Consider the following 57,671-nt stretch of genomic DNA (forward strand, 5'->3'; position numbering starts at 1 on the left):
TCCCGCAAGCGGGAGGGGAATTTGGAGACTATGATGAACGACATCGTGAACACCAACCGCAAGGCCGAGCTGCTCTCGACCACCGTCGAGCATATCGACATCACCAAGTTCGACGCGCGCCCGATCGTCGACGCGATGAAGAAGATGAGCTTCACCAGCCGCGACCTCGGCCGCGCGACCGACATCTACAACCAGATGCTCGCCGATCCCGATTGCTCGATCTTCCTCGTGATCGCCGGGTCGACTTCGGCGGGCGGCTGCATGGATCTCTATGCCGAACTGCTGCGCAACAACATGATCGACGGCGTCGTCGCCACCGGCGCATCGATCGTCGACATGGATTTCTTCGAGGGCCTTGGCCACAAGCATTATCAGGCGCTCGAAGTGCCGGATGACGACACGCTGCGCTCGCTGCTGATCGACCGCATCTACGACACGTATATCGACGAAGAGCAGCTCCAGGATTGCGACCACACGATCTACGAGATCGCGAACTCGCTCGAAGCGCGCCCCTATTCGAGCCGCGAGTTCATCCGCGAGATGGGCAAGTATCTCGTCGCGAACGGCAAGAAGGAAAACAGCCTGGTCAAGCTCGCTTATGAGCATGACGTGCCGATCTTCTGCCCGGCCTTCGTCGATTCGTCGGCGGGCTTCGGTCTGGTCAAGCACCAGGTCGACCGCGCGAAGGAGGGCAAGCCGTACATGGTGCTCGACGCGATCGCCGATTTCCGCGAATTGACCGACATCAAGATCAAGGCTGGCACCACCGGCTTGCTGATGATCGGCGGCGGCGTGCCGAAGAACTTCATACAGGACACCGTCGTTTGCGCCGAAATCCTCGGCCATGACGATGTTCAGGTGCATAAGTATGCGGTGCAGATCACCGTCGCCGACGTGCGCGACGGTGCTTGCTCGTCCTCGACGCTGCAGGAAGCGGCCTCGTGGGGCAAGGTCAACACCGGCATCGAACAGATGGTGTTCGCCGAAGCCGGTTCGGTCATGCCGCTGCTGGCGTCGGACGCCTATCATCGCGGCCTGTGGAAGACCCGCACCAAGCGTCGCTGGGGTGCCAGCTTCGACTAAAAGCCGCTAACCTCACCGCGAATCCATAGGAGAGCGGCGATGTTGGACAGACGGTTGGTATTGGCAGGTGCAATTGGGGCGACGCTGGGGATGCCCACCGTCGCCCTTGCGCAATCAGCGGAACCCGCGGTCGCCCCGTCATGGCCACCGGCGGAGGTCTTTCCGCTGTGGCCCGGCAAAGCGCCGGGCTCTCCCGCAACCCTGCCCGTCCCGGCCCCGAGCTTTGATGGTTATCAGGGCAAGGAATTGTGGCTGCGCGGCGTTGCTGTGCCCACGGTCGGCGTGTTCCGCCCGGAGCGGCCGGACGGGCGCGCGGTGCTGTCGATCCCCGGCGGCGGCTATGGCTTCGTATCGGTCAGCAATGAGGGCATCGACGTTGCGCGCGTGCTGAATGCGCGCGGCATTACCGTGTTCGTGCTCGCGTATCGCTTGCCCGGAGAAGGTTGGGCGAAGCGTGAGGATGTGCCGCTGCAGGATGCGCAGCGCGCCATGCGCCTGATCCGCGCCAATGCGACACGCTATGGCATCGACCCGGCGCGGCTTGGCACGATCGGCTTCTCCGCCGGGGGGCACCTCGCCGGAATGCTCGCGGTCGGCCATGCCGACCCGGTCTATACGCCCGTCGACCACGCCGACCGCTTGTCGGCCCGGCCGGATTTCGCCGGACTGGTGTATGCCGTGACCTCGTTCCAGACCGCCGGTTTCAATCCGGCAGACCCGGTAAACGATTTGATCGGGCCCAAGCCATCTGCCGCTATGCTCGATCGCTACGATCCGGCGCACCGCCTTGATTCCAGCGCACCACCGCTGTTCCTCGCCCATGCGATGGATGACGGTGTCGTCCCGATCGCGCAATCGCTGCTGATGCTCGACCGCGCCCGGGTCGAACGGGTCCCCGTGGAGGCCCATCTGTTCCAGCATGGCGGACATGGCTTCGGTGCGCTGCATCTGGCCGCAGGATCGCCGGGGCTCGAGTGGCCCGAACTGTTCTCGCGCTGGAGCGCGGCGCTGCCCCGACTTTAAGGGCGCTCCGCATCGCTATCATTGCGAGACCGGACTCTTTCGGGCACGCTCCCAGAAAATAGGGGGAGATGACCGATGCATAGCGAGATCCTGAAGCCGGTGGTCGTGCTCATCGCGTGGACGCTGGTGATGCTGGTATGGATGCTGTCGACGCGTTTGCCAGCGATGCGGGCATCAGGGGTCGACATCACCAAACTTGTCGGCACAAAGGCGGCCGACGCCGACGGTCGCCTGCCACCCAAGATCCAGTGGGTCGCACACAACCACAACCATCTGATGGAGCAGCCGACGCTGTTTTACGCCGTCTGCGGGGTGATTGCGCTGACGGGTACCGGCAACGGGGTCAATGCGTGGATCGCCTGGGCCTATGTGGCGCTGCGCATTACCCACAGCGTGTGGCAGGCAACCGTCAACAAGGTCTCGGTGCGCTTCCTGCTCTTCCTCGGTGCGTCCTTGGCGCTGATCGCGTTGACACTCCACGCGGCGATGGCGGTGTTCTGACCCTATGGCCGGGGCAGAGAAAATATCTACCCTCCTCCGTTCGCTTCGAGCGAAGTCGAGAAGCAGAAACGATCGCTATGGCCGGTTTCTCGACGACGCTCGAAACGAACGGGTGGAAGTTGCCTAAAACAGCCGCGCCATCGCGCGGTCCAACATCACCAATTGCCAGAGCGTGCGGCCATGCTCTGCTTTCCCGGCACGATGGTCAGCCGCCAGCCTCGCGATCACGCCGGGATCGAACCAGCCCGAGCCCACCAGCACACGCGATGACGCCAGCGCCGCCGCCTCGTCGGCCAAGGCCCCGCGAAACCAGGCGCTGATCGGCGTGACGAAGCCCATTTTCGGGCGATACAGAATATCGCGCGGCAGATAGCGCTCCATCGCTTTTTTGAGCAGCCACTTCCCCTGCCCGCCGCGCAACCGCATGTCGGCGGGTAGCCTGGCGGCGAACTCGACCAGGCGGTAATCGAGCAGCGGCTCGCGCGCCTCCAGCCCCACCGCCATGCTGGTGCGGTCGGCCTTGGTCAGGATGTCGCCGGGCAACCAATGCTGGAAATCGGCATATTGCGCGCGATCGAGCGCATCGCGTGCCGGTGCGTCGCGCATCGAGCGGACATAACGATCCTCGGCGCGATGCCCGCCGAGCGCGGCGCGGGCGTGCTCGGTGAACAGCGCCGCCCGCAAGGCTGGCGTGGTCACCCCGACCGAACGGGCATAGCCCTCCGCGCCATCCTCGGCGAGCGCAAGCAGCGTCGTCTTGGCGCGGAGCGGGCGCGGTGCCCAATCCGCCTTGGGATACCAGCGGCCCAGCGTGCCGAACAGATTCGAGCGGATCGACGCCGGCACCATCGCACGCACGCGCTCCTCCGCTGCCTGGAACTTGTAGCGGCGGTATCCGGCAAAGGCCTCGTCCGCCCCATCGCCGGACAGCGCCACCGTCACATCCTCGCGCGCCAGCTCGCACACCCGGTACGTCGCCAGCGCCGACGCATCAGCAAAGGGCTCGTCAAAGGCATGGACCAGCGTATCGATCAGCGAGAAATCGTCCGCTGCGACCACGCGCTCGCGATGCCGCGTGGCAAAACGCTCGGCGATCACATCGGCATAGCGGCGCTCGTCGAGGCTGTTCTGGTCAAACCCGATCGTGCAAGTGCGCACCGCGCCGCGCGACGCCTCCGCCATCAACGCGACCACCGCCGAGCTATCGACCCCGCCCGACAGGAACGCGCCCAGCGGCACATCCGACACCATCCGCGAGGTCACCGCATCGCGCAGCAGCGCGACCAACTCCTCCTCCAGCGCCTTGGCGGACCCCGTCGCGCGGCGCGAAAAATCGACGTCCCACCAGCGCGACGGCGCCGGCACTGGCTTGCCGCGCTCGATCAGCAGGCTGTGACCGGCGGGCAGCTTCTTCACCCCCGCAACGAGACAGGTGTCGTCGGGCACATAGCCAAACGCCATATAATCCTCGACCGCGCGAATATCGGGCGAGCGCCGCAGCAGCGGATGCGCGAGCAGCCCCTTCAACTCCGAGGCGAAAGCCACCGCGCCATCGGACAGCTCGACATAATGGAGCGGTTTCACGCCCAGGCGGTCGCGCGCGAGAAACAGACATTGCCGCCGCGCATCGTGCAGCGCGAAGGCGAACATCCCATTCAGCCGGTCGAGCAACGCCGGGCCCCACGCCGCCCAGCCGTGCAGCAGCACCTCGGTATCGCCCGCAGTCGTGAACACCGCACCCCGCCCCTGCAGCTCCGCGCGCAGGGCGGCGAAGTTATAGATCTCGCCATTATAGGTTACGGTCAGCGTACCGTCGGCGCTCGCCATCGGCTGCGGCGATCCGGCAACGTCGATGATCGACAACCTTCGGTGCCCCAGCCCCACCCCAGGCGCGGTCCACACGCCCGATCCATCCGGCCCACGATGCGCTTGTGCATCCGCCATCGCGGCAATCCGCGCGGGATCAACGGGCTTTGGCGTCGCGGGATAATAGAGACCGGCAATCCCGCACATCAGTTGGTCATTCCCGCACTGCGATCGGCCAGCCGTTCGATCGGCCCCAGCGCCGCGACGAACGCCGCCATCGCGCGCGCGGATCATGGCCGGGGACCGCCTCGGCCGAGACATGCACTGCGACCGCGCGCTGCGGGCCGCCAAGCAGCTTGGCCTTCAGCGTTTCCAGCTTCACGACTGGCCCCTTGTAGGTCAGCGTGTCCCCGACGCGATACCAGGTCACCACTTGCCGCTCGACCGGCCCAGGCGCAGTGATGCGCATCGCCGATCCGCCCGCCAGATCGGGAAGATCGGCAACGCGCAGCCACACATCATCTTCCCGCAATGCCCCGACGCCGAACGCCACCAACTCCTTGCCTTCATGCTGGCTACCATAAACGGCGACGGCCAGATCGACCTGATCGCCCTTCGCATTGCCGTAGCGACCGAGCAGAAAATGGTCTGCGCCAGGATAATTGGGTGACCAAGGCGAACGGGTAGAAAGCTCGACGCGATGCCAGCCCGCCACGTCCGGCAGCGCAATCCGCTCGGGCAGCGTCTGCGCGCGCCCGGCAATCGCCGCCGACCAGGCTGGGAACAGCGCGGCAAGCGCCAGCACCAGCACCGCCGCCAACGGCGCATCGAGCCGATAGCGCGGCACCGTTTGCAGCGTTGCCGGATCGAACAGCGGCGCATCGGGCGCACGGTCGAACCAGCGCCAGCCGAGCGCCAACACCGCTGCCATCACCACCGCGAAGAACAACCAGCCATAGACGATATGATCAAACCCGGTCGCGCGCTCGACCGAGGTGAGATAGGCCGCATAGATTGTACCGAAGGCGCGTACGCCGTTGGCCAGCACGGGCACCACCAGCGCCACCACCAGGAACACCGCGCGCCTGCGCCAGGACACGAAACAGACATTGGCGACGAGGACGCCATACGCGATCATCGCAATCACAAACTTCGCGCCCGAGCACGCCTCGGCCACTTCGAAATAGCCATTGGGGATGGTGATCAGCACCCCATCGACGTGTGCCGGCACGCCGAACAGATGCAGCAACGGCATCGTGATGGCGACCGTCGCGGTTTGAAGCGGCCCCTCCAGCCCTTCGCCAAACGGCACCAGGAACAGCGCATAAGCCAGCGGAAACAGCAGCGCGCGCGCGACATTGGGCCCGAGCAGAGTCACCACTGCCCCCTGCAGCATCAGCACAATGCCAAGATGCCGAGCAAGCGCCACGCCGCCGGCATCGCCCAGCAGCCACCCAACGCCGCCCAGCGCGACCAGCGCCAAGCCCGGTGCCCAGGCGATGGGTGTGATCTCGGCCAGCCCGGCGCGGCGCTGCCAAACAAGCCATGCCACCACGGGCGCAATGAACAGGCAATGCCCAAAGGTCGTGCTGGTCCACCACAGCGTCGCGAGCGCGCGCACATCGGTGGCGAACAGTAAGAGGATCGCGACACTGACGACGCCGAGCGCCGCCGTCTGACGTCGCCAAGCCTGCCCCGACCCCGGCCCCGCATGACCATCAACGGCCAACACTCCAGGATGGACGCGCATCCGAAGGGGCATCGTCATGCGTTCAGGCCGCGCTGCGGCGTGGGGGCGCTTTCACGCGGATCCCGAGGATCGCATCCAGCGGCGCGAGCCGCGCTTCCCAGCTATAGCGCGCCTGCACCTGCGCCCGCGCGTCGCGACCGATCTCCGCACCCCGCACAGGATCGTTCAAGATGGCGATGACTTCCTCGGCAATCTCGCCGACGGTTTCGCCAATGTGGATCGTTCCGGCATGGTCGATCCCTTCCGCTGCCGCTCTGGAGGCGACGACCGGACGTGCCATCGCCATCGCTTCCAGCACTTTGTTCTGGATGCCGCGCGCGAGCTTCAGCGGCGCGACGACGACCGAGGCGGCGGCGATCCAACCGCGCACGTCGGCCACTTCCCCGGTCACGATCACCCCCGGCTGCTTGGCCAACGCCTTGACCGCATCGGTCGGTGCGCGCCCGACAATGGCAAAGCGGGCATGCGGAAACCGCACGCGAATGTGCGGCAGGATCGTCTCGACAAACCAGGTGACGGCTTCGATGTTGGGGCGATAGTCCATTTGCCCGGTAAACACGATCAGTGCATCGGTCGTGTCGATCCGCTTGAACTGCGCGGTCGGATCGAAAAATTCGGTGTCGATGCCGTTCTCCACGACATGGACGCGCTCGGCTCCCGTCCGCTCGCGGAACAGTTGCGCTTCGGCCTCGCTGACGAACAGACTGGCATCCGCACGCTGCGCGACCGCACGCTCATGCTGGAATAGCAGCCGCGCTTCGCGCTTCATGAACCAGCGCGTGATCCCGCCCGAACCCTTGGCATAGGCACCGAACTTCGCCGAATCCATGTCGACAAAATCCATGACCACCTTCTGCCGCGGCCGTGCTGGAAGATACTGCGCCATTTGGCTCGAAAAAACGTAGATCGTGTCAATCGAATGCCGCGACAGCAGATTGTCGACCGCGGTGCGCAACGAGGCGTTGTCAAACGCGGTCAGCGAAACCGGCTTGCGCGCCAACAACGCCTGGAATGCGGACGTTAGCCGCGATTTCGAGCGCCAGATGATCGAGCGATTGCCCGTCAGCTTCGACAGGCCGCTCTTGCGCTTCATGTCCCGCGTGTCGTCGGCAAAGGCGATCAAATGCACGCGCTTGCGCGCCGCCAGATGCTTCAGGATGTGAAAGCCACGGATCTTGTCCCCCCGGTCGGGCGGATACGGCACGCGATGCCCGAGGAAGAGAATGTCACCCATTAACCAAGGCCTTTGGAGATGTGCGGTCCAAGCAGGTTAGCGACCACCAATGGCAGCTTTTTCCACATCGCGACCTTTTGGGCGTAGCGTGGGTTCAAAGGATTGATGTCGCGCGATGGCTCCCCGGTCACCGCGCGTTTACCATACAGCAATGGGACGCCGTCGAAACCCCAGTTCTTTTTATACGCGGCCGGGCCGGTCCCGACCTTGGAGCGCCCAAAGTCGAAATGCGTGCACCCGCGCGCGCGGGCATGGGCCATAAGCGCGAAATACATTCGGTCGTTCGCGCGCAAACCCCGCGCCGCGTGGGTGCCACCGCCCCAATAGGGATAGACCGTTCCATTGAAATAGAGGCTGAGGACGCTTGCCACCGCGCGCCCTTCGGATCGGATTGTAACGATGTCGGCGGCATCTCCGAACTGGTCCAGCACTGAGCGGAACAGCCGCGCCGGGAAAACCGGCGTTCCCAGATTGCGGACCGATTCCGCATAGACCGCGTAGTGCGCGCGCAGGTCGCCCGCCTCGCGCCCGACCGCGACGTCAAGGTCGTTCTCAAGCGCCTTGCGCACCTCGGCGCGTTGCTTGCGCGGAATGGCGGCGAGTTCGGCCGCGTCGCTCTCCGCCAGCGGTCGCACGAAACCGAGATAGCTGTGATCGTCGAAATCCCATGCCCCCTCGGGCATCGCACCGCCGCGGAGCTCCAGCGTCGGACACCCCAATCGCTGCGCGAGCGCCCATCCGGCATCGGCCAACGACGCGACCGCCGCCGGGCCATCCGCCAGAATACCGCCGCCAACCGCGAAGCCATTCGAGACCAGCGCCTTGCCGAACAACCGCGAGCGCACCTCGGTCAACGGCAGCACGCCGACGATCGTCCCGTCGCCGCGCTCGGCGATCAGGGTATGGCTGATCTGGCTGCACCCCTGCGCGACCGCCATGCTCCAGGCTGGCAGGTGAAAGGGCGTCCCCTGCTTGTGGCCACGCACGTAACTTTCCACCCGCTGACGATCGCCGACATCGCGCAAATCGATGGATCGTAGCGCGAGCAAGGGGGACAGAGGCTGGATCGTCATGCCGCGACCCCAAGCGTTTGCACCGGGGGCAAATCGCGCACGATGGCATCCATCCGCCCCCAGTCGTGCCGACCGATCAGCCCGCGCATCTTTCCCGCCATCGCGCCAAGGCGGCTGTAATGGCGCAGTTTTGACTTTAGGGGAGCATTGGCGACGCGCGGCTGGCCGGGGTCGATTTCCCACGGGTGAAAGTAGAAGATCGCCGGCTGCCCGTCCGCCGATACCTGGCGCACTGCATAATCGGTGAGCGCTGCCGGCAGCAGGCGGAAAAAGCCACCGCCGGTCGCCATCCGCCGCGCGCCGAATTGGGCGACGGTCACCGGCACTTCGACCAGATCCGCATCGGCGAGCGGACGAAAAGCATAGCGCGGCGCTTCCGGCCAGCCATAATGATCGTGCCGCAGCGGTGCCACGCTGGAGGAATAAGCATAGGCCTCCTCCGCCAGAATCCGGTGCGCCCACGGTGTACGCAGATCGATGGAGAAACTCGGCGCGCGATAGCCGGTGACGGCAACGCCGCCCGCATCTTCCAGCGTGGCCCGGGCGCGGGCGAGATCGGCGCGGAAGGTTGCGGGTTCCATCGTGAAGACGCGGTCATGCGCCCAACCGTGGCTCGCCAGTTCATGCCCTGCATCGACGATCCGCCGGATGAGGCGAGGATAGCGCGCGGCGACCCAGCCCAGCGTGAAAAAGGTCGCCTTAACGCCACTCTCGGCGAACAGGGCCAGGACGGCGTCGGTATTGGCCTCCACGCGCGGCAGGAGCAAATCCCAATCGCCCCGGTCGATTACCGATTCAAAAGCGCCGACCTGGAACCAGTCCTCAACATCGACCGAAAGGACATGACGCATCGGTTCAATCCCGCGCGATGGGGAGTGGCGGCGCGGCACTGTGCTCGCCCTCGGCCCAGTCAACGAGCAGCTTCAGAACGCGGCGAAGCGCGACATCCTGCTCATCAACCCGTGCCTCAAGCGCGGCGATACGGGTAGCGACATCCGCAGCGGCGTCTGGCGCAGGCACGGGTTCCTCTACCGCCATCACTATCGGTTCAGGTTCAGGCTCCGGCTTCGGTTCAGGCTCCGGGGGGGCAACCGTCGGGTGCGCTTCAACAACCGCCGCCGCTTCCTCGTGCAGCGCACGGATCGGGCGCGGCGGTGCCGTAGGGGGCAGAATCGAAATCGGCAGCGGGCCGGGCTCCGGTTCCGGCGCAGGCGGTGGTGGCGAACTCGCTACGGGTTCGTCCGGCGCGGCCACCTCAGAAATCGGCTGCTCAACGCAGGTGCCGCAGCCACAGCGGCTTCCGGCACGACGATCGGCTTCACGCCCGGCATGTCGCCCGCGATATCTGCCACCACTGCGGCCACGGCCCGCGCATCAATCGTATCGATCCGCTCGATCGCGCCGTACAGCATCACGCGCCCCGCCAATTGGTTCAGGCGGCGCGGTACGCCATCGGACCCGCTATAGAGCGCGGCGAATGCATCGGGCGTGAAATGCGGGCGCTCCTGCCAACCGACCACCGACAGGCGATGCCGCATATAGGGCTCGACCTCTTCGGGCTCCATCGGATCGAGGTGATGCATCGCGATCACGCGCTGGCGCAATTGCTCAAGCCGGTCAGACCCGTGCAGCCGCTCGCGAAATTCGGGTTGGCCGAGCAGGAAGATCTGCAGCAGCGCATGGCCGCCGGTCTGGAAGTTCGAGAGCATGCGCAACTCTTCCAGACTCGACACCGGCAGCGCCTGCGCTTCATCGACGATCAGCAGCGTGCGTCGTCCAGCGCGTGCGGTCGCATGCAGCCCGCGTTCGATCGCCACCAGCAATTGTGCCTTGGTCAGCCCCGCGCTGTCGACGTCCAACCCGGTTGCAACCATACGCAACAGATCATCGGCTTCGATCTGCGTCGAAACGATCTTGATGACATGCAGCCGCGTTGGATCGATCGTATCCATCAAATGGCCGACAAGCGTGGTCTTGCCCGCGCCGACGTCGCCCGTGATGACGATGAAACCCTCGCCCTGCGCAAGACCATAGCCCAGATAGGCCATCGCCTTGCGATGCGTCGCCGTATCGAACCAGAAACGCGGGTCAGGCGTCAACTGAAACGGGCGGCCGGTCAAACCATAATGATCGTCGTACATAATGTCGTCCTCGCAATCGGCATAGCCGCCGATGCGTTTCAGAATTGATACCGCACCCCAACTTGTCCCTGCGCCGACAACTGGTCCTCCGTACCTTTTTGGGTGAAGGAATACAGGCCCGCCGAGGCGGTCGTCGCGATACGGCCAAAGTTATGGTAATACAGAGCGGTGGCTCCCGTACTGAAGACACCGGGGGCAGCCGAAATGCCGCTTTCGTAATAATTGGCAAAGACGTTGCCACTCACGCCCGAATTGCGATCGATCGGGGCACTGACATAGGCCTGCGCGTAATAGCTGTCGTCGGTCACGCCGTCGATGCTGAAGCCGGTACCGCTGGGGGCGTAAAAGCGCCGCTGGGCATAACCTCCGCCAATCCCGAAGCTGAGCGCGCCGCGCTTGGCAGCAATGACCGCATCGACACCGCGCGCGCGATACGCCGAGGTCGAGATCGACTGGAACACACCATTCAGGCACCCGCCCGCCGCCGCGCTGCTGGTGCCAAAGGTGCAACCGCTGAATTGCTGCGCAAAGGCATCGCGTTGATCGATGAAGCTGGTCGGCAAGTTCGAGATGCCCTCGCGCAATTGCCGTCCGAACGTGTCGACGCTGTCGTACACGCCAATCTGGATGCCGATCGATTTGGACGCGGCGTAGCTGAACGAACCGGTATAGGTCATCCCGCCATAACGCCGCCCTGCCCGCGCCTGCAGCGCGGTGCGCGGGCTTGGCCGCCAGATGACGCCAGCATCATAGATCAGCCCGTCGGTCTGATAGGCGATGCGCGTCGGCGATGCGGGATCGGTCTGGAAGCGGCCGCGGCTGTCGGTAACCGGCACCCCATTGGCGTCCTTCAACGGATCCTTCTGGCTGACGGTGATTTTTTCATAGCCTGCACCGCCCGTTACAGCGAGCGTCGGCAGAATGGGCAGGACAAGATCGCCCCGCGCCACCTTGCTTTCGTATTTCTGGTCGAGCTGCCCCGCCGTATCGCGCTCGTAGCCCGCTGAAACGTTGACGCCGACCGGTAGCACCGCCCCCGCCTTCACGCCGGCGCTCGCGTTAAAGACATGGCTCTGCGAGGTGTCGAACACGTCGAGCTTCGGGCTGCCCGGGGCAACGCCGGTCGCCCCTGGCGCTTCCGCCTTGGTGAAACCGAAGCGATAGCTTGCCGCTACACCGACCGGGCCGACATGGCTGGCGACGGTCGGGCCGACATAGGCCGAATAGACCTGGCTGATATTGTCGACATTCCCGGCCAGATTGCCGGGAGCCGCGCCGCGAATGTCGGAGCGGACTCGTGTGGCGATCGCGCCCCCTTCCAGCGTCACCCCCGGAGCGACGCGCACGCTCGCCCGCGCCAGCCCGCTATGCACATCGTCGTCGCCAACCTTCTTGCTGTAAGAGAAACGACGCTCGTACCGATAGCTCACCTGGAGCTGGGTGCGCTTGGTCTGCACCGAAGCGTCGACCCCTGCGGCGACCGTCGAATAGGTCAGCACATCGTCATTCTTGAGGTCGGCGGTGACGACTTGCCCGATTTCGATATAGGGTGTGATCGAGCTTTTGCGCTCGTCAGCGTGCGCGGGCGCGGTCGCCAGTGCGGCGATTGCCGCCAGGCCGAGCGCGGGCGACAAAGATGAGATCGGGCGCGTCATATGGCGTCCTCCTGTTGGCCATATCCATAATAGTCGCCAAAGCGGCGTCCGCCGGGCACCAGCGACACGGCGTTGAGCACGAGCTGGATATGCTCGCATGAATCGAGCAGCGTGATGGCTTCGCGCAGATCGCTCTCGCCGGTGCGGTCGGCGCGGACGACGAGCATGATCTGCCGACCTGAGCCGCCAGCACGCTGGCCGGCGACGCGGCGAGAACCGGGGGCGAATCGAAGATCAGGATGCGCTTGGGATCGGCAGTGAGCAGCCGCGTGATGAGTTCACCCGTCCGCGCGCTGGCGACGAGTTCGGTATCGGCAGGCGTGCGCGTACCACAGGGCAGCAAGCTCAGATGGGCGATGTCCGTCCGAACGACACAGGCTTCGACATCGATGCTCGGATCGGCAAGCGCATCCAGCAAACCCGCCTGCTCGCCGAGGCCGAATTGCGCCATCACGTCGGGCTTGGCGAAGTCCGCGTCGATCAGCAGCACTTCAAGATCGCGCTCCGCCGCCAGCGAAAGCGCGAGATTGACCGCGCAATAGGTTTTGCCGTCATTCGGCCTGGCCGAACTGACCAGCATCAGGCGCGAAAGCTCGGCATCGCTTTTGCTCACGGTTCGCGCGGTCGCCAGCAATTGCCGCTTCACCAGGCGAAACTCCTCCGCCAGAGCCCCGATTGCCGCCCCAGGCACGAGCAAGCCGCGTTCCGCCAGCAGAGCACGGTCGATCGCGGCAACGCCAGCAAGGCGACGCGGTGCCGCGACCGCTTGCATCGGCTTTGGTTGCACAGGAGGCAGATCGGAGAGCGGCTCCGCAGCGACGATGGGTGCCGATGGAGGATCGATCCCGCGCAAGGGATAGGGCGCGCGTGCGTCCGTTCCGAAATCATAGGTCGCAGCGGCCCGCTCCAACAGCGACGGGCGGGTCTTGCGGGGGGTCAGGTCGCTCATGCCGCCAACCCGCGCTGAAGCATTTCCACGCCCAGCAGCGCGATATAGGCCACGCCAAGCCCGCCAACACCGCCCCCATAATATAGCAGCATCCGGCGACGAGCGGCGGTCTGTGTGGCGGTGACCATTTCGCCGATCGAGCCGAGCACCGGCATTCCGGTTGCTTTTTCGAGCCGCGCGGCAGTGGCAAAGGTGGCCTTCAATTGCGCCAGCACGAACGCCACAGCGACGCCGCCACCGAGCGCGACGATCAACACGCCGGTCAGCAACAAGGGGCGGTTCGGCGCAGTCGGCACACGCGGTGCCGTTGGCGGATCGATGACGCTGAACTTGATCGAATCGGTCTGGCTTTGCGCTTGCCCGCGCAGCTTGATCGCTTCGCGATCGGCCAGCAACTTGGCGTAGCCGTCCTTCAGAACCTGATAATCGTTGTCGATCTTGGATTGCTGCGCGGCCACGCCGGGGTCGCCCGCAAGCTTCGCGGTGATCGCATCCAGATCCCCCTGAAGCTGCGCCTTGCGCGCGAGCAGGGCCGCCACCTGCGCCTGCTTGTCCGCCTGGATCGAGCGCAAAGAAAGATAGGCGGGGTTGGTAGCGGAAGCAGCACCGGCCGCGACCGGTTCGCCGCGCGCGGCCGCCTGGGCTGCGGCCAATTGGTTACGCAACGCGATCACGTCGGGGTGATTCTCGGTATAGCCCCGCGCGCGCGCATCCGCGAGTTGGCCCTGGATCGCATTGAGGCGGGCCCGCGCCGGGCCCACGCCCGCCGCGCTTGCGGCACCCGCGACGCTGGCGGGAACGCCCGCCATCTGGCCGTTCACCGCCGCCAGACTCGATTGCGCAGCGGCGAGATCGCTCTCGACTTGCGCCATCGCTGTCCGTGCGGCCCCCATACGGTCGGTGAGCGACCCGCTACCCGGCAAGCTGCCGAGATAGTGATTTTGAAAATCGGCGCGCTTCGCGTCGGCATCGGCGAGCTGCTTCTGGCGCTGCTCGAGCTGCGCATCGAGAAATTTCAGGCTCGTACTCGTCTCATCGCGATCGCCCGACAGGTTCTGCTCGACAAACAGGTCGATCAGCTTCTGCACGACTTGCCGGGTAACCTTGGGGCTGGCCCCGGTCGCCACGATCTCGAACAGATTGTCCTGCTGTGCGGTGATCTTGATCGCCTTGGACAGGCCCGCGACCCGGTCGGCCACGTCGCGATCGGTCTTCACTGTGTTCGCCAGATCGGTGCCGCGCACGACCTTCTCCAGACTGACTGCGCTGGTCAGCGTCTGGCGGATCGTGTCCATGTCCTTCTGCTGGTCGGCAGGGGTAATGCCGACGGCATTGGGCAGGATCGTGTTCATCTGCACCGACACTCGCGCCCGAGATTCGTAGCTGTTCGGGATTTGCGCCACCATCGCCCAACCCAGCACGGCAATGCCCCACGCGACCGCCAGTGCGATCCAGCGGCGCATCCAGATCGCGTGAAGCGCGACCCGCAGTTCATCGAGCAAGCCGTTCATCCGTCCGTGCTCAGAACATGCTCTGCGGGATGATGATCACATCCCCCGCTCGAGCCGGACATTGGCGCGACTGTCGCCATCCTTGAGCAAGCTCGACAGCTTGATGTTATATTCGACCTGCTTGCCCGTTTCGCGATTGTAGCGGACCAGCTTCGCGCGGTTACCCGCCGCATATTCGCTGAGACCGCCGACCGAGATCATCGCGTCGAGCAGCGTCATGTTGGCGCGGTACGGGATCGAGGCGGGCTTCGCGGTCGCGCCGACGATGCGCACTTGCTGGCTGAACGTACCCGAGAAATTCTCGACGATGACCGAGACGATCGGATCCTTGATATATTCGCCCAGCGCAATCTTCATATCGTCGGCGAGCATCCGCGGCGTCTTGCCGACCGCCGGCATGTCGCTGATCAGGGGCGTAGTGATCCGGCCATCGGGCCGCACCTGGACCTTTGCCGACAGTTCGGGGTTGCGCCATACGAAGATGCTGAGCTGGTCGAGCGGGCCGATGACATATTCTTCCCCCGGCTGCTCCTGCGTGGCGACGAACGACGCCTGGGGCAGTTCGGGACGCCCCCCGCTGGCACACGAGCCGAGCGTCAACGCAGCAACGCCGACACCGAGCAAACCTCGAAAAGACCTGTAAAACCGCGCCATGCAAACCTCCCGCCGCGAGGTGCTGCCGATAACGTCACGTCTGACGTCGCGGTGGCAGGTTCACGGCTATCGTGCCGCTATGAGACGAAAGAGGTGAAAATTGCGTTAGGAATGCTCGCTTTGGCCCACCAGCAGCTCGTGCGGCGGGGTGTGCCCAAGAAACGCAAACGGGCTGGCCGACAGTCCATAAGCGCCCGCCATGAACACTGCGACCAGATCGCCGACATCGGCGACCGGCAGCGTGACGCGGTCCGCCAACCGGTCAAGCGGGGTGCATAGCGGGCCGACGACACTGACGGTTTCGGTCGGCGCATTTGGCACGGCGGTGGCGATGGTGACGGGATAATTGCGCTTTACCACCGTCCCGAGATTGCCGGAGGCCGCCAATTGATGGTTCATGCCGCCATCCGTGACGAGGAACGTCTCGCCTCGGCTCTCCTTACGGTCGACAACGCGTGTCAGATACACGCCCGCTTCGCCAACCAGCCAGCGGCCCAGTTCGATCGCAAAACGGGTGTCTTTCAGGCCTGGCGCACGGTTTTCCAGCCCCTCGGCAAGGGCGTTTCCGATGATCCCAACCTCCAGCGGCACTTCGCCCGGGAAATAGGGAATGCCAAAGCCGCCGCCGAGATTGACCAGCGGTGGCATCACGCCCACCGCGTCGGCCAGTCTACCCGCCAGCGCCAGCGTTTCGGCCTGCGTTTCGATGATCGCCTGCGGATCGAGCGCCTGCGATCCGGCGAAGATGTGGAAACCCCGCCAGTCCGCCCCGGCATCGATCACGTGCCTAGCCACGGCGGCGGCGCGGTCGGCGTCGATACCGAAAGGCGAGGCGCGCCCGCCCATCCGCATTCCCGACCCCCGCAATTCGAGCTCCGGGTTCACCCGGATCGCGAGTCGCGGCGTAAGCCCGTGCCGTTCGCCAATCGCCAGCGCGCGCGCCGCTTCGCCCGCAGATTCGAGATTGATCGTCACGCCGGAGCGGATCGCGAATACCAGTTCGTCATCACGCTTGCCCGGTCCTGCGAAGCTGATGCGTGCGCCCGGCTTCACCGCCAGCGCCAGCGCCAACTCCCCTCCCGAGGCGACATCGAGGCCATCGACCAGCGGTGCCATGGCGGCAAGCAGCGGGGCGAAGGGATTGGCCTTGATCGCATAATGCAGGTCGACCGAGGAAAAGGCCGCGCGAAACCGCGCAATGCGGTCCCGCACCACCGCCATGTCGTACACGAACAGCGGCGTGTCTCCGGCGACAGCAGCCCAATGCGCCGCATCCCGTCCGCCAATCTGCAGCGGATTGACCTGGAAATCCCGCGGAATCGTGCCCATCGGCTTCATGACGTCATCTCCGCTTTCAGCGCCGCGCGGTCGAGTTTGCCATTCGCATTGCGTGGCAGCTCGGCGCGCCATTCATAGCGTGTCGGCTGCTGGAAACTCGGCAAATCGCGCCTCAGCCGCGCGCGCAAGGCGGCCTCGTGCGTGCCGTCTCCACGCGCGACTACGACGATCGCCTGCCCAAGCCGTGCATCCGGCACGCCCAGCGCCACCGCCTCCGCCGTTTCGCCGCCCGCCACCACCGCTTCCTCGATTTCGGTCGGGCTGATGCGGTTGCCCGCGCTTTTGATCATCTCGTCCTCGCGTCCGACGAAGCGAAGCAGGCCGTCTTCATCGCGCACCACCGTATCGCCCGACCAGACCGCCAGCCCGCCCGATTGCGCCCCATGCGGGTGCGGGACGGAAGCGCTCGGCGGTCCGCTGGGCATCGTGCCAATACCCTTGCGCGACGAGTGGCCCGGCATGGACGAGCTCGCCCGGCTCCCCCGCGGCTGCCGGGCTGCCATCAGGCCGCACGACCATGATCTCGGCAAAAGGGATCGCCCGCCCGATCGAATCGGGATGCACGTCCACCAATTCGGGCGATAAATAGGTCGAGCGAAACGCCTCGGTCAGCCCGTACATCGGATACAGGTCCGCCTGCGGAAAGCGCGCGCGCAACCCGTGGACGAGCGGAGCGGTCAACGCGCCGCCAGAATTTGTCAAACGTTTTTAAATTATTTGCCGTGCTTTGTGGCCACTCAATCTCCAGCAATTGCACCCACAAAGGCGGAACCCCTGCCAGTGTCGTAGGTGCAAAGCGATCGACTGCCTTTACGACGTCTTTGGCGACCAGATAGTCGAGCGGCACGTAGCTCGCACCCGCCGCCCAGGTCGAAAAGAGCTGATTCTGTCCATAATCGAAACTGAGCGGCAGCACGCCGAGCACGCGGTCGGCAGGGGCCAGCTTCAGATACTGCGCCACGCTGATCGCGCCCAACCACAGATTGGCGTGGCTAAGCATCACGCCCTTCGGCCGCCCGGTCGATCCCGAGGTATAAAGGATCGCCGCCAGTGTGTCCGGATCGGCGTTGCTGGCCGATAGTACCGCATCGAGACTTACATTTTCTTCGAGAATAACCTCGCAATTCTCTGAAATATCATCCTGTTCCAGTGTCGCGCTCCGCCCCGCCTGGGTCACCAGCGCGACCGCGCCGCTATCCGCCAGAATATGCGCGACCTGCGCGCGCTTGAGCATCGGGTTGATCGGCACATGCACCAGCCCCGCGCGCGGGGCCGCCATCGGCAGCACGCAGGCAAACCGCGTCTTGGGCAACCAGCTCGCCACGCGCGCTCCCGGCGCATATCCCTGACCCGCCAGCCACGCCGCGACTTGACCGACAAGCCGCTCCAGCCCGGCGAAATCCAGAGTTCCCTGTCGGTCGACAAGCGCTGGGTCGCCCGCGCTGCCCCGCAACGGCAACGTATCGATTGGATATGGGAAGGGGTCGAGCGCGATCATGCCCCTTGATAGCCGCCACCGCCGGGCTGTGAAGAGGCTGGCGGCGGGGCACACTTGGCATCTTGCCCCCCAGTCACTATCGCAACGCACCATAACCCACAAATTGGGGCGCGCAGTGATTTCTGAAGACTATGATCGTATCGACGCCACGCTCCGCGCAACCTTGCGCGACGTGCTGGGCCTGAGCGAGGCTCGCACGGCAACGCTGAACGCCGACACGCCCCTGTTCGGCGCAATGCCCGAGCTGGATTCGATGGCGGTCGCCGGGCTGTTGACCGAAATCGAGGAGCGGCTCGGGATCCTGATCGAGGATGACGAAGTCGACGGCGAAATGCTGGAGAGTTTCGGCGCACTGGTCCGGTTCGTCGCCGCCAAGATCCGGCGATAGCCAGGCGATGAGCGCCGCTTGATCGATTCGTATCAGGCAAGCGGCGGCCGCGAGGCCATGCTGCGCTTCGGGCCTGACAACGGGCCAATCGTCGCGATTGCCTTGCCGCTGTTCGAGGAAGCCAATCGGCTGCGCGCCTTTGCGGTCGCTATCTGCCGCGCATTGGCGGCGCGCGGGTTGGCGGCGATGCTCCCCGATCTTCCCGGCCAGGGGGAGAGCCTGCTGCCGCTGGAACGCTGCAGCATTCTCGACATTGCCGACGGATTCGATTGCGCGATCAAAGACGCGTGGAATGCCGATCGTCGATGTTATGGCGTGGCACTGCGCAGTGGTGCGCTGCTCGACAAGCTGGCCTTGCTCGACGGACGCTGGCATTTCGCGCCGCAGAACGGCCCCAGCCTGATGCGCGACCTGAAGCGGATCAAGCAGGCGTCGCAGCCGCATATCAAGCTGGCGGAGACGGACTGGTATTTCGACCCGAAAGCACCCGACGACCAGCCGGCCCCTCCGGTCGAAATCGCCGGCAACCTGATCTCCACCGCACTGCTGACCGACCTTTCGCGCTCTACTCCGTGGACATCCGAAGACGGCGGCATAGTACGCACGGTCCGGCTCGACACCGATCCTGCGGCTGCCGACCGCCATGTTCCCGGCACACCGCTGTGGCGACGCGCGGAGCCAGGTAACGATTTGCCCCTCGCCCAGTTGCTTGCCGACGACATCGCCGACTGGATCGCCGCATGCGAACGGTAACGGCCTTCGCATGCGCGGGCGAAACGCTGGTTGGCACGCTCGACACCGCGACGGGCGAGACCGGGCTGCTCATTGTATCGGGTGGCAATGAAATCCGCATCGGCGCGCATCGTGGCATGGCGTTGCTCGCGCAGCGACTCGCCGCGCGCGGGGTGCCGGTGTTCCGCTTCGACCGGCGCGGCATTGGCGACTCGACCGGCGACAATAACGGATTCCGCACCTCGGGCCTCGACATCGCCAGCGCCGCCACCGCCTTCCGCGCGGCAACCGGAGTCGAACGGTTGGTGGCCTTCGGCAATTGCGATGCGGCCACCGCGCTCGCGCTATTCGGGGCGTCAGCGGGGATCGATGCGCTGATCCTCGCCAATCCGTGGCTGATCGAACAGAACGACGCCCTTCCTCCTGCCGCGGCGATCCGCGCGCACTATGCGACCAAGCTCAAAAATCCGCGGGAGTGGGTCCGACTGGCTCGCGGAGGCGTAAATCTTCGATACTTATTCAATGGCTTGAGGAAAATTGCTCGCAATCAAACCAAGGTTGCCAACCCACTCGCAATGGAGCTGTTCGGCGCGCTTGCCGCATGGCGTGGTTGCACCACGATCCTCCTCGCGCGCCACGACAACACCGCGCTTGCCTTTGCCGAAGCCGCCCGCGCCAGCAAACTGCCGCTGTCGATCCACGTCTGTGAGACCGCCAGCCACAGCTTCGCCCACCCCCACGACGCGGAGTGGCTGGAGCAGCAGATCGTCGCGGCGCTGTCCCGCCCGGCCAAAACGGCCTGAGCGGAGAGCCTTACTCCGCCGCCTCGGCCACCATTTCGAACTCGGCCTCGGCAAGGAAGCGCTCGGCGTCCAGCGCCGCCATGCAGCCCGTGCCAGCCGCCGTGACCGCCTGCCGGTACACTTTGTCCATAACGTCGCCGCAGGCGAACACCCCGGGCACGCTGGTGCGTGTCGAGCCCGTCTCGACCCAGATGTAATGATCGGCATCCAGCTTCAAATGCCCGCGGAACAATTCGGTCGCCGGATGATGGCCGATCGCGACGAACCCGCCCTCGGTCTCCAGACGCGACCGCTCGCCCGTCACGGTGTCGATCAGTTCCAGCGCGACGAGCCCGGCAGTGCCGCCACCGTCGACGAATTCGGCGACTTCCTTGTTCCACAGGACCGTGATGCCCTTGTGCGCGAACAGCCGCTCCTGAAGAATCTTCTCGGCGCGGAATGAATCGCGACGATGGATTAGCGTCACGTCGGGCGAATGGTTGGTGAGGTACAGCGCTTCCTCGACCGCAGTGTTTCCACCGCCGATCACCGCAACCTTCTTGCCGCGATAGAAGAAGCCGTCGCACGTCGCGCACGCGCTGACGCCCTTGCCTTTCAGCGCGTCTTCGCTGTCGAGCCCAAGCCACTTGGCCTGTGCGCCCGTCGCGATAATGAGCACATCGCCTTCGTAAATGTCACCGCTATCGCCGACCAGGCGGAACGGACGCTGGCTGAAATCGACCTCCACCACGGTGTCGTACATCAGGGTCGTCCCGACATGCTCGGCCTGCTTCTGCATCTGCTCCATCAGCCAGGGCCCCTGGATGACGTCGCGAAGCCGGGGTAATTTTCCACATCGGTGGTGGTCATCAACTGGCCGCCGGGCTGGATGCCCTGCACGAGAATCGGCTTCATGCCGGCCCGCGCGCCATAAATGGCAGCGGAAAGGCCGGCCGGGCCGGAGCCCAGAATCAACATGCGCGTCTTGTGGGTGGTCATGGTCGCTTTCGTCCTGTCGGCCCGCCGCCTCTAGGGCAGCGACGGGCCGACTGGCAACATGGTGGATCGATAACGGTGCGCAAGAGGCCCGTCACCGCCAACATCAGGCAGCGTAGCGATACATCGCGCAGACCTTGTTGCCTGCGGGATCCCGCAGATATGCGAGATAGAGCTTCATCCCACCGTTTTCGCGGATACCCGGATCGTCCTCGATCGGCGTACCACCGGCGGCGACGCCCGCCGCATGCCACGCGTCGGCCTGCTCCGGCGAGGATGCCGCGAACCCGATCGTGCCGCCATTGGCGTGGCATGCAGGTTCGCCGTTGATCGGCTTGGTGACCAGCAAAATCCCGCCATTGTGCATATAGAAAATACGACCGTGATTGTCGGAACCCGCCCGCGCACCAGTGCGCCGAGCGTGGCATCGTAGAATTTACGCGATGCCTCGAGATCATTCGATCCGATCATGATGTGGCTAAACATAGCTGCTCCCTTTCCCAGGCTGCGCCGCGCTTGATCGGCGGCGTCACGGCTGCAGCTAGCGCATTCGTTCCGGTTGGGAAATCATCGATCGAGGCGGAATAGGTCGCGAGTGGTAGCGAAGGAGGGACTTGAACCCCCGACCCCAGGATTATGATTCCCGTGCTCTAACCAACTGAGCTACTTCGCCATGCGCAGGCGCTGATCACTCGCGAGGCGCGGGCTATAGGAATGCACAGCGAAGCGGTCAAGCGAACATATGGCGCGACAGCATTTCCCACGGGCCACCACGATACCACCATGCCGCCAACCCCGCGATTCGAACGGGCCGCGGACGGAAATCGCGCGACAATTCGGCCTGCAAGGCCTTGGCGACGGGCGGGTCGACCTTGTTCTGCACGGTCACATGCGGACGCCACGGCGCGCGGTCCTGCGGCGTCAGCACCGGAGCAAAGGCATCGGCCAGGCGATCGCGGATATCCTCCAGCGACGGACAGTCGATTCGGAAGGCCACCCCACCGCCGAGCGACATCACGCCGGCGATTCGCGCATCCGGGGCCGCCACCTGCCGCGTTTCTCCTGCCAAACGCTGCTTCAGCTCGCGCTCTAGGCTTGGCGCAAGATGATGGAACATCGTCAGATGCGCCGACAGCTGATTGCGTTCGGGCGGAAAATGGCGCGTCCGCAAATCGTCGAACCACGCCGCATCGCTGCGCCCGAACAGCGCGGTTACGATAATGGGCGCGACCTGGCTCAAATCTCGAGCTGGCTGCCCAGCTCGACTACGCGATTGGTCGGCAAGCGGAAGAACTCCATCGCGCTCTCGGCATTGCGGAGCATCCATGCGAACAGCTTTTCGCGCCAGATCATCATCCCCGGATGCGACGACGGCAAGAGGCTCTGCCGCGCCAGGAAGAAGCTGGTGTCGATCATCCGGAAATCAGCGCCGCAACGATGCACATTGGCGAGCGCCAGCGGCACGTCGGGCTCATCGATAAAACCATAGCGCAGGATCATGCGATGAAAGCCCGCGCCCAGATCCTCCAGCGAGCAGCGCTCGCCCTCGGCGATATAGGGCACGTCCGCGATCTTGACGGTGAGCAGGATGATCCGCTCGTGCAGCACCTTGTTGTGTTTGAGGTTGTGCAGCAACGCGTGCGGCACGCCCTCGGGCGAGGCGGTCATAAACACCGCCGTGCCCGGCACGCGCGTGGCCGAGGTGGCGGCGGACTGGATGAAAATCTTGATCGGCATTGCCGATTCGCGCATCCGGTCGATCATCAATTGCCGCCCCTTCGACCAGGTCGTCAGGATGGTGAAAATGATGAAGCCGACCAGCAGCGGGAACCAGCCGCCCGACGGCACCTTGGTCAGGTTGGCGGTAAAATAGGCACCGTCGACGATGAAGAACAGCGAAAGCAGTGGAACCGAATAATAAACCGGCCAATTCCACAGGCGGAACAGCACCACCGTCAGTAGGCAGGTGTCGATCAACATCGCGCCCGTAACCGCGATGCCATAAGCCGAGGTGAGGTTGGACGAGGTGCGGAAGAAAATGACGAGCAGCAGGACCATCACGCCCAGCAGCCAGTTGACCAGCGGAATGTAGATCTGCCCCGCGGTCGCGGCGCTGGTATGCTCGATCCGCAAGCGCGGCACAAAGCCGAGCTGGATTGCTTGCTGCGTCACCGAAAACGCGCCCGAAATCACCGCTTGCGACGCAATCACCGCCGCCGCCGTCGCCAGCGCCACCAGCGGCAGCCGCAAATGCTCGGACGCGAGCAGATAGAACGGACTTTCCAACGCCGCCGTCCCCATGCGCGACAGCAACGCACCCTGGCCCATATAATTCAACATCAGCGCCGGCAGCACGACAAACAGCCACGACACCCGGATCGGGTTGCGGCCGAAATGCCCCATATCGGCGTAGAGCGCTTCCGCGCCCGTCACCGCCAGCACCACCGAGCCCAGCGCCAAAAAGGCGCGCGCCGGATCGAGCGCGAAGAATTCCAGCGCGTAATGCGGCGAGAACGCCCACAGGATTTGCGGGGTATGCGCGATGCTGATGAGACCAAGCGTCGCGATCACCGCGAAATATAGCAGCATGATGGGCCCGAAAAACAGCCCAACGCGCGCGGTTCCGCTGCGCTGGATCGAGAACAGACCGATGATGATCGCCATTGCCAGCGGCAGCACCAACTTGCCGAGCCCAGGCGACGCGATCGCGACGCCCTCGATCGCCGACAACACCGACACGGCCGGGGTAATCATCGAATCGCCGTAGAACAGCGCCGTGGCGAACACACCAAGCAGCACGATCCCGCGCGACCAGCGCTTGTTCTTGGTGCGGCCGTTGACCAGCGCCAGCAGGGCCAGGCTGCCGCCCTCCCCTTTATTGTCGGCACGCATGATGACGGTGACATATTTGAAGGTCACCACGATCATCATCGACCAGAAGATCAGGCTGACCACCCCCATGATGTGGACAGTATCGAGCGCGAGCTTGTGATGGCCGGAAAACGTCTCGCGGAAGGCGTAGATCGGGCTGGTGCCGATATCGCCGAACACGATGCCGATCGCACCAAGCGCAAGCTTGGCGACGCCGTCTCTGCCGTGTGGGTGAAGCCCGACGTCAACCGAGTCGGGTGCAGCAGGCAAATTGCCCGCGCTGGCCTGATCAGTGCTCACGCGAAGGCTGTTCTTGCCCGGATGTCATATCGAGAAATCATGGATGACGGCACTTGTTCAAACGCCCCAATGGTGCGGCGCAATAGCACGCGTCCCCGCCCCCCGCAACGGCACGCGCCACGGCCAAACGTACATCATTCCTCGCTCGCCAATGTACGAATGGTGAACTGTGTCACCAGCCGATGCACGCCGGGCAGGGTCGAGAGCACTTCGCGGTGGATTCGCTCGTAGCTGTCGTCTTCACGCACCAGCACCTTGAGCAAATAGTCCGATTCGCCGCTCATCAGATGGGCTTCGCCGACTTGGGTGGTCTGCGCGAGCGCCTGTTCGAACGCCAGCATCGTCGCCTGCCGCTGATCGGTGAGCGTAACCGACACAAACACCGTCGAGGGGTTGCCCCGCGCCGCGCGCGACAGCCGCGCGCGATAGCCAAGAATCATCCCGTGCTGCTCCAGCGCCTTCACCCGGCGGTGCGCGGCTGATGGCGACAGGCCGACTCTTGCGCCTAGCTCCTCACTGGTGAGGCCCGATTCCAGGCCGAGCTGCGCGACGATGTTGCGGTCAATACTGTCCATATGGGATCATATTGTGTACAAATGCGCTACTTCGCAACAGCATTGCATTTCCGCAGCCGAACGCGCGATCTTTGCAAGCACATTACGCCACGCCTCCTGTACACTGCCCCCAACAAGGAGAAGATAGATGCGGATCGGCGTACCCAAGGAAATCAAGAATCATGAGTATCGTGTCGGCCTGACCCCACCATCGGTGGCCGAGCTTGTTGCCGCGGGCCACAGCGTAGCGGTGCAGACCGGCGCGGGCCTCGGCATCGATTTCAGCGATGCCGACTATGTCGCGGCGGGCGCGACGATCCTGCCCGACGCCGCCAGCGTTTTCGCGCAGTCGGACATGATCGTGAAGGTCAAGGAACCGCAGCCGAGCGAAATCGCGTTGCTGGAGCCGCGCCATTTGCTGTTCACCTACCTCCATCTCGCCGCCGACAAGCCGCAGGCCGAAGGGCTGATGCGCTCGGGTGCGACCTGCATCGCCTATGAGACGGTCACCGCCAACGATCGGTCGCTCCCGCTGCTCAAGCCGATGTCCGAAGTGGCCGGGCGCATGGCGGTGCAAGTCGGCGCGCATTATCTCGAAAAGGAACAAGGCGGTCGCGGCATCCTGCTCGGCGGCGTGCCGGGTGTGGCCCCGGCCAAGGTAGCGATTCTCGGCGGCGGTGTGTCGGGCGTCAACGCCGCGCAAATGGCGGTCGGCATGCGCGCCGACGTCACCATCTACGACATATCGAACGCACGCTTGGCCGAGCTCGATATGTTCTTCGGCAGCCAGATCAAGACCGCTTACGCCAGCAAGGCCGCGATCGCGGCAGCGGTGAAGAACGCACATCTGGTGATCGGCGCGGTGCTGGTGCCCGGGGCTGCAGCGCCCAAGCTGGTGACGCGCGACATGGTCAAGACGATGAAGCGCGGCGCGGTGATGGTCGACATCGCGATCGACCAAGGCGGTTGCTTCGAAACCAGCCATGCCACCACGCATGAAAACCCGGTGTTCGAAGTCGACGGCGTCATCCATTATTGCGTCGCCAACATGCCGGGCGCGGTCGCACGCACCTCGGCCTTCGCGCTCAACAATGCCACGCTGCCGTTCGTGCTGAAGCTCGCCGCGCACGGAGCGGAAGCGGCGATGGCGGCCGACCCGCACCTCGCCAATGGTCTGAACGTGTCCGGCGGCAAAATCCGCCATCAGGCGGTCGCCGAAGCGCTCGCCTTGCCGTTCGAAGCCTGGACACACTGAGACCGCTCGCGGCGGCCGGGCAAAGCTGGTATCGCGCTTTGGTGCGTATCCTTTTCCTTGCCGCCGCGCTGATCCTGTCACCGATCGAGGCCCGCGCGCAAGCCGTTCCCCCCGCCCCCGGTCCTGCCGATCGGGCCGTGCAGCCCGTCGCGGTGCCGACTGTCGCGGCCCCGCCAGCACCGCTCGCCGTCACGGCGCGGCTCGAGACCGAGGCGGAGGCGATGGCCGAGGATGCTGCCGAATATGCGCGGCAGTTCGGCGTATCCCAACCCGAAGCGATCGCACGTCTCACCGCGCAAAATGCAAGCATCCCCGTAACCGACGCGATCGCCGAGCACTATCGCGACCGATTGGCCGGCATCGCGATCGAACACCGCCCGGCGTATCGCATCCTGGTCTCGCTGACCGGCGCGACACCGGTTCCCGCGCAGAGCATCATTGCGGGCGGCATCACGGTGCCGATCGTCTTTCGCACCGGCGCACGCGTCACCCGCGAGCAGGTCATCTGGGCGATGACCAACCATCAAGCGGCGTTGCGCGCCGCGCTGCGGACGCCGCCGGGCATGGGACTCGATCCGCGCACGGGCGAACTCGCGATCCTGATCGGCAGCGCCGACGCACCTGCAGGCACCGCCGCGCTCAAGACCCGACTGGAAGCGATTGCGGGGGTGCCGGTTCAGGTCCGCGTGCTCAACCATGTCGATGTAAATCTCGCGCCCGAAGGCGGCTCGCGAGTCGAGGGCGTCAGCCCGGCCGATGGGCGGCGGTATCTCTGTACGACGGGTTTCACGGTTACCGACGGCATCCGCTACGGTGTCACCACCGCCGCGCACTGCGTCGACGACCTGGTCTATCGCGATCCGCAGGCGGGTTCGACACCTCTGCCCTTTGTCGGCCAATGGGGCTGGGGCTATCGCGACGTGCAGATCAATGCCGCCGACGCGCCGCTACCCCCGACCTTCTATGCCGATACGGCGCGCACCCGTCTTCGTCCCGTTACCGGCGAGCGCGGGCGCGCCAGCACGCGCGCGGGCGATTTCGTCTGCCACCGCGGGGAACGCACGGGCTATAGCTGCGCGTTGGTGCAACTGACCGACTTCGCCCCGGCGGGGGATCTGTGCGGCGGGGCGTGCCTTCCAACTTGGGTCACCGTCGCCGGCCCGACCTGCAAGGGCGGCGATAGCGGATCGCCCGTATTCAGCGGCACCACCGCGCTCGGCGTGCTGAAGGGCGCGAGCTATCGCGGCGACGGCTCTTGCGTCTTCTATTTCTATATGTCGGTCGACTATCTACCGCCGGGCTGGCAATTGCTGAAGGTGCCACCCCTGATCCAACCGCTACCGGCTCCCGACGTCCCCGTCAGCAGCCCCGCTGGCACAATGCCTGGCGGCTACGACCCGGCGGGCGAGCGATAACGCCGTTTCACGAACCGGCCGGGCGGCCCCAATCGTCACCAGATGGTCTGCGGTGCGGGACCGGCCCAATCCAGACCGAACTGAAACGCTACCCCCTCGAACACAAATCCCGGGACCGCGATCTTGCACCACAGCGCGAAATCATAGCCATCGCGACCGCCGCCGAGGTACATGGTGATCTCGACCTGCTGATCGAGAGGGTCGCAGGTCGCGATGTCGAGCGGCAGAAAATAGCTGTTCCCATGGAACATATCGATCGGCAGGCGACGAGGCGCGACCAGGATGGTCGAGAAGCGGCCATATTCGTCATAGATTAGATCGAAAACAAACTGGTAACTGTCGCTTGCGCGCCACAGCAGGCTCTGCCGCATGCCTTGAACATCGGTCGCTGGCGGAAGCGGCTGCGGATCGAAAATAACGATCTCGCCCGGCCCCTGCGGATAGAGACGATCGACCGCTATCGTCTCCGCCGACAGCGCCAGAACATCGTCGGAGACCCCGACACGTACGCATGGCGCGATCGGATCCGGGGTGCCGACCTGCCGCAATACCGTGTCTTGCCCTGCCCCGTCGACATTGAACACGAATCCGCCCGGGACCGCGACAATCCCATCCGGCGAAACCCTCGACCCCGCCGAAGGATGCAACTGAATCTGAACCTGCGGCTCCCCCGGCAATTGCGGCGCACGAACCACCAGGCCACGCGACGCGTCCTGACAGACGTCCGCCGCCCAAGTCAGCCCCCGCATTGTGAAAATTCCGGCTCCGTCATAAACAGAGAGCTGCTGCTCTCGCGGCCCTTTCGGCAGTCCTTTGGTCGCCTCCCCGCCTGCACGGTGATCGCCCACGTCCGCTTCCGTGCGGCGGATCAGCGGTTTTGCCAGGATACGAGCGCCAGCCGGCCCGGCACCGGCACCGCCCCCTTCCTGGATCAAGGCGAAATTGTAGAATGCACCTGGCGCGCCGTTGACCGTTGGCGCGGAGGTGCCGACGATCGTGCCGAAGCTGAAAATCCAGTCCGACCACTCACCGCCCGCGGCTATCGCTTGCAACCGCGCGATCGTGCGCTGGACATCGTCCGTTCGATAGGCCTGCCGCGGGCTGTAGAAGAAACATTCAGGTGCCATGAAGACTTTGAGCACCGGTCCCGCGCACGACGACGACGTCGCAGCCAGCGCCTCACGCGCGGTTTCCATAGCACGCGCCATCAACGCGCATCGCGCCTCAACATCGAGAGAAGTGCCATCCAAGGCTATATTCTGAAAATCGTCCCCGCCGGGATCGGATCCAACCGTATTTGCAACGTACGACACAAATTGAACATCACTATAATGCATTTGAAATACCCAAAATCACATTATTAAATCTACCAACGTACTTCGACATATATTGTCATATGGATTGGAACCGCGGATTTTTGGCAGAAGACACTGTTTTGGCGTCTCCGCGACGCGAGTCTGCGAATGCTGGTCGACCTTCCCCCGGATACCGCCGGTGACGCGTACCCTGCTCATTCAGCGCAGCACTTGGGCAGGCGACCATGCCGCCGTCAAAATGGAACAGGTGTTCGTGCCCTGGCTGCCGATAATGGATGTCGGCAAAATCGTGAGACACGGCGTCCCCTCGATCAAAACGTCCCCCATTTGCCGCAGCGTGCCGTGAACATGGTAGCCCGATGAGAAGTCGACGGCGAACCAGCTTGGCCGATCTTCGTAAATCGCGACCTCGTGGCGCTCGTCGAGCGACGAGGCACATCGCACAATCGCGACAGCGGGCGGATCGAGATCCCCCGCGCGCCACGCACGGTCGAAAATGATTTCGAATACGAGGCGACCGTCGTTGGCGGTCCAGAAGCGGGTCATGTTGCGAAGCAACGACAATCCCTTTCCGCCCGAGGATCCTGCATCGCCACTCAAGCCATGACGACGTTTTTGCAGGGAAAAGCGAAACGGGGTGGAAGTGGCATCGCCGCCGCCGCCGCTCATCACAATGTCCGCGCTGGCCAAGCCGAGCAAGGACAGTTCAGTTTTAACGGTGGAAAGCATTTGCGGATCGATCGCTTGCCCTTCCGAAACCGCCGACGCCGTACCCACCCACAGCGACGGCTTGAGCTGGAAGACCGCCATCTGCTGCGGCTGAACGCCTGCCTTGATGGCGAGCAGTCGGCCATCGCGTAAGACATTGGCGGTAATACGGGCATACGGTAACGCGTTGCGAACATGAACTTCGCCAGGTGCGGCTTCCGCAGCCCCCAGCGCAACCGCACAGTCGGAGCTATTGTGGCCGACCACAAAATATTGCGCGTCCCAGCCCGACACCGGACCGGTCGGCACCCCGGCTTCATCGGTTGCGACGACTTCTATGGCAGTGGGGAAAATAAAACGATGTGTTCGGCCCGGCGCACAGTCCGCAATCACCTTCCAGGCGATCGGCGCGTCGTCCGGCGTGCTCGCAAGGTTCTTCTGGAAAAGAACAACGGCGGACTTGTTCGCATCGTTGGAGTTATTGACGAAATTCAGCTCTATCGCCACCGCGCTTCCCCAAATCGCCACTCGACCGCCGAGCGCCCGCAGCCTTCACGCTGCGGAACCGCGAAGAACGCGACCCGTCGACCAGGAACAGAGGCATCGGGCGAATTATCCATGTCGGAACCCCTTCCCTCGTCCGGACAATCAGCCGTTCGAAGAATACGCGATCTTCTTGATTTCCGTGCCCATTACGGCCGCGAAAGGATGTGAAAAAACACACAGGTCGCGAAGCTATCTCGCACAGCTCCGCATATCGGGACACTCTCGGCGCACGACATTGAAGATCGAAAGGGGTTCAAAGTCGCGCCGAGCCTTGGTCCGCCCAACATAGCCGCATCGGAAGCGATCCGCATGGAACGTGGCAAGGGCCCCGGCAAAGGCTTCGCTGACATAGACCGATCCCGGCGCGACATTCGGTTCGATCCGGGCCGCAACGACGACGTGCGAGCCCACCACCGCCTGGTTTCCCAGGATCGGATTCATCAGCAGGTGGACCGGTCCGTAATGCCCGCCGATGCGCAACGCGAGCCAGCGCGGCAATCCACGCGCGCGCAAGTTCAGTCGCCGGTGCGCCGCCAGGATCGCCAACGCCGCCTCCGCTGCATCGGCCGGCTGGTCGAACACCAGGAACACCCCGTCCCCCCATGTCTCGATATGTTCGGGCTTACGCGCCAGCGTCGCCACCGCCTGCGCGATTTGCGCCATTACAACGCCGAAGAACGCCGGAATCTGATCATCTCGCAAGCTGCCGAAACCCCGCACGTCAACAAACAGCATCGCCTTCATCACCGTCGGCGGATGCGCAGTCTGAGCGCGCGGAGCCACTCGAAGGGGTGCCCGATCGAGCGTCAGGATGACCTGCCGCCGCGGTGCTGCGGCCCAATATGCCAGATCGGCAGCTACGTTGGATTGCGCGTCTCCGCCAGAAACCGCGAGTTGGACCGCTTCGGTCGCCAAAGCCTCGGCGCGAAGGATGGCACAACCGATCGCAAACTGCTCGAATAGGTGAACACCTGATCGTCGCCGGCATATGGATCCTTGGTCGCAAGTCGAACCGACTGAGCGCAAGCAAGACATGCCTCGAAGCGACGGACCCAGCCTTGCCCAAAGGGCGCAACCGAATTTGCGACGAAGGAGCCGACAGAGGTAGGCAACACCACATGCAGTTCTGCGCCGCAGGCAACCAACGCCTCAGCCCATAAAATGTCCGCTCCGGCAGCCAGCCCCCCATAAGCGAAACCGACGCGGTTCGTGCGCAACACGCCCTGCATTTCCGCAGCCAGTGCCTCGGTCCGGCGCGCGCTCGGATCTGTTGGTTGATCGCGAGATTCTGGCAAGTTGAAGATGCGCCCCGTAAAATGCGCAACGCGCGGCGGGCGCAGCGGGGCAAGCCATGTGTTGGGAGCACCCAGCTCCTGCAAAATGATATCGATCTGCCCGAGGGTCGATGCGTGCGCGGTATAATCCTGCGGCGACCGTGCGATTGCCTGCGCCAGCGTTTCCGCCGCCGCCTCGGGCGCGCCAAGCAGGACCTGCGCCTCTGCGCGGCTTGCGAGGGCATAATAAGATTCGGTTGCGTCCCCTTCGACCACCGTGCTGGACAGCACCTTTTCGGCGGCCTGGCGCGCGCCATCCCTGTCCCCCGCGATCAGACTCATCGTGGCAACGTTGATCGCGCTGTATAGACCGCCGTGGCGCGCGTCGCTTGCCGCGTACCGCAGAGCCGACGCGCGCGCAAAAGCCCGGCGTCGCGCCCCCGACGAAGCCAAGGCGACGTCTTTTAGAAGGCGCGCACCAAGCGTCGCGGCCTCCGCATCGTCCGGATCGCCACCCAGGCGCCAGCGGGCATATTCAAGCCGCGCAAAATCGGTCGCTCCGGATCGCGCCAGACAGAGAACCGCAGCATGCGCAATTGCTGGAGAAACGCCATCGCGCTCGATGCGTCGATAGGCCAGATCATACGCAGCAAGATGCTCGCCGCGACGGATCAGCGCGGCGAGACGAGCATCCTCAACTCCTGCATCACGCAATGGCGGCAGCGGTCTTACTGACCCCCACCGTTTTCAATCTTGGGATCGAGGCCGATTTTTTGGCCGTGGCTATCGACGAACATCAAGCTATATTCATACACGCCAAGCCGTGCACATTGGAAAACCAAGCGAAATTTCGTCTTCGGGGCAGCAACATCCCCAACACTGTTATCAAGCCAGCTATAGCTGGAGAAATTTATACTGTAGTCGGCACCGACAACGAAAGGGCGATCCTGAAACGTCCAACCGGATGTAATGAGATCGTCTTTCAGGGAAAATATGATGGTGGTTGGCTCATCGACCGCCAGAACCAGCGGAACCGGGTTTTCCGGATCGATATAATTCATAAAATTGTAAGTCGAATCGATTCCGATAACAATTTCTGCTGTCAGTGCAGGCCAAACTTGAGTCATAATGATCCCCCGTCGTCACTAACTGTCATTTAAAACCGATTTCTTCCAAAAGGCAAGAAAATCTGGCCGCCGATAGCCCGAGGCGTAAAGACTTCGAACGGTTTTCTGCGCATGCTCCGCGTCGCCACGTTTCAACCATGCGCGAGCAAGCGTATCGCGCCCTTCAGGTGGCAAAACCGATTCAAGCGGAGCTAAGGCTGCGACTGCAAGATCTGCTTCCCCGCGTGCGAGCCGCGCAAAGCCAACCAGCATCGCGACTTGTCCCGGTTGTTTGCGGAGCGGGTGCGCCGTTACCTCCGCCAAAAGGGAAGCGGCCGCCCGCAAGGCGCTGTCGGGGTCGCCCGAGCGTTGCGAAAGTTCGATCTCCTGGCGCCGCCACCGCCCTTCGATCAGCGGCTTCCAGCGCCAGGTTGTCCCACCGGTCAAACGCAGCCGGGCAATCCGTTGCCGGGCGGCGGCGTGCGCCGCGCGAGCCGCCGGAAGGTCTCCCTTGGCAAGCGCCAAATCCACTGCATCGAGATCGGCGAGCGCCGTGTCCCCCAGCCACACCGCATTGCCCGAATCAAACGCGACCAGCTTGGCGAGGCCTGTCCGCGCCTGCCCCAGCACCGCGGCACTCTCGTCCAGTTTTCCAAGGTCGAGTGCCCGTCGCGCCAGGGCAATATCGGCAATAAACACCTTTTCTTCCAAAGGCCGGTTTGCCGAATCGCTCGCGAACTGGGTGTGCAGGATCGTCGAGGCGGTCGCGCGTTCGACATAGGCCTCCCGCAAATTCCCCAGAAGAAATTGCGCGTCCGCAACCCAGTTTTGTGCATCCACCAGATCCGCCAGGCGATCACTGTCTCCCGGAGCCTTCTGGCTGGCACTCTTAAACCCGGAGCGTGCCACCTCAAAGGCGGCGAGCGCATCGGCATAACGCCCTTGCTCCAGAAGGAGGGTGCCCAGGTTGCTCCGCGCATAGGCAGGCTCCAGTCGCCAGTCCGCACGCTTGGGGTCGATCTGCACCAGCATATCGGCAAGCCGGGCATATTCCGCAAAGCCGCGTTCAGCCGCTGCGACGTGATCCAGCTTCCACTGCACGAACGCCAGCCAATATACGTTCTGCGCATGGTCGAACAGGCGGGTGCCATCCTGCGGCGCACGCGCGACCAGCCGCGCCGATGTGGCCGCCGCGCTCGCAAAGGCCTGTTCGGCACCAGGCAAGTCCGCACGTTTGACGCGAATCGAACCGAGCAGCGTCAACGCCTTTGCTTGCTGGGCCAGCGCAGGGTCGTCCAGACGGTCATCGTCGATGCGGGCATAGTGATCGAGCACTTTGCGGCCAACCCCGTCGAGCACGTCCAGTCGCCCCACCGGCTCCAGCTTGCCGCGCAGATCGCCGAGCATGAAGGCGACCAGATCCTCGCTTTCGGCGGCTTGGCGCTGGGCCAGCCGCCGGGCATCGATCGCGGCAAGCGCGAGCCCGCCAAAGGCAACGCTCAGCGACACTGCAGCCGCGGTAATCGCCATCATCAGGCGCGTGCGCCGCCGCGCGTCGCGCTGTACCAGGAGGTCGAGCCCAACGCCCAGCAGTCCTGCCGCGAGTTTCAACCGGGCCAGCCGTCGCCCGTCCCCGCCAACACGCAAATCGGCGGCCAAAGGCTCTTGTCCGACAGGCAGAGCCTCGCGCAATCCTGCGGGAGGCACTCCAACAGGGACTTTTCGGGCTGCGAATCGCCGACAAGCACGCACAGAACGCGATCCACCGAGTGCGTGGTGAGAAAATGGGCCAATTCCGCATTGACCCAACGCGACGCAAGTGCCGACGGAGAACACAATAAAATCAAATGAGAAGAGCGATCCAGCGCGCTTCGGATCGAGTCGCCAAGATCTGGCCCGGCCGACAATTCCGCCTGGTCGCGAAATATCGGACGCAGGCGGGTCGGTTTCTTCAAATCCGCGCCGATGTGGCGCGGCGGTCTGTATCGTTCCAGCGTACGGTGCAGCCACTCGGCCCAATACCGATCGCTATGGCTGTAACTGATAAACGCTATATAAGATCCAGACTGTGCCACGTACTCGCCCCCCGGCTGGCCAACGCGAAATGCCTAGGGCATTGAGCGTTTGATGCAAGATGTTGGTGGATCAAAACAAATCTCGCCGGCCGCAGTAGCGGCTGTGGACCGTTGCGCGCTGTTCCGCCACATGAGTCGCGCAGAGCGCGCGCATGTCGCCGCGCACACCGTGTGGCGGATCTATCAACGTGGTGAGCAGGTCGTGCGGGCACAGGAACCCGGCGAAGACGTCTATATCGTTGCTGCAGGAACTTTGCTGGCGAACCAGTTTTCCCGTGCCGGTCGTGAAATCGGATATCGCCGATTGGAAGTGGGCGCGCATTTCGGGGAGTTGGCCGCCATCGACGGAGCACCTCGATCGGCCAACGTCTTCGCTTTGACCGTGGCGGAGATCGGGCGGCTGCCCCAGACGCTGGTCAAAACGCTTTTGTCCGACTGCCCGGGCTTCACCCAAGCTCTGCTGGAAGATCTCACCGCAATGGTCCGCAGCCTCAGCGCCCAGGTTTTCCGACTGGGTGCGATACCGGCACCGTGCCGCCTGCAAATGGAATTGCTACGGATGGCCCGGGCGAGCGGCGTGGCGCAGGACAGGGCCCGCATTATCGGCATTCCAACGCATGCCGAGATGGCGGTATTGGTGGGAACGCAACGCGAAGTCGTCAGCCGGGAGTTTGCGAGGTTGTCCGCGCTCGGCCTGATTGCCCGGACCGGCAAGGATGTCGTAATCGCTGCCGTATCCGCGCTCGCTGCGGAAATCGAGCGCCAGGGCGGGGACGCGTCGCTGTCCGAATAACCTCGGCTCGCACCGCGCATCACTGCGCCCACCTTTAGCTTCCGGCCTGTTCAGCGTCCCGACCGCTCCCCTTTTGTAGCGAACCGGACGGGACGGCTGAGGTCATCCAATCATCCCGTCGCCCGCGCCCTTGGCCAACATTCGGCCGATCGCATCGAAGAGGGAATCCATCGCGACGGGCTTGAACAACACTTCGTCTGCCCCTTGTGCAAGGCAACGCTCGCGCAAATCCACCGCTGTGTCCGCAGTCACCACGATGATCGGGAGATGCGCCTTGGCATCGCCGCGCGCACGGATGCGCCGCAGCGTTTCAAACCCGTCCATACCGGGCATCCGTAAATCGAGCAGGACGATCTCGAAATCCTGCGCCTCGATCAGCGCCAGTCCAATTTCTCCGCTCTCCGCACCGGTCATCGTCGCACCAGCGACATCGAGCATGTCCTTCACGACGCGCCGATTCATCGGGTCATCTTCGATGAACAGAATGTTCACCGGGAGCACTCCACTACGGAATCACGAGAGTAAAAATACGCCATGGTGTGCATCTCTATCGTTTCATGCCGCTTGCGTTACAAGCACCTCCGATGCGGAAACGTCCGATGGCGCGGCATTTCCAAACATCGCGGCCGCCAGCGCCGCACCCGCGATAGGCTTGGCAATGACGCGGTCAATACCCGCCGACGCAAAGCGTGTGCAATCTTCGATATCCGGCGCGCGCCATAGCAACGTCGTGACCGCCCCGGTCGCCCCCAGCGCTGCCAGGCCCAGGTCGACATCGCTCTCCGCCTGCACTGTCGCATCGTCGATCAGAACACGGGTGACCCCGCCTTGCGCGATCCGGGCGACCGCTTCCTCCACGCTTGCTGCAAACAGCACCGTGCCCGCGCGCGCTTCCAGGACTGCGCGCAACATACTGCGCGAGATCGGATTGCGATCGAGGATCAGCAACGCTTCTGGCGTGGCAGCGGCCGAGGCCGTCTCGATCGTCGGAGCCGCTGCCAGCGCCAATGGCAGCGAAAGCGTGAACGTCGTACCTGCACCCGGCACGCTCTCCACGGTCACATCGCCGCCCATTGCACGGGCGAGGTTCTGACAGATGGTCAACCCAAGCCCGGTACCGCCATATTTGCGCGTCGTGCCGGCATCGACTTGACGAAACGATTCGAAGATAATGCCAATTTTCTCCGCTGGGATACCGATCCCCGTGTCGCTGACACCGATCCGGAGGGTCGTCCCCTCGGCGGCGGCGCGGACGGTGATCTGGCCGCTCTCGGTAAATTTCAGGGCGTTAGAGAGCAGATTGAAGGCAATTTGCCGCATCCTTGCCGGATCGCCTTCGATGAACTCGGGGCAAGATTGGAGATCGAGAACAAAATCCAGCCCCTTCCCCCGCGCCTGCTCTTCCCAAAGCCGCGAAACGTCGCGCAACATGCCCTTGAGGTCAAAGGGCACATGTTCGATCGTAAGGTTGCCCGTCTCCATCTTCGCGACATCGAGAATGTCATCCACCAGCGCCCGCATCGTCACGCCGGCACTGTGAACCACGCCGATCCGGTCGCGCAGGTGTTCCTCCAGGCCGCGATCGGCCAGCATAACCTGAGTCATGCCCAGGATCCCGTTGAGCGGCGTGCGAATTTCATGACTGGTCGTCGCAAGGAACTCCGTCTTGGCGGCCAATGCCCGGCCAAGCGCTTCGTTGGTTTTTGCCAAATCGACGTTTGCAGCTCGGACTTCGTTGCGGCTGCGACGGATCGTGACCAAGCCAAAGGCAAGCATCGACACGATGATGACGGTCGCCACGGCGAGCCCGCCAAAGATGGTTTGCTGGGTGCGTGCGCGGTTTCGGGCATCTTCGATGTTGCGCAGCAACTGCGCGCGCTTCAGCTTCTCAATTTTCAGTTCCTGGTTCGCAAAATCGAACCGGGCAGCGGCGAGCGCGGTATTGGCAGACGCGGCGAGCTTGGAGGTTTTATCGTCGACTTCTTTCAGAGCTTCCAGATGGACCAACGCCTGAGCTTGATTGTGGGTCTTTTTTGTAAATGTCGTATGCGACCAGATGGCCCTCGCGCAGGTCGAGCGTCGAAGTGTTCCCATCGACGTTGACGAAAGCCCGCTCAATCAGACGTTGGGCCTCGGCAAGGTTACCGCGCAATCGCGCTGCCCAAGCCGATAACACCAGGAAATGATTGCGCGAGGTTGCGGCATCCGTTCCGCGATCGGCTTGTAACCCAAGCGCGATGCTGTGCTCGGCGGCCGCGCGCTGACCCGCGAACAATTGCGCCCGCGCGATATTCCGAAGCGTACTCGCCTCCAGTGCCGGCATTTTTCAAATCGTGCGCCAGCGCCAGCGCTTTCGAAAGGCAGTTTGCGCCTGGATAATTTTATTGAAATCCATCAAGCAAATGCCGCGGTTCGTATAAATTGAAAATAGAAGCCGCTGGTCTCCGTGATATATATCGGCCGACTGATCAAAATATCGTAGAGCCGTTTTAAAGTCACCGGCCTCCTGGTAGAGAAAACCGATACTGACGATGGCGATAGCGCGGCTGCGCGCGTCGCCAATATCCCGAAAGATGTTATGCGCCTGTTGATACGCCGACAGAGCCCCCGCGACATCTGCTTTTGCCAACCTCAAGCCGCCACGCGACAGCAATAGATCGCCATAGAGTTTTGTTGGCGAAGCGGGTTTCGCGACAAGTGAAATCGCGCGTTCGATGAGCGGCTCCGCCCGCGCTGTGTCGTTCAGGCGCAGATATGCTTCGCCCTGAAGCCATTGCGCGGTCGCCACGGCCGTATTGCGCCGCGCCATCGCGAGATGCGACGCGACGCCCTCCGCCGCTCTCGCGCGTTCAATCGCGATCAACGGGTCGCCGAACATTTGTGCCTTGGCGTCCGCCACCAGCGCGTCGTAGCGGACATCCCATTGCGCCAAGCTCTGCGCAACGGCCGGCCGATCGAGCTCCCACGCGCCGACCGCCATCAGGGATAGCGCCAGGATCAAACGGAACATAAGGTGCCTCATCGCACCCTTACTGTCAGAACAGTCCTTAAATTCGCACTAACTGACCGAAAATCGCGTTCTTAAGCGCTTTTCCAAAACGTAGCAGGCCGCTTAAACATCGATTGCCGGTCATCCTCTGCGGGGCGCGCGCGATATTCGTGCAGGAAACACCGAAAGGCATCGATCGATATCGGGCGGCTGATCAAATATCCCTGCACCATGTCACACCCCATGACCGAAAGCAGCGCCATCGCTGCCTGGGTCTCCACGCCCTCCGCCGTCACCTCCATATCCAGAGCATGGGCGAGATCGATGGTGGAGCGTACGATCAGCGGGTCACGATTGCTGCTGGTCAGCTGAAGCACGAACATCTTGTCGATCTTGAGTTCGCGTGCAGGGAGCTGCTTGAGATAGGCAAGCGAGGACAAGCCGGCACCGTAATCGTCGATCGCAATGACGATACCGCGATCTGCAAAAATCTGAAGATTGGAGATCGCGCATTCGGGATCGCGGATCACAGCCGTTTCGGTAATTTCAAAACCGATTTTTGCCCCACAATTGTGGGTCTTAGCGCATGCCGCTTCTACAAAATGTTTGTCGCTGAGAAGCTGACCCGAAATATTGATGAATATCGTCAGATCGTGTCCATCTGCCGCCAGGACTTTTTGATCCCGGATCACTTCGTCGAGCGTCCAAAGGGTGAGCGCGGAAATTTGCTGCGCCTGCTCCGCAACGGTGATGAAATCCCCTGGGAGAATCAGACCACGATTGGGGTGCTGCCAGCGCACCAGCGCTTCCGCGCTGGAAATCCGTTGCTCGCGCACATGCACTTTTGGCTGATATTGCAAGAACATCTCGCCATTCGCGATCGCCGCCGGCATCTCGCGCGTCAGGGTCTGCCGGTCGAAGGTCGGGGTACACACCGATAGATCGCGCAGCACGGGCTGATGCGTCGAACGCGCGTCTTCCAGCGCGCCTTCGGCCTCTTCGATCAACCGCACGGTTTCGATCGTCGCGAGCGGTGCTGCCGCCCCCCCAATCTCGATTTGAAGGGCGTGCGCCTCCCCATCCAAATCGAGCGGGATCTCCGCAACACCCCGCAAAACGTCCACTGCAACCCCGAGAGCAGCGAAACTTGCGCGCTCGAGCGACACCTCGATAGACGTGCGGCTGACGATCATGGTCGAGCTATCGGGTAGAACCGCCGCGATCCGACGCTCGAGATCCAGGGCGAGACTATCCGCCCCCACACGCCCGAACTTACGACGAAGGGCGGAGAAGTTCGCGATCTCGACGAGGCACACGATTTGCCACGTGTTTGAAGGATCGCCGCGGGGGGCGATGTCGATGCCCGATTGCACGAGGCCACCAGGTGCGTCTGACGCACTTTTTCGCCGCCCCGGAGGGCGACGCGGCGGATAAGGGGGTTGCACGGCACGCACCATGGATTTCGAGGTAAACGTGAGCAATAAACGAACCGTTAAACGTCCCGCTTCGGTCGCACCCGTCGCGGAAACGCGATTGCATTATCGTTAAGATTCAATTAATAACCCGAAGCACCCAACTGGGTGTGTAAGGGAGAAAATGTGATGTTGAGCTTCATCCTTGATGTGGTTTACGGCGAGGGCAGCCGCCCCTGGTAAATCGTTCCGTCGACCCGATGCGGGATTGATCCGTTCGATATTTGAGTAGGTTAACTCAGTATCGGGTCGATATTTTTGCAAAGATTGCCTGAAACGCCATCGCAATGTGCGCTGGCCGCGATGTCCGCAATGTGTCCCGATTCGGGAATGCGGGTGCGCGGTGCGAACCGTTCGAGACAAACCGCAAAAATAAATGACAACGCTGGAACATCGTTGCAGGTTGGTCGCTACGACATCGCCTCAACCAGCCGTGCATGAACGCCGCACCCCGTTCAAATTGCGCCACCTCCAGATATTCGTCCGGCTGGTGCGCTTGCTCGATTGAGCCCGGGCCACAAATCACCGTAGAAAATCCCGCACCTTGAAATTGGCCGGCTTCGGCCGCGTACGGTACAGCTCGCGCCGGCCCATTGTCGCCAGCCAGGCGTCGCGCGAGCGTTTCTGCGGCCCCTTCCGCCTCGGGCGCGAAGGAGGGCGTTGCGGACCGCCGCACGACCGACACACCCGCATCCGCGAAGCGCGCGCGCAACGCACCGTCCTCCCGTGCGCATGCCTCCAGAAAAGGTGCCATGATCGTGTCCGGATCCTGCCCCGGCGGTGTGCGCAGATCGAACACAAAGCTGCATTCGCGGGCGAGGATATTCACCGCCGTCCCGCCCTGCATCAGCCCAATCGTCAAGGTCGCGTGCGGCGGGTGATAAAGCGGTGCCGGGTCGCCATGTCGTTCGAGCGACTCTGCCAGGTCCCGCAGTTGCGCCATGAGCCCCACCGCAACCATGTTGGCCGACACGCCAAGGTGCGTCAGGCTGGAATGCGCTTCATGCCCCTTCACCGTAACTCGCCAGGTCGAAATACCTTTGTGACCGCTGACCACCTCCATATTGGTCGGCTCGCCCACAATCACGGCAAGCGGTGCGGGCAACTCGGAGACGAGTTCGCGAATCATCGACGGGGCACCCAGGCACCCCACTTCTTCGTCGTAAGAGAAGGCCAGATGCAACGGCCGCGCTACATTTCCGTTGGCGAAGCGTGGCACCACCGCCAGCGCAAGCGCAAGGAAAGCCTTCATGTCGCACGTCCCGCGACCGTAAAGCCGCTCACCGCGCTGGGTCAGTATGAACGGATCGCTGGTCCATGCCTGTCCGTCGACAGGGACGACGTCGGTATGGCCGGAGAGCACCACGCCACCCGCCACCGCCGGGCCAATCGTCGCATAGAGATTGGCCTTGGTCTGGTCGGCATTCGACACGCGTCGGCTGGGCACGCCGTGACGGCGAAGGACATTCTCAACATACCCGATCAGCGCAAGATTCGAATCACGCGAGGTCGTGTCGAAACCGATCAGCGCTTCCAGATGCCGCAAACCGGCGCTTTTCAGGTCATCGCTCGTGGTCATATCACGCACCTTAGGCGCGCCCGTACGTGCTTGCCAATCACCCGGCTGCGGCATCCTCCCATCCGCCGCCAATCGCCTTGAACAGCGCCGCACTGTCCTGCCGCAGTTGCGCATCGCTGGCGACCAGTTGCTCGCGCGCGCTGAGCACCGCGACCTGCGCATCGATCAAGCTGTTCTGCGCGACGAAGCCGGTGCGGTACTGCGCCTCGACCGCCCGCGCTGTCGCTTGTGCGTCCGTGACCGCACGCCGCAACGCGGCGTTACGACGACGCTCGGCGTCGATGCGGGCGAGCGGATCCTCGACATCGCGCAACGCGCCAAGCACGGTCGTGCGATAGCGCAGATACGCCTGTTCCCGGTCTTCCTTGCGCAGGCCCACTGTTGCCTTGCGCCGCCCCCAATCCAGCAAGGGAAAGGTTATCCCCCCTACCCCCCGTCGCCTGGATGCTATCGCCCGACACGAGCGATCCGAGCGAGGTCGAGATCAGTTGCGCCATCCCGGTCAGCTTGAATTTCGGGTAGAGGTCCGCCACCGCCACGCCAATGTCTGCGGTTGATGCCGCCAATTGGCGCTCGGCCGCCCGAATGTCGGGGCGGCGGCGCAACAGATCCGACGGCAACCCAGCCGGAACGACCGGAGCCGTCGGCAACGCGGGAAGCGGCCCGGTCAACTCCGCCGTGAGGCTTCCCGGCTCGGTGCCAAGCAGGATGCCGAGTGCATGAATCCGGACCCGGACATCCGCTCGTAGCGGCTCCAACCGGGCCTCGATGCTGGAGATCGATTGCTGCTGCCGTTTCACGTCGATCTGTGGGCTCAACCCGACTCTGGCAACGTTGTTCGCTATCTCCAGCGCACGCCGCTGCTGCCCGAGTTCGTCCTCGACCACGGCAATCTGTGCCTGATCAAGCCGTAGCGCGAAATACGCCTGGGCGACCTCGGCTCCCAAGGTGACGGCGGCATCGCGCTGCGACCAGATCGCCGCGTCGGTCCGTGCCAGGGCCCCCTCGACGCCGCGTCGCCCGCCGCCGAACAAATCGATCTCCCAACTCGCATCGAAGCCGGCGGCATAGGTGGTGATCCCGCTACCGGGCAGCGCAATGCCGCCACTCGAACTGCCGCTGTTGCTGCCACCGCCGGAAAAGAGGCTGGCGAGGGACGAGAATCCGGCATTCTTGCTGAATTCGACATGCGTCACATTGCCCGTGGCATCGACGGTGGGCTTGCCCACGGCATGCGCCGCGATCTCATCCAGGCGCGCCTGCCGCACGCGCGACGCCGCGATCGCGATCGTCGGACTGTCCTTCAGCGCGCGCTCGACCAGCGTCGTCAGCGTCGAATCGCCAAAAGCGGTCCACCAATGGGCTGGGTCGATTGCGGCACCCGGCACACCGGTCTGCGGCTCGGCAAAGGCGGCTGGGACCGCCATTGCCGGCGCATGATAATTGGGGCCGACGGTGCAACCGCCAAGCAAGGTTGCGCCGAGCAGCGCCGCCGTAACGAGAGAGCGGGTCAATGCGCCATGCCTCCACCACCGCCACCGGATTTGCCGGAGCGCATCAAGAAAACGACGGGCGCGACGCACAGCACCACGACCATCAACGAATGAAACACATCGAGAAAGGCAAGCATCGCCGCCTGCCGCTGTACCTGGCTGTAGAGCACGGCGAGCGGCGTAATGGTGTCCCCCGGCCCGCCAAACGCGCTCCCGGCCTTGGCCAGCCAGTCATTATAATTCGGGTTCAGCGGATTAAGGCCGTTAACCAGATCCGACTGATGCCGCTGCAGGCCCGATGCCAGCATCGTCTGCGACGCCGAAATGCCGATCGATCCGCCAAGATTGCGTGCCACGTTGAGCATGCTCGACGCTTGCGCGGTCTTGTTCTGCGGCAAGCCGACATAGGCCACTGCGCTGATCGGCACGAACAGGAAGGGCAGCCCCATTGCCTGATACAGGCGTGCCACCCCGGCATCGAGGAAGGTGATGTCGGCGTTGAGATGCGTCATGTTCCACAAGGCGAAGGCCTGAACGAGCAATGCCGGAAACAGCAACAGCCGGACATCGACCACCCCCGACAGCCGCCCGGCAAACGGCACCGCGACCAGCGTCGCCACCCCGCCGAAGGTCAGCGCCAACCCGGCCTGGAACGAGGTATAGCCAAGCACCTGCTGCAACATTTGCGGGATCAACTGGGTGGTGCCGAACAGGATCATCCCGGTCACGCCCATGACCAGCAACGTCAACGAGAAATTCCGGCTTTTGAGGAGCTTGAGGTCGAGCACAGGCTCGGAATGATGCGTTTCCCAAAAGCCGAGCGCGATCAGGGATACCGCCGAAATCGTCGTGGTCGCGATGATCAGGGTGCTTGCGAACCAGTCCTCCCGCTCGCCGCGATCGAGCGTGAGTTCGAAGAACCCCAGGCCGAGTGCGATGAGGATGATGCCGATATAGTCGACCCTGATACCGCGCTGAAGCAATTTCGCGCGATCATCCTTGATCGCCTTCGGTTCGTCGACAAACACGTTGACGAGAAACAGCGACACGATGCCGATCGGCACGTTGATGAGAAACACCCAATGCCAGCTGGAATTTTCGGTAATATAGCCGCCCAGCGTCGGCCCGAGTACCGGCCCGACCACGACGACGATCGCAAACGCCGCAAAGGCCATTCCGCGCAATCGCGGCGGGAAGGTATCGGCAAGCATCGATTGCTCGACCGGGGCCAGTCCGCCACCGCCAATCCCCTGCAAGACGCGCGCTATGACGAGCGTCGAGAGATTGGGGGCGAGGCCACACATCAGCGAGGACAGCGTGAACAGCGCGATCGAGATCATGAAATAGCGCTTCCGCCCGATCACGTCGGACAGCCAGCCGCTGATCGGGATGATGATCGCGTTGGCGACCAGATAACTGGTCAGCACCCAAGTGGCCTGATCGTTCGAGACCGAAAGGCCGCCCGCGATATGATCGAGCGCGACGTTCGCGATCGACGTGTCGAGCACCTCCATGAACGTCGGGATCGAGATGATCGCGACGATCAGCCATGGGCTGAAACTGCCCGCCGCCGATCGGGTCGGATCCCATCCATCCGCCCGCGGTGCGGCGCTCGCCATCTTAGCGCACCTTGACCGTGGGGATCACCGACATGCCCGGACCCAGCGGATATTTGCGCGGATCGGGTGCGTTCTTGGTATCAAACTCGATCCGTACCGGTACCCGCTGAACCACTTTGACGTAGTTTCCGGTCGCATTCTGCGGCGGCAGCAACGCAAACGCCTGGCCCGCGCCGCGCTGGATCGAATCGACATGGCCCTTGAACTTGACGTTGGGATAGCGTCGACCTTGATATCGACGGGGTCGCCCGCAGTCATGTCGCGGAGCTGGGTTTCCTTGAAGTTCGCGGTGATCCAGATGTGATCGGGCACGATCGCCATCAATTGCGTTCCCGGCCCGACATAAGAGCCGATATTGACCTGACGGTTGACCACTTGCCCGGCTACCGGCGCGACCAGCCGGTTGTCGCCCAGCGTAACATTGGCCTGCCGTACCGATGCCTGCCGCGCCTCGATCACCGCACGGGCGGCGGCGACCTGACGGCGCGCCACCGCGATATTGGCGCTGGCGCTATCGATCTGCTGGCGCGCCGCAGCCGCTTCCGCTGCAGTGGAGCGCGCGGTCGCCCGCGCCGCATCGAGCTGCTGCCCGGCGACCGCCGCCGGATCAATCCGGCGCAGCGCTTCATAGCGCGCGAGATCCTGCTCCGCCTTGGCGGCGCTGGCGAGCGGGGCTCGTGCCTGCGCGACGGCCTGGTCATGCGTTGCCTGGCTTGCCACGACTTGCGCGCGCGCCTGCTCGAACTGGGCTTCCGCCTGCTTTGCGTTGGCCTCGGCTTCGGCAACCTGCGCCTCTGGCCCGGACGGCTCGATCACCGCCAGCAACTGGCCGGGTTGGACGTGACGGTTATCGATATCGGCAACCGCCTTTAGCGTGCCCGCGACCTTCGGCGCGATCCGCACGATATGAGCGTCGACAAAGGCATCGTCGGTCGATTCATACTGCCGCGCGTCCAGATAATAGAGCACCGCTGCGACCACGATCACCCCGACCACCGGAATGACGATGACCCAGAACAGCGGCTTGCGAAAAATCGACGGCTTCGCAGGTGCTGCGGCCGCCGAGTTATCCTGATCGGCCTTGGCGTCGGGTTGGGGCGTATCGCTCATGAAAGCTCCTGTCGTTCGGCGATCAGCCGGTCGAGAATGGCATCGGTATTGGCTGCGATCCGCGCGCCGAGCGCGGCAATCGCGGAGGCGTCCAGATCGGCGCGCTGCATCAGCTTAAGGACTGTCGCACGGGAGGCACGCAGCGTGACCACCTGCCCAATCACGGTGATCACAGCCACGCGCGCGGTGTCGCCCTCGTCCCGCCCGGTTGCGATCTGAACGAGATTGACGAGCGTTTGGAGCATCGTCCCCATCATCCCGCCGTAGATGCGCTCGAACGCCGCGGTCGGCTCCATCTGCTCGCGAATGATGAACAGCGAGTAAGACGTGTTTTTCTGGCCCGTCATCTTGTCGATCAAGCTCGCAATGATCGCGTGGATCAGCGCACGGGCGGCCGCTGGCGTAATCGCTTCGGGCACCCCGCCGCCCGCCAGATGCGATAGGGTATCGCCCATTTGCGCAGCGATATGGTCGGCGGCAGCCAGATACAGCCCTTCCTTGCCGCCAAAGTGATAGGTGATCGATGACATGGCCGTGCCGGCGGCGGCGGCGATGCTGCGCGTGCTCGCGCCTTCCAACCCCTTGGTGGCGAACTCCGCGATCGCGATTTCAAGAAGGCGCTGTTGAACCACAGTTTGTCGATAGTTCGTTCGAACGAACAAGGCAATCGGCAAATTGTGCAGCGCCGCAAAAACGCCTCTGCGCGCCTCAGGTTGCGCAGCTCAGGCGGTTATTCGGCTCTGCGCCGCACGGGTGGCCTCAGGAGTCGCAGGATTGGAAAACTCCATCCCGTCATCGACCGATCCATAGCGCAGCGCCAGCAGGTCTCGCGCGTAGTTTTGATGAACCCGCCAAGGTGTCTTGCTGCCCTGTTTCGGGAACTTTTCCATCGCACGGGTCACATAGCCCGAGCTGAAGTCCAGGAACGGCGCTGGCGTCAACGCAGCGTCGCCAACGCGCGGGGTTGCCTGTCGCAACCCGCGCTTCTTCATCGTGTTGAGCAGCCGACAGACATAGGCGCACGTCAGATCCGCCTTCAGCGTCCAGGATGCGTTGGTATAGCCGAACGAGGTCGCCATGTTGGGCACGTCGGAAAACATCATGCCTTTGTAATTGAAGGTTTTCGAAAGATCGACCGGGGCACCGTCGACGCTGAACGTTACGTCGCTCAACAATTGCAGCTCCAGCCCGGTCGCCGTCACCACCACGTCGGCGGGCAGTTCCGCGCCCGATTGCAGGGCGATCCCGTCATGGGTGAAATGCGCGATCGTGTCGGTGACCACCGAAGCCTTGCCACTCTTGATCACCGCGAACAGATCGGCGTCCGGCACCAGACACAGCCGCTGGTCCCACGGATTGTAGCGCGGCGTGAAATGCGTCGCGACGTCGTAATCGGCACCAAGCTCGCCCCGCACCATTTCGATCAAACGCTCCTTGGTCTTTTCCGGGCGTTTGCGGGCGAGGTTGAAGAAGAACATCTGGAACAGCACATTGCGCCAGCGCACGAGACTGTACGCCAGTTTTGCGGGCAATTTGGCGCGCAGCCAATTGGCCGTCGCGTCTTCGGCCGGTCGCGACACGACATAGGTCGGCGAGCGTTGCAGCATCGTGACGTGCGCGGCACTCTCCGCCATGGCGGGCACCAGCGTCACCGCGGTTGCCCCGCTGCCGATCACCACCACCTTCTTGCCACTATAATCGAGGTCGGCGGGCCAGAATTGCGGATGGACGATCCGCCCGCCGAAATCCTCCATGCCCGGCCACTCGGGCGAATGGCCGCGCGCGTAATTGTAATAGCCGCTGCACATAAAGAGGAAATTGCAGGTGAAAGCGACCGGCCCATCCGGCCCGTCCGCCTCGACGGTCCAGCGCGCGTCTGCCGTCGACCAGGCGGCGCGTTTTTACGTGATGACCAAAGCGAATGTGACGATCGATACCATAGTCGCGCGCGGTATCGCTGACATACTTCAAAATCGAGGGACCATCGGCGATCGCCTTCGCCTCGGTCCACGGCTTGAACGCATAGCCCAGCGTGAACATGTCCGAATCCGAACGGATGCCGGGATAGCGAAACAGGTCCCATGTCCCGCCCAATGCCGCTCGCCCTTCGAGAATCACATAGCTTCGGTCGGGGCATTGCGTTTGCAAATGATAGCCCGCGCGATCCCGGAAATTCCCGCACCGACAACGACGACGTCGAAATGTTCCATGCTCATAATCGCTCTCCGTAGGATACCCGATATTCGATTTTCGGGCGGACGGAAAGAGATGCGTTGCGATTAGAAATCTTTCTTGTAGCGCACCGTGATGTTCGACCCGCCAAACGAGCCAGCTTGCGACAGCACGCTGAGCGCCTTGGTCAGCGACACTTCCAACTGCGTGGCGGTGAAGCCGCGTGCATCGGTAATCACCTCCACATAGATGTTGTTGGTGATGTATTTGCCCGCCGCCAGCGACGTGCTGCGCCCGGTGGCGCTGTCCGCCCCGAGAATGCGCAAGCGGTCGATCCCCGCCACCGAGCGCAGCTTGCCAAGCGGATTGAGCCCGCCGCCCGACCCGCGCAACGAATTGAGCGCAGCGGCAAGCTGGATCGCCTGGATCGCCGATAGATTGGTGACCGAACTGCCGAACAGCAACCGGCTGAGCACCTCATCCTGTGGCAAAGCGGGGGTGGAGTTGAACGCGATTTGCGGCTTCTGGCCCGTGCCCGAGACATCGATCACCACGGTGATGCCGTTGGTGGTGGTCGTGGCACTCAGCGCAATTTGCGGATCGATCAAAGCGCCGCCGTCGAAGCGGACATCGCCCTTGGTGACGTCGAAGCGCTTGCCGGCGAAGGAATAAGTGCCGCGAACGATTTCGAGATTGCCGGTTACGCGCGGGGCCAGCGAGGTGCCGACGACGCGCAAATCCGCTTGCCATTCGGATTCGAGCCCCATGCCAGAGACGAACAACTGGTTGTCGGCGCGCACACGCAGATCGAGCTTGAACAGCCCGACCGGTTCGGCGGGCGCGGTTGCCTGGGCATTGGCCTTGGTGAGGTCGCTCTTGCGGCGGACGCCGGTCAATTCCGCGACGTCGGCCTGCCCCTGACGGATGATCTCGTAGCGTGCATTCGGGATGCGCAAATCGCCCTTGATCAGCCCGCCATTCGCCTTGCTATTGGTGATCGCGATGGTGCCGGTCGCGGTCGCGCCGAGCGCATCGCTGCTGGCGAGCCGCGCGTTGTTGAGCGTCGCGCGCACGTCGATCGGGAAGCCCGCTGCCGCCGAAAATCCGACCGATCCCTGCCCCTGCACGGTCCCCTCGCCCGCCCGCGCCGACAATTGGGTGATCTCCAGCCGATCATTGGTGAAGCGACCCGCGAGCTTCATCTGCGTGAGCCGCGTGCCATAGACTTCGTTGTCATAGGTCAGCGAATCCGCGCGGAGCAGACCGGTCAGTTGTGGTGCATCCACCCTGCCCGCAAAATCGGCCGCGACCGCAATTGGCCCCGACAGTTGCTGGCGCGACAGGCCGGCAAAGGAGAAGAGCACGCCCGAGGGGCCATTGTAGCGGATTCCACCCGACAAGGGGGCCGCCATCAGCCGCTGCGTCCAGTCACTACCGCCACCGAGCGATCCGAGCGTAACCACCAAGCGCCCGATCGTGGTGCCGCCCCGCTGCACGAGCGCACGAATATCGCCGCCATTGCCGTTCAGGCCGATTTGCGTGATCAGATCGACGGGTTCGGATACGCTCGCCAGGCTCGACCGGGTAAACCGCGCGACGCGGAATTGCCCGGCGATGGTCGGCACTGCGGCCCCGCGCGGCTGGGTATAATCGAGCGAGCCCGTTGCGGAACCGCCGAAACCGAGATCCGGCACGATAGCATTGGCGACCGACAGGTCCAGCGCATCGAGCCGCAGTTTGGCAACCAGCCCCGCGCCATAATCGGCAGCAATGCGCGCGCTGCCCTTGTCGAAATCGATCCGCGTCGGCTGGAGATGATAGGTCCCGCGCTCGATCGCGATCCGCGCGGGCGTGCCGGTCTTGAAACCGATGCCGTTGGCCTGGCCCTGCGCCGCGACCAGCCACAAGGTTGGGCTCAGCCGCGCATTGGCCGCAATATGGAACGGCACGCCGTTCGAGCCCGAAGCCACCGCCTGAGCGGTCCCGTTGCCATTGACGTAATGGATCTTCGCGCGCGCGCTCGACAGCACCGCCGCGCCGTAGCGCAAATCGGCGACTTGCGCGTCGGCGATAATCTGCGGCGCATTCGGATAGAGGATCGCCTGTGCGTTGACGATCGCGCGCCCGATGGTGAAATCGACCGCGCCCGGAACCTTGGCATTGCTCGCCCGCGCGGCGACATCGACGCGCTGCACCTTGCCCTGCGCGCCAAGCAGCGCGGCACCGCTAATCCCAGATCCGGCGAACTGAACGCGCCCGGCAAACGGCCCGGCGGGGAGTTGCTGCAGCTTGCCCGTGACATCGACCCCGGCAAAACGTGCCTTGCGGATGTCGATTGCCAATTGCGTGCCGGGCGTGACGTTTAGGTCGGCGGTGAACGGGCCATATTGCGTCCCGCCCTTGGCGAGCACGGCATAAGACGATCCCGTCCCGCGTACCGTCGCTTCCAGATCGACCAGTCCCACCCCAACGCCGGGGCGCGGCGCGCGCAGCAGCACGACCGGCTTGGTCGCGGTGCCCGTGACGCGGGCGAAGAGCGGGCCATATTGGGCCGAATACGCATCCGCTTCGACCAGCAACGGGCCCTTTGGATCATAGCGCCCCTGCCCACGCGTCACGCGGAACTGCGGCGCGGCCAAATGCAGGTTGCGAAAAGTGACGATGCCGTTCGGGTCGTAGCCGACGTCCGCCGTCACCACCGCATTTCCACCGAGGAAACTGCGCGCGCCTTCGTTGAAGATTTGCGATGTCCTGGCGGCGACGTGGCCGGTGATCCCAAACCCGCCGCTCGCTACCGTTACCAATTTGGCGTCGGTGCGCAGCGACACGATGCCGACGCCATCGATCCGGTAATTATTGACCCGCCCGTTAAGAGCACCGCGATACAGTCCGGTCTTGAGATTGGCGACGACCAAAGCTGTCGCGTCGATCTTGTTCGAGCGAATCCGCAAATTGTCGGACAGCAGCGTGTTGCCGGTGATCGCGATATCGCCATTGATCGCGACATTGTCGAGCAAGCCACCCGCCGCCGCATTGAGCCCGGTGACGCGCGCGGCGCGGGCGGAGAGCGGGACGATGATATGGTCGGCGTTCACCCGCGCCAGCCCCGACGCGTAGAGCCGCTCGACCTGCGTCTCGCCAAAGCCCAGTACACCCGCCGTCACGACATAATTGACCGTCGGCGTGGCGAATTTGCCGTCGAGCACCACGCGCGCCGCGACATCGCGCCCGCGCAAATTGGGGGCAATCGCGCCCGGCGTCAGCAACTTCGCATCGACCGCGAATTGGCCGAAACGACTCTCGGCAAGGTCGAGCAAGCCCTTGGCATTCAGCGCCAGCGCATCGGAGCGCAGCGCCCCCGACAGCGTCAGCCGTCGCTGGTCGAGCGTGGCGCTAAGCGAGACCTGCACGCGCGGCGCGGTCAGCCGGGCCAGCGGGTTGATCGCGCTCGCCTCGGTCTTGGGTGCGCCGCCGGGATACAGGCCCGGATTGGCGAAGCCGCGCACGGTGAAGGTGCCGCTGTTCGCGGTCAGCGCCAGATCGGTGAACGACGCGCCGCCCAGCGTGCCGGTCGCCTTGCCCTGCCATGCCTTCCAGCTACCCTTGCCGCCAATGCTGAAATCGAGCGGTGCCTTCAGCCCGCTCATGCTGGCGACCACCCCCGTTGCCGGGGCAACCAGATGCGCATCGAGGTCGAGCCGGTTTGCATCGGGCACGGCGTCGAGCTTGAAGTTCAGCCGATCGCCGCCCGCAATACCGCGCCCGGCCAGCGCGACGACGCTGGCGCTCACTTGCGCACGCCGCTCGGCAATGTGGGTTGCGCCGTCGATCTTCAGGATATGCACCGCCCCCGTCACCGGTTGCGCGAGCACCATCCGCGCGACGGTCAAGCGCCCGATATCGATGTCCAGATCGGGCAGGATTGGCGCATTGGGGTCGCTCGGCACCGCCTTGAAGGCCGGGGAGCGTTGCATCGTCACCAGCGCCGCCTGCGCCGAGCGCACGTCGATATGGTTGCCGAGATAGGCGAACGGTCGCCAATCGACCGCGATGCGCGGCGCGGTCAGGAACACGCCCTTGGGGTCGCTCACCCGTACATCGGTCAACACCATTGCGCCGTACAGCGAGCCCTCGATCCGCCCGACCTTGATGTTGAGGCCAGAGGCCGTGGTGTAGCCGCCCAGCGAATTGGCGATGATCCTGCGCCCAGGTGCGGTGTTGAGCCCAAGCACCAGCACCCCGGCCAGCACGACCAACCCCAGCAGCGCAAGCCCAACCCATTTAAGGGCTCGCTGCCACAAGGGAGGACGGGCGATGACGACTGTCTCTTCGGTCATCAGAAAGCCTGCCCGATGGAAATGTAGAGCGCGATCTTGCCATCGCCCTTGCGCGGGTTGAGCGGCGTCGCGACGTCAAAGCGCAGCGGCCCGAAATTGGTGTAGAAGCGCCCGCCAATCCCGGCCCCGAAGCGCAAGTCGGTCGCCTTGGGCAACACGCTCTCATAGGCATTGCCGCCATCGAGGAAGGGCACGATGCCGAAATTGCCGAAGCGATAGCGTGCCTCCAGCGCGAATTCGTTGATCGATCGACCGCCGACCGGATCGCCATTGGGATCGAGCGGCCCGAGCCGTTGATAGCCATAGCCGCGCACCGATCCCCCGCCGCCGCCATAATAGCGCCGCGACGGGGCAAGATCGTCCCGATCCGTCCCGACGATCGACCCGGCGCGGACGCGCCCCGCCAGCACGATGCTGTCGCCGATCGGATAATAGCCGCTCGCTTCTACAAGCGTCCGCGCATACGGCCGGACCGCACCCCGCACCGAAGTTTCCGGACTGAGGCTGAGCTTCAGGCGATACCCCTTGGTCGGGTTGAGCAAGCTGTCCGAACGGTCGAATTCCACCTGCCCCGGAAGCGCCGCGATAAAATAGGTCGCCCGCCGCCGCGCACCGCGCCCGAAATCATAGACGCTTTCGTTGGTGCCAGTCAGTTCGAACCCATAGGCATAAGTGAATTTCTTCTGCCAGATCGGCGTGGAATCATACGAGATCCGGCCCGACAGCGTCGTCGTAAAGGCGTCGAAGGCATCGTAATTGGAATGGTCTGCGCCAGCCGTGATCGTCAAGGTCCGGTCGCGCCGTCCGGCGTTTGAGCGGCGGAAGGTGGCGGTGGCCCCTTGCTCCTGCGTGCCCGCCACCGCCGTCACGATCAGCGCGCCTTCGGGTGGGAACAGGTTGCGATGCGTGAACGATCCTTCCAGCCGGATGCCCTGCCCTGTGCTATAACCGCCGCTGACCGCCACCGAGCGCGGCGGTCCCCGTTCCTGCTGCACCAGCAGGTTGACTGCCTCGGTGCCATCGGGGTTGATATTGCCGGTGCGGACCGGCTCCACCGAAACGGTCGAGAACAAACCTGTCGCCACCAGCGCCGCGCGCAAATCGTCGACCTTGCGATTGTCGTACAACTCGCCGGGCTTGAAGCGAGTCAGCACGCCGACATGCGCCGCGCCGAACGCCAGCCGCCCCTCGGTAGTGAAGGTGCCGAACGAGGATCGCGGACCGACATCGACCGGCAAGGTGTAGTCACCGGTTCCAGCAACGTCATCGAGCAGGATGTCGCGCTGCCCGACCTTGGCAAAGGGATAACCACGCTGCGGCAGGACCAGCGCGACATTGGCTTCCGCGCCCTGCACCCGCTCGGCCTCGATTGCTTCACCGCTGTGCAGCGGGAGCAAACTCTCAACCAATCCGGGCGGAACCGTGGGTGCCGCCTGCACAGCGATCGAGCCAAACTTATATTGCTTGCCCGGTGTTGCCGAAACGATTGCGCGGACCCGTGCGGTGTCTCCGGGAATTTGCTCGATCGTCGAAATCGCGGTGCCGTCATAATATCCGAGCGACTTCATCAAGCGGACCGCGAGATCTTCGTCCTCGCGCCCGCGCGCCGAGACGACGGTGGCATTGGCCGCCTTGCCATCGCCGCCTTTGAGCGCCGACAGGCTGTTGAACTTACCCGCGAGCCCCAACGTATCCAGCCCACGCACGACGGTGTCGTAGCGGATGTCGGGAGCCTTCGTGTCCTTGACGGTCACGTCGACGAGCGGCGTCGAATCGAACACCTGCAACGCCGGCAGCGGCTGCGTCAATTCTGGCGGCACCGTTTCCGCGGGCACCATCGGCGCAGTCGGCGGGACGATCGGGGCAAGCGGCTCCAACGGCGCATTGATATCGCTCGACAGCGGCGGCAGCGCCTTGTCGAACGTGTCGTCAGCGACGATCGGTGGCTCGGTCGACGGGGGCGTGCCCATCTTCGGGGTCGGAACAGGGATTGCGGGCTGCGCCTGCTGCACGCCGCCAGCGGCTACAGCAATCAGTCCCGTTGAAAATAACAGCAAACCCAAAACCCGCGCTTCCCCGCTTCATGTCAGAGGGTCTCGCGAATCCAGCCCCCGCTTTCCCGTCTAACGCGCCAAGCGGAATAGGTTTCCCTAAACCGCCTTCGCCCGCAACCGATAGGCGTGGAGCAACGGCTCGGTATACCCGTTGGGCTGGGAAATCCCTTCGAACACCAACGCACGCGCCGCCTGCCAGGCGAGGCTTTCAGGGTGTCCGCTCATCGGCCGGTACAGTGGATCATCGGCATTTTGCGCATCGACCTTCGCCGCCATGCGCGCAAAGGCGGCATCGACGTCTTCGGTCGTCGCAACGCCGTGCAAAAGCCAGTTGGCGATATGTTGTGAGGAAATCCGCAGCGTCGCGCGATCCTCCATCAGGCCGATATCGTGGATGTCGGGCACCTTCGAACACCCCACCCCCTGATCGATCCAGCGCACGACATAGCCGAGAATGCCCTGCGCATTATTGTCCAGCTCGGCACGGACTTCCTCGGGCGTCCAGTTACGACCGACCGCGACCGGTACGGTCAGCAGCGGCGTCAGCCCCGGCACCGCTTCCCTGGCGATCTCGCGCTGCCGCGCAAACACATCGACCTTGTGATAGTGCATCGCGTGCAGTGTGGCCGCCGTCGGCGACGGCACCCAGGCGGTGTTCGCCCCCGCCATGGGATGGCCGATCTTCTGTACCATCATGTCGGCCATGCGATCGGGTGCGGCCCACATGCCCTTGCCGATCTGCGCCTTGCCGCTCAACCCCGCCGCCAGCCCGATGCGGACGTTGCGATCCTCATAGGCCTTGATCCAGTCGCTGGATTTCATCTCGGCCTTGGGGATCATTGGCCCTGCGCGCATCGCGGTGTGCATTTCGTCGCCGGTGCGATCGAGGAAGCCGGTGTTGATGAAGACGATCCGGTCCTTCACCGCTGCGATACAGGCGGCGAGATTGGCGGAGGTGCGGCGCTCCTCGTCCATCACGCCGACCTTGATCGTGTGCCGCGTCAGACCCAGCAAATCCTCGACCGCATCGAACAAGGCGTTGGTGAAGCCGCATTCGGTTGGCCCGTGCATCTTGGGCTTGACGATATAGACCGATCCCGCGCGGCTGTTGCGGAAGGTGCCCAGCCCACGCAGATCGTACAGCGCGATCGTGCTGGTGACGATCGCGTCGAGGATCCCCTCGGGCGCATCGCCGCCATCGGCGAGCCGGATCGCCGGGGTTGTCATCAAATGCCCGACATTGCGCACGAACAACAGGCTGCGCCCGGGGAGCACCAGCCCGTCATCATAGACGCGATCGGGGTTGAGCCGACGCGTGACGGTCTTGCCGCCCTTTTCGAACGCCTCCGCCAGATCACCCTTCATCAGCCCAAGCCAATTGGCATAGGCCGCAACCTTGTCCTCGGCATCAACCGCCGCGACCGAATCCTCCAGATCGCAAATCGTGGTCAGCGCGGATTCAAGGATGACATCGGCGATCCCGGCCCGGTCCTCGCGCCCGATCGGATGATCACGATCGACCACCACTTCGATATGCAGCCCGTGGTGACGCAGCAGGAGTGATCGATTGGAACGCCCAACGATCTCACCGCCACCATCGCGCCCGAGAACAGTTAGATTTGCAGCAAGATCGGCGACGGAGTCGCCCTTGAGGTCATCCCATTTGCCTTGGATCAGCGGCACCGCCTCGTCGAGAAACGTCTTGGCCGCCGCGACGACTTGCCGTCCGCGCACGGGATCATAACCGCCCGGCACCGCCATCCCCGGCAACGCATCTGTGCCATAGAAGGCGTCATACAGGCTGCCCCAGCGCGCATTGGCGGCGTTGAGCAGGAAGCGCGCATTCAGGATCGGCACGACCAGTTGCGGCCCGGCCATCGTCGCCACCTCGGCGTCGACATTTTCGGTGCCGATCGTGAACGGCGCAGGTTCGGGAACGAGATAGCCGATCTCGCGCAGGAACGCCTCGTCCACCGGCTCGCCCGCCTGATAGCGCGCGTCGATCTGCGCCTGCAGTGCATCGCGCACGCCAAGCAGCGCCCGGTTTTGCGGGGCAAACGCATCGTAAATCGCCGCCACGCCCTGCCACCAGCCACCAGGCTCGATTCCGAGCCCGGGAAGTACGCGCTCCTCGATGAAACCAGCCAGTGGTGCTGCGACCGAGAGTCCGGCGCGGTCGAGCATGACGGGGACAGGCGTAGCGGTCATGGGAACATCCTCCTGAAAAGCAGCACGGCCTGGGGAGGGCTATGCGGCGCTTAGGCCACCAGCCCCCCGCCCTTCAACCCCCATCGTTCAACCGCGATCCGCATCGAAGGGAGCCGCCGACGCCTCGATCCGGTCAAGCATCTCGCGAAAACTGGCGATTTCTTTCGCGGAAAAGCCTTCAAAGACTTGCGCTTCCAACTCGAGCGCCTTGGGCGCGACATCCTCGTACAGCGCCCGCCCGGTGCTGGTCAGCATCAGCAGATGCGAGCGCTGGTCGCCCGGATTGGGCTTCCGCGCGACCAGTCCGCGCTCGACCAGCGCGGTCGCGGCGCGGCTGACCGTCACCTTGTCCATGCGCGTCGCCACCCCCAGCGCTTGTTGGGTAATGCCGTCATGCTCGGCGATGATCGCAATCAGCCGCCACTCCGGAATCTTGAGACCAAACAACGCCTGATATGCACTCGCAATTGCCGCCGATACGCGGTTGGAGGCGATCGACAACCGATAGGGCAGGAATTGGTCGAGCTTCAGGCCGGTCACGCCGCGTCCTCGGCGATCGGCACCCCGAACAGCACCTCGCCGTGGAAAAGCGTAAAAACCGCCAGCACGACCAGGACCGCCGATGCGATCCACAATCCACCAAAGCCAAGCAGCGGGAAGGTTGCTGCCCCCGTGATCGCGCCCCCGACCAACCCGATCCACAAATAGAAATGCGGCAGCCACGCCCAGCGCGGGCCGCCAAGCACCGCCGCCGCCAGCCTTTGCCCCAGTTTGACCAGCGTTCCCGTCATATAGGTCAAGCCGAGCCGCACCTCGCCATCCTCTTCAAACACGGTATTCTCCGCGCCCATCGCCAGCGCCATGAGGCCGGCCGCGCTCCAGACCGCACCGAATTGCCCTGCCGTTCCGGCAAGCGCGAGCAAGAGCGCCATCCAAGCCAAAATCAGCGGGTGACGATACCGCCCCGCCATGCGACCGATCATCGACCCGATCACCACACCGCCGACAAAGGTCGCGATCAATTGCAGTGCAAACAGCGCCGCCGCGTGATGCTGCGCAACGCCGACCGCAAGCCGGGTCGAATTGCCGCTCATGAACGACACGAAAAAGCCGCCAGTCGCGATAAACCCGATCGCATCGACAAAGCCCGCCAGGGCGGACAGGCAGACGGCAAAGCTGCGTTGGCGGGCATCGTAACGGATCACCGGCTTTGTGTATCGGGCCAACGCGGCCCCGTCATCCCCCGCTGGACGTTCGTCGCGATCACAGGTATAGTTTCATTTGTTACCAGTTTCGCCGGAGCACAGACCG

General features: G+C 63.8%; 45 protein-coding genes, 1 tRNA gene and 8 pseudogenes. 9 read left to right on the forward strand and 45 right to left on the reverse strand.

The genetic code is table 11. From position 1 onward, the window contains the following. Positions 1-33: 33 nt before the first annotated feature. The 3 genes from NW75_RS00005 to NW75_RS00015 all read left to right on the forward strand — a co-directional run bounded on the left by NW75_RS00005 (position 34) and on the right by NW75_RS00015 (position 2,607). Positions 34-1,083, forward strand: coding sequence for a 1,9-bis(guanidino)-5-aza-nonane synthase (locus NW75_RS00005; RefSeq protein ID WP_033962969.1), 1,050 nt, complete (start codon positions 34-36; stop codon positions 1,081-1,083). A 39-nt stretch (positions 1,084-1,122) separates the two neighbouring features. Further along, positions 1,123-2,106 (forward strand): alpha/beta hydrolase, encoded by a 984-nt coding sequence (locus NW75_RS00010; RefSeq protein ID WP_033962903.1) that lies wholly within the window; start codon positions 1,123-1,125, stop codon positions 2,104-2,106. Between the two features lie 75 nt (positions 2,107-2,181). Continuing rightward, the gene (locus NW75_RS00015; protein ID WP_033962906.1) at positions 2,182-2,607 is read left to right on the forward strand and encodes an MAPEG family protein; all 426 of its coding nucleotides are present in this window, start codon (positions 2,182-2,184) and stop codon (positions 2,605-2,607) included. A 123-nt stretch (positions 2,608-2,730) separates the two neighbouring features. Here the strand turns inward: NW75_RS00015 and NW75_RS00020 are convergent, their stop codons facing one another. From NW75_RS00020 to NW75_RS25515, 14 genes and pseudogenes are all read right to left on the reverse strand, one after another. Next, the gene (locus NW75_RS00020; protein WP_033962907.1) at positions 2,731-4,620 is read right to left on the reverse strand and encodes an XrtA/PEP-CTERM system amidotransferase; all 1,890 of its coding nucleotides are present in this window, start codon (positions 4,618-4,620) and stop codon (positions 2,731-2,733) included. Continuing rightward, a pseudogene (gene xrtA / locus NW75_RS00025) lies at positions 4,620-6,181 on the reverse strand (exosortase A). Before xrtA ends, NW75_RS00020 begins: the two are co-directional and overlap by 1 nt. A gap of 4 nt (positions 6,182-6,185) precedes the next feature. Beyond that, positions 6,186-7,397, reverse strand: a complete 1,212-nt coding sequence (locus NW75_RS00030; protein WP_033962911.1) for a TIGR03087 family PEP-CTERM/XrtA system glycosyltransferase — start codon at positions 7,395-7,397, stop codon at positions 6,186-6,188. Beyond that, on the reverse strand, positions 7,397-8,470 hold the full coding sequence (locus tag NW75_RS00035; protein ID WP_033962913.1) for a FemAB family XrtA/PEP-CTERM system-associated protein: 1,074 nt from the start codon (positions 8,468-8,470) through the stop codon (positions 7,397-7,399). The genes NW75_RS00030 and NW75_RS00035 overlap by 1 nt, the downstream gene beginning before the upstream one ends. Continuing rightward, positions 8,467-9,321 (reverse strand): XrtA system polysaccharide deacetylase, encoded by an 855-nt coding sequence (locus tag NW75_RS00040; protein WP_033962915.1) that lies wholly within the window; start codon positions 9,319-9,321, stop codon positions 8,467-8,469. The genes NW75_RS00035 and NW75_RS00040 overlap by 4 nt, the downstream gene beginning before the upstream one ends. A gap of 4 nt (positions 9,322-9,325) precedes the next feature. Continuing rightward, entirely contained in the window at positions 9,326-9,490 is a 165-nt protein-coding gene (locus NW75_RS25500) for a hypothetical protein (protein WP_231564779.1), read from the reverse strand. Positions 9,491-9,699: 209 nt separating this feature from the next. After that, positions 9,700-10,611 (reverse strand): XrtA/PEP-CTERM system-associated ATPase, encoded by a 912-nt coding sequence (locus tag NW75_RS00045; RefSeq protein ID WP_231564781.1) that lies wholly within the window; start codon positions 10,609-10,611, stop codon positions 9,700-9,702. A 38-nt stretch (positions 10,612-10,649) separates the two neighbouring features. Further along, on the reverse strand, positions 10,650-12,266 hold the full coding sequence (locus NW75_RS00050; protein ID WP_033962917.1) for a hypothetical protein: 1,617 nt from the start codon (positions 12,264-12,266) through the stop codon (positions 10,650-10,652). After that, positions 12,263-13,215: pseudogene (locus NW75_RS00055) on the reverse strand (AAA family ATPase). The gene NW75_RS00050 and the pseudogene NW75_RS00055 overlap by 4 nt, the downstream one beginning before the upstream one ends. Then, positions 13,212-14,726: an XrtA system polysaccharide chain length determinant gene (locus NW75_RS00060; protein WP_033962920.1), complete on the reverse strand. Its 1,515-nt coding sequence runs from the start codon at positions 14,724-14,726 to the stop codon at positions 13,212-13,214. The pseudogene NW75_RS00055 and the gene NW75_RS00060 overlap by 4 nt, the downstream one beginning before the upstream one ends. Positions 14,727-14,736: 10 nt before the next feature. Continuing rightward, positions 14,737-15,380, reverse strand: a pseudogene (locus NW75_RS00065) (XrtA/PEP-CTERM system exopolysaccharide export protein). A gap of 105 nt (positions 15,381-15,485) precedes the next feature. Further along, entirely contained in the window at positions 15,486-16,718 is a 1,233-nt protein-coding gene (locus tag NW75_RS00070; protein ID WP_033962923.1) for a pyridoxal-dependent decarboxylase, exosortase A system-associated, read from the reverse strand. Next, positions 16,715-17,179 carry an AMP-binding enzyme gene (locus NW75_RS27580; protein ID WP_331385948.1) on the reverse strand — a complete coding sequence of 155 codons (465 nt, stop codon included), beginning with the start codon at positions 17,177-17,179 and terminating at the stop codon, positions 16,715-16,717. Before NW75_RS27580 ends, NW75_RS00070 begins: the two co-directional genes overlap by 4 nt. Positions 17,180-17,207: 28 nt before the next feature. Beyond that, positions 17,208-18,309, reverse strand: a pseudogene (locus NW75_RS25515) (AMP-binding protein); the annotation flags it as partial. 22 nt (positions 18,310-18,331) lie between these two features. Here NW75_RS25515 and NW75_RS00080 point away from each other — a divergent pair. Genes NW75_RS00080 through NW75_RS00090 form a run of 3 tightly spaced genes read left to right on the forward strand, consistent with a single transcriptional unit; the run spans position 18,332 to position 20,139 of the window. After that, entirely contained in the window at positions 18,332-18,604 is a 273-nt protein-coding gene (locus NW75_RS00080; protein ID WP_033962926.1) for an acyl carrier protein, read from the forward strand. 57 nt (positions 18,605-18,661) lie between these two features. Then, positions 18,662-19,357: a hypothetical protein gene (locus tag NW75_RS00085; RefSeq protein WP_171010449.1), complete on the forward strand. Its 696-nt coding sequence runs from the start codon at positions 18,662-18,664 to the stop codon at positions 19,355-19,357. Further along, positions 19,345-20,139 carry a hydrolase 1, exosortase A system-associated gene (locus NW75_RS00090; protein WP_033962929.1) on the forward strand — a complete coding sequence of 265 codons (795 nt, stop codon included), beginning with the start codon at positions 19,345-19,347 and terminating at the stop codon, positions 20,137-20,139. Before NW75_RS00085 ends, NW75_RS00090 begins: the two co-directional genes overlap by 13 nt. 10 nt (positions 20,140-20,149) lie before the next feature. Here NW75_RS00090 and trxB read toward each other — a convergent pair. From trxB to NW75_RS00120, 6 genes and pseudogenes are all read right to left on the reverse strand, one after another. Further along, positions 20,150-21,117: pseudogene (gene trxB / locus NW75_RS00095) on the reverse strand (thioredoxin-disulfide reductase). A gap of 103 nt (positions 21,118-21,220) precedes the next feature. Beyond that, positions 21,221-21,600, reverse strand: a pseudogene (locus tag NW75_RS00100) (VOC family protein). A 110-nt stretch (positions 21,601-21,710) separates the two neighbouring features. Continuing rightward, a tRNA-Met gene (locus NW75_RS00105) sits at positions 21,711-21,787 on the reverse strand. Positions 21,788-21,844: 57 nt separating this feature from the next. After that, entirely contained in the window at positions 21,845-22,354 is a 510-nt protein-coding gene (locus tag NW75_RS00110; protein WP_033962932.1) for a 2'-5' RNA ligase family protein, read from the reverse strand. Beyond that, complete coding sequence (locus tag NW75_RS00115) at positions 22,351-24,285, reverse strand: potassium transporter Kup (RefSeq protein ID WP_033962934.1); 1,935 nt, start codon at positions 24,283-24,285, stop codon at positions 22,351-22,353. The genes NW75_RS00110 and NW75_RS00115 overlap by 4 nt, the downstream gene beginning before the upstream one ends. A gap of 134 nt (positions 24,286-24,419) precedes the next feature. Further along, positions 24,420-24,860, reverse strand: coding sequence for an Lrp/AsnC family transcriptional regulator (locus NW75_RS00120; RefSeq protein ID WP_033962939.1), 441 nt, complete (start codon positions 24,858-24,860; stop codon positions 24,420-24,422). A 127-nt stretch (positions 24,861-24,987) separates the two neighbouring features. On the opposite strand from NW75_RS00120, the gene ald reads away from it, so the two are divergent. Continuing rightward, positions 24,988-26,094, forward strand: a complete 1,107-nt coding sequence (gene ald, locus NW75_RS00125; RefSeq protein ID WP_033962942.1) for an alanine dehydrogenase — start codon at positions 24,988-24,990, stop codon at positions 26,092-26,094. A 41-nt stretch (positions 26,095-26,135) separates the two neighbouring features. Continuing rightward, complete coding sequence (locus NW75_RS00130; RefSeq protein WP_052191949.1) at positions 26,136-27,509, forward strand: S1 family peptidase; 1,374 nt, start codon at positions 26,136-26,138, stop codon at positions 27,507-27,509. A gap of 35 nt (positions 27,510-27,544) precedes the next feature. Here NW75_RS00130 and NW75_RS00135 read toward each other — a convergent pair whose 3' ends face one another. The 7 genes from NW75_RS00135 to NW75_RS27985 form a co-directional block, all read right to left on the reverse strand. Beyond that, on the reverse strand, positions 27,545-28,705 hold the full coding sequence (locus NW75_RS00135; RefSeq protein ID WP_137902275.1) for a hypothetical protein: 1,161 nt from the start codon (positions 28,703-28,705) through the stop codon (positions 27,545-27,547). A gap of 318 nt (positions 28,706-29,023) precedes the next feature. Beyond that, a complete protein-coding gene (locus NW75_RS22560; protein ID WP_052191943.1) occupies positions 29,024-30,040 on the reverse strand; it encodes a hypothetical protein in 1,017 nt (338 codons plus the stop codon). Between the two features lie 228 nt (positions 30,041-30,268). Further along, the gene (locus NW75_RS24810; RefSeq protein ID WP_197057661.1) at positions 30,269-30,994 is read right to left on the reverse strand and encodes an adenylate/guanylate cyclase domain-containing protein; all 726 of its coding nucleotides are present in this window, start codon (positions 30,992-30,994) and stop codon (positions 30,269-30,271) included. Beyond that, a complete protein-coding gene (locus NW75_RS24815; protein ID WP_197057662.1) occupies positions 30,937-32,067 on the reverse strand; it encodes a hypothetical protein in 1,131 nt (376 codons plus the stop codon). The genes NW75_RS24810 and NW75_RS24815 overlap by 58 nt, the downstream gene beginning before the upstream one ends. A 14-nt stretch (positions 32,068-32,081) precedes the next feature. Further along, positions 32,082-32,480, reverse strand: a complete 399-nt coding sequence (locus tag NW75_RS00150) for a hypothetical protein (protein ID WP_033962950.1) — start codon at positions 32,478-32,480, stop codon at positions 32,082-32,084. Between the two features lie 18 nt (positions 32,481-32,498). Further along, complete coding sequence (locus NW75_RS00155) at positions 32,499-34,118, reverse strand: hypothetical protein (protein WP_197057663.1); 1,620 nt, start codon at positions 34,116-34,118, stop codon at positions 32,499-32,501. Continuing rightward, entirely contained in the window at positions 34,067-34,534 is a 468-nt protein-coding gene (locus NW75_RS27985) for a toll/interleukin-1 receptor domain-containing protein (protein ID WP_052191945.1), read from the reverse strand. Before NW75_RS27985 ends, NW75_RS00155 begins: the two co-directional genes overlap by 52 nt. Before the next feature lie 169 nt (positions 34,535-34,703). Between NW75_RS27985 and NW75_RS00160 the strand changes: the two genes are divergently transcribed. Then, entirely contained in the window at positions 34,704-35,327 is a 624-nt protein-coding gene (locus NW75_RS00160) for a Crp/Fnr family transcriptional regulator (protein ID WP_231564784.1), read from the forward strand. A 102-nt stretch (positions 35,328-35,429) separates the two neighbouring features. Here the strand turns inward: NW75_RS00160 and NW75_RS00165 are convergent, their stop codons facing one another. The 18 genes and pseudogenes from NW75_RS00165 to NW75_RS00240 form a co-directional block, all read right to left on the reverse strand. After that, positions 35,430-35,819 carry a response regulator gene (locus NW75_RS00165; protein ID WP_033962951.1) on the reverse strand — a complete coding sequence of 130 codons (390 nt, stop codon included), beginning with the start codon at positions 35,817-35,819 and terminating at the stop codon, positions 35,430-35,432. Between the two features lie 63 nt (positions 35,820-35,882). Then, positions 35,883-37,334 (reverse strand): ATP-binding response regulator, encoded by a 1,452-nt coding sequence (locus tag NW75_RS25520; protein WP_231564790.1) that lies wholly within the window; start codon positions 37,332-37,334, stop codon positions 35,883-35,885. After that, positions 37,297-37,650 carry a hypothetical protein gene (locus NW75_RS25525; RefSeq protein WP_231564791.1) on the reverse strand — a complete coding sequence of 118 codons (354 nt, stop codon included), beginning with the start codon at positions 37,648-37,650 and terminating at the stop codon, positions 37,297-37,299. Before NW75_RS25525 ends, NW75_RS25520 begins: the two co-directional genes overlap by 38 nt. Before the next feature lie 3 nt (positions 37,651-37,653). Next, positions 37,654-38,337: a tetratricopeptide repeat protein gene (locus NW75_RS25530; protein WP_033962952.1), complete on the reverse strand. Its 684-nt coding sequence runs from the start codon at positions 38,335-38,337 to the stop codon at positions 37,654-37,656. A 71-nt stretch (positions 38,338-38,408) separates the two neighbouring features. Continuing rightward, a complete protein-coding gene (locus NW75_RS00180) occupies positions 38,409-39,689 on the reverse strand; it encodes an EAL domain-containing protein (protein ID WP_231564793.1) in 1,281 nt (426 codons plus the stop codon). 337 nt (positions 39,690-40,026) lie between these two features. Next, a complete protein-coding gene (gene argE / locus NW75_RS00185; protein ID WP_231564795.1) occupies positions 40,027-41,367 on the reverse strand; it encodes an acetylornithine deacetylase in 1,341 nt (446 codons plus the stop codon). A gap of 37 nt (positions 41,368-41,404) precedes the next feature. Continuing rightward, entirely contained in the window at positions 41,405-41,746 is a 342-nt protein-coding gene (locus tag NW75_RS25535; protein WP_033962953.1) for a TolC family protein, read from the reverse strand. After that, positions 41,628-42,881 (reverse strand): efflux transporter outer membrane subunit, encoded by a 1,254-nt coding sequence (locus tag NW75_RS22570; RefSeq protein ID WP_231564797.1) that lies wholly within the window; start codon positions 42,879-42,881, stop codon positions 41,628-41,630. The genes NW75_RS25535 and NW75_RS22570 overlap by 119 nt, the downstream gene beginning before the upstream one ends. Then, on the reverse strand, positions 42,878-44,479 hold the full coding sequence (locus NW75_RS00200; RefSeq protein WP_033962957.1) for a DHA2 family efflux MFS transporter permease subunit: 1,602 nt from the start codon (positions 44,477-44,479) through the stop codon (positions 42,878-42,880). Before NW75_RS00200 ends, NW75_RS22570 begins: the two co-directional genes overlap by 4 nt. 1 nt (position 44,480) lies before the next feature. Beyond that, positions 44,481-44,633 carry a hypothetical protein gene (locus NW75_RS27990; RefSeq protein WP_443024424.1) on the reverse strand — a complete coding sequence of 51 codons (153 nt, stop codon included), beginning with the start codon at positions 44,631-44,633 and terminating at the stop codon, positions 44,481-44,483. A 110-nt stretch (positions 44,634-44,743) separates the two neighbouring features. Then, positions 44,744-45,589, reverse strand: a pseudogene (locus NW75_RS00205) (HlyD family secretion protein); the annotation flags it as partial. After that, complete coding sequence (locus NW75_RS00210) at positions 45,586-46,221, reverse strand: CerR family C-terminal domain-containing protein (RefSeq protein ID WP_033962958.1); 636 nt, start codon at positions 46,219-46,221, stop codon at positions 45,586-45,588. The pseudogene NW75_RS00205 and the gene NW75_RS00210, both read right to left, overlap by 4 nt. A 90-nt stretch (positions 46,222-46,311) precedes the next feature. Further along, positions 46,312-47,805: pseudogene (locus NW75_RS00215) on the reverse strand (flavin-containing monooxygenase). Positions 47,806-47,868: 63 nt separating this feature from the next. Continuing rightward, positions 47,869-52,098 carry a translocation/assembly module TamB domain-containing protein gene (locus NW75_RS00220; protein ID WP_033962960.1) on the reverse strand — a complete coding sequence of 1,410 codons (4,230 nt, stop codon included), beginning with the start codon at positions 52,096-52,098 and terminating at the stop codon, positions 47,869-47,871. Further along, positions 52,098-54,068 (reverse strand): autotransporter assembly complex protein TamA, encoded by a 1,971-nt coding sequence (locus tag NW75_RS00225; protein WP_231564800.1) that lies wholly within the window; start codon positions 54,066-54,068, stop codon positions 52,098-52,100. The genes NW75_RS00220 and NW75_RS00225 overlap by 1 nt, the downstream gene beginning before the upstream one ends. 180 nt (positions 54,069-54,248) lie before the next feature. Next, positions 54,249-56,360, reverse strand: coding sequence for a malate synthase G (locus NW75_RS00230; RefSeq protein WP_231564802.1), 2,112 nt, complete (start codon positions 56,358-56,360; stop codon positions 54,249-54,251). An 87-nt stretch (positions 56,361-56,447) separates the two neighbouring features. Beyond that, complete coding sequence (locus NW75_RS00235) at positions 56,448-56,900, reverse strand: MarR family winged helix-turn-helix transcriptional regulator (RefSeq protein ID WP_033962964.1); 453 nt, start codon at positions 56,898-56,900, stop codon at positions 56,448-56,450. Then, entirely contained in the window at positions 56,897-57,565 is a 669-nt protein-coding gene (locus NW75_RS00240; RefSeq protein WP_033962989.1) for a YoaK family protein, read from the reverse strand. The genes NW75_RS00235 and NW75_RS00240 overlap by 4 nt, the downstream gene beginning before the upstream one ends. Between the last annotated feature and the right edge of the window lie 106 nt (positions 57,566-57,671).

It is taken from the genome of Sphingomonas sp. Ant H11 (genome assembly GCF_000797515.1).
In the GTDB taxonomy this organism is placed as follows: Bacteria; Pseudomonadota; Alphaproteobacteria; order Sphingomonadales; family Sphingomonadaceae; genus Sphingomonas.

Bases quoted from the DNA above. Each gene is read 5' to 3' on its own strand.
- NW75_RS00005 (WP_033962969.1), top strand. From the start codon at position 34: ATGAACGACATCGTGAACACCAACCGCAAGGCCGAGCTGCTCTCGACC.
- NW75_RS00010 (WP_033962903.1), top strand. From the start codon at position 1,123: ATGTTGGACAGACGGTTGGTATTGGCAGGTGCAATTGGGGCGACGCTG.
- NW75_RS00015 (WP_033962906.1), top strand. From the start codon at position 2,182: ATGCATAGCGAGATCCTGAAGCCGGTGGTCGTGCTCATCGCGTGGACG.
- NW75_RS00020 (WP_033962907.1), bottom strand. From the start codon at position 4,620: ATGTGCGGGATTGCCGGTCTCTATTATCCCGCGACGCCAAAGCCCGTT.
- NW75_RS00030 (WP_033962911.1), bottom strand. From the start codon at position 7,397: ATGGGTGACATTCTCTTCCTCGGGCATCGCGTGCCGTATCCGCCCGAC.
- NW75_RS00035 (WP_033962913.1), bottom strand. From the start codon at position 8,470: ATGACGATCCAGCCTCTGTCCCCCTTGCTCGCGCTACGATCCATCGAT.
- NW75_RS00040 (WP_033962915.1), bottom strand. From the start codon at position 9,321: ATGCGTCATGTCCTTTCGGTCGATGTTGAGGACTGGTTCCAGGTCGGC.
- NW75_RS00045 (WP_231564781.1), bottom strand. From the start codon at position 10,611: ATGTACGACGATCATTATGGTTTGACCGGCCGCCCGTTTCAGTTGACG.
- NW75_RS00050 (WP_033962917.1), bottom strand. From the start codon at position 12,266: ATGACGCGCCCGATCTCATCTTTGTCGCCCGCGCTCGGCCTGGCGGCA.
- NW75_RS00060 (WP_033962920.1), bottom strand. From the start codon at position 14,726: ATGAACGGCTTGCTCGATGAACTGCGGGTCGCGCTTCACGCGATCTGG.
- NW75_RS00070 (WP_033962923.1), bottom strand. From the start codon at position 16,718: ATGAAGCCGATGGGCACGATTCCGCGGGATTTCCAGGTCAATCCGCTG.
- NW75_RS27580 (WP_331385948.1), bottom strand. From the start codon at position 17,179: ATGCCGGGCCACTCGTCGCGCAAGGGTATTGGCACGATGCCCAGCGGA.
- NW75_RS00085 (WP_171010449.1), top strand. From the start codon at position 18,662: ATGCTGCGCTTCGGGCCTGACAACGGGCCAATCGTCGCGATTGCCTTG.
- NW75_RS00090 (WP_033962929.1), top strand. From the start codon at position 19,345: ATGCGAACGGTAACGGCCTTCGCATGCGCGGGCGAAACGCTGGTTGGC.
- NW75_RS00120 (WP_033962939.1), bottom strand. From the start codon at position 24,860: ATGGACAGTATTGACCGCAACATCGTCGCGCAGCTCGGCCTGGAATCG.
- ald (WP_033962942.1), top strand. From the start codon at position 24,988: ATGCGGATCGGCGTACCCAAGGAAATCAAGAATCATGAGTATCGTGTC.
- NW75_RS00135 (WP_137902275.1), bottom strand. From the start codon at position 28,705: ATGGAAACCGCGCGTGAGGCGCTGGCTGCGACGTCGTCGTCGTGCGCG.
- NW75_RS00150 (WP_033962950.1), bottom strand. From the start codon at position 32,480: ATGACTCAAGTTTGGCCTGCACTGACAGCAGAAATTGTTATCGGAATC.
- NW75_RS25525 (WP_231564791.1), bottom strand. From the start codon at position 37,650: ATGCCGGCACTGGAGGCGAGTACGCTTCGGAATATCGCGCGGGCGCAA.
- NW75_RS25530 (WP_033962952.1), bottom strand. From the start codon at position 38,337: ATGTTCCGTTTGATCCTGGCGCTATCCCTGATGGCGGTCGGCGCGTGG.
- argE (WP_231564795.1), bottom strand. From the start codon at position 41,367: ATGACCACGAGCGATGACCTGAAAAGCGCCGGTTTGCGGCATCTGGAA.
- NW75_RS00200 (WP_033962957.1), bottom strand. From the start codon at position 44,479: ATGGCGAGCGCCGCACCGCGGGCGGATGGATGGGATCCGACCCGATCG.
- NW75_RS00220 (WP_033962960.1), bottom strand. From the start codon at position 52,098: ATGACCGAAGAGACAGTCGTCATCGCCCGTCCTCCCTTGTGGCAGCGA.
- NW75_RS00225 (WP_231564800.1), bottom strand. From the start codon at position 54,068: ATGGGCACGCCCCCGTCGACCGAGCCACCGATCGTCGCTGACGACACG.
- NW75_RS00230 (WP_231564802.1), bottom strand. From the start codon at position 56,360: ATGACCGCTACGCCTGTCCCCGTCATGCTCGACCGCGCCGGACTCTCG.